Below are 57671 nucleotides of genomic sequence, written 5' to 3'. Positions count from 1 at the left end.
GGCCGAGGAATTGCTGGACCTCATCGCGGCGAACCCGGATCTCGGCAGGCCGCTCGCCGCTGCCGACGACTATCTGCGGGCGGAAGTGGTCTACGCCGCCTCGCACGAAGGGGCCCGCCACCTCGACGACGTCCTCACCCGGCGGACCCGGATCTCCATCGAGACGTTCGACCGGGGGACGCGCAGTGCGCGGGAGGCCGCCGAGCTGATGGCGCCGGTGCTCGGCTGGGACAAGGGACAGATCGAGCGGGAGGTCGAGCACTACGAGAAGCGGGTGGAGGCGGAGCGCGAGTCGCAGCGTCAGCCGGACGATCTGACGGCGGACGCGGCCCGGCTGGGCGCGCCCGACATCGTGCCGATCTAGGGTGATGCCTTGCGTCCCGCCGTCGGCTGCCGCGGAACTCTTCCTTCCGTAGCCCACGGTCGCTCGGAACTCCTCCTTCCGTCGGGCCCGTTCCGGCGTGTCCGTGCCCTGCGGAGCCTTCGAACAGGGCGGTGACCAGCGAGGGTGGTGGGCAGGGCGCTGATCGGGCCGTGCGTGCGGAGTCCCTTTCCACGGGCCTGTGCTGACACACGGTGGACCCGGGAGACTCCCCGGTCCTGGAGTAAGAGAGAATGAGGGTTCTTCCAGGGCGGGTTACCGCATCGCGCGGAAGCGGCAGGCGCGGGCGAGGATCAGGGATCGCAGAGGGGACGCATGTCGGAGGCGGAACAGTCGCGGGACACGACACCGGAGCCCCTGCGGGACGCTGACCGGGACGCCGGAGGCGCCGCGCCCAAGAGCTCTGGCGGGGGCTCGGGGACGGACGAGGGCCGGACGGAGTCCGCGGGCAACGGTGCGGATTCCGCGCGCGCGGACGGCACCGGCCCGGTGGACGAGGCGTCCACGAGCGCGGGCGGCGACGGCGGGAGCGGCGCGGCGGACGACGCGGCGCCGAAGTCGGGCAAGGACGCGCGTGGCGAGGGCAAGGGCGAAGCCCCGAAGCCGGGTTCGGGTACCGGCACAGGTACCGGCACCGGGCGCGGCACCGGCACCGGTGACGAGGTCGAGGACGCGGCGCCGAAGTCGGGCAAGGACGAGCGTGGCGGGAGCAAGGGCGTGAAGTCCGGTGCCGTGCCCGGAGCCGTGAAGGTGGCCGCGCGCGACGCGAAGCCGAGTGCGGCGGCGCGGGACGATGCGCGCGACGAGGTGAAGGACGTGGCCCCCGCCCGCGGTGCCGGGGCCCCGGGCGCCGGCAGCGGCACCCCGGCCGAGGCAGGCCGGAAGGGCGGCGGTGCCGTGCGCGGTGCGGTGAGGGCCGCCGGCGAAGGGCGGCTTCTGGCCGGGCGGTACCGGCTGGGCGGGGTGCTCGGGCGGGGCGGCATGGGCACCGTGTGGCGCGCCGTCGACGAGACGCTCGGCCGCACGGTCGCCGTGAAGGAACTGCGGTTCCCCAGCAGCATCGACGAGGACGAGAAGCGACGCCTCATCACCCGCACTCTGCGCGAGGCGAAGGCGATCGCCCGGATCCGCAACAACGGCGCCGTGACGGTCTACGACGTGGTCGACGAGGACGACCGTCCGTGGATCGTCATGGAGCTCGTCGAGGGCAAGTCCCTCGCCGAAGCCGTACGCGAGGACGGCCTTCTGACCCCCCGCCGGGCGGCGGAGGTCGGGCTCGCCATCCTCGACGTGCTGCGTTCCGCGCACCGCGAGGGCATCCTGCACCGCGACGTGAAGCCGTCCAATGTGTTGATCGCCGACGACGGGCGGGTCGTCCTCACCGACTTCGGTATCGCGCAGGTCGAGGGTGACCCGTCCATCACCTCCACCGGCATGCTCGTCGGCGCGCCCTCGTACATCTCTCCGGAGCGGGCGCGCGGCCACAAGCCGGGACCCGCAGCCGATCTGTGGTCGCTCGGCGGGCTGTTGTACGCGAGCGTCGAGGGCTGCCCGCCCTACGACAAGGGTTCTGCCATCGCGACGCTCACCGCGGTGATGACCGAGCCCCTCGACCCGCCGAAGAACGCGGGCCCGCTGGAGGAGGTCATCTACGGTCTCCTGGCCAAGGACCCGGCGCAGCGGCTCGACGACGCGGGTGCGCGGGCCCTGCTCCTGGATGTCGTCCACGCGCCCGAGCGGCCGGCCGAGCCGGAGCCGTCGGCAGAGGCGACCAGGGTCGTCGCACTTCCGCCGGTTCCGCCCGAGCCCGTCACCCCGGCCAAGGACCGAGCCAAGGACGCCGCCGACGCGGCGGCCGAGCGGGTCAGGGGCGCGCTGCGCTCCGTGCGGAACGCGGCGGCGAAGTCCGAGAAGAAGCCCGCGGCTGCCAAATCCGCTGCCGGCGCCGTTTCGCCCGCGGATCCCCCGGCCGGGCGGAGGGCACCCGTGCGGGCTCCGATCACCGATGTGGTGCCCAAGCGCACGCTGGTCGTCATCGCGGTCGTCGCCGCGCTCGCCGTGCTCTCCACCGTGCTCGTCCTTGCCTTCCGTGGCGACGACAAGGGCGGCGACCGGAACAACTCCACGGGTGGCACGAGCGCTTCGGCCGGTGCCACCTCCGGCGGTGACACGAAGGGCAAGGGCGGCGACACCGGCAAGGGCACGGACAAGACCAAGGGCGACGAGGGCAAGGGCGGCGACACCGGCAAGGGCGACGACGGGCCGGGCAGTGGTGGCGGTACGGGCGGCACCGAGGCTTCCGGCGGCCAGGAGGGCGGCGGCAACGCGGGCGGGAAGGGTCTTCCGGCCGGATACGCGATGGTGACGAACAGCCAGTTCCACTTCACCATGGCGATGCCGAAGAACTTCCGTCTCACCGACATCGCGGGCCAGAACTCGGGCGGGATCTTCAGCGCGAACGGTGGATTCCCTCGTGTCCAGGTCGATTTCACCGGCAGCCCGGGCGGCGACGCGAAGCTGGCGTGGGCCGCGGCGGTCACTGGTGTACGGGCCAGCAGCAGCGGCTACAAGCACCTCGGCATCGAGAACGTCGAGTACAAGGGCTACCCCACCGTGGCCGACTGGGGTTTCGAGCGTAACCAGGGCGGCCAGCGGGTACGCGTCCTCAACCGCGGCTTCAAGGTCGACGCCAAGCACGGCTACTCGATCATGATCAGCTGCAAGGCGGGCGAGTGGGACGCTGACGAGTGCCGGACGCTGCGCGAGACGGCGTTCGCCACGTTCGCCCCCAAGGACTGAACAGGCCACGTATCGTGAGAGGTCGTAGACCGTACGCAGCCGCAACAGGCCGGTGAACGACCGGAATTGACGGGTTCGTACGGTCTCCGGGACCGGGGGGACAGCGCGCTGCTGGGGAGGCGTCGTGGACGACTATGCGGGAAGGGTGCTCGCCGACCGCTACCGCCTGCCGTTGCCGCCTTCGGACGAGTACGAACTCGTGGAGACGCGCGCCTTCGACACCTACAGCGGCCAGGAAGTCCTCGTCAGGCAGGTGCCCCTGCCGGAGGTCGTGGATGCGGAGGTGCTCGACGGGACCGGTGGTGAAGGTTTCGGCGCTTCCGCGGCGCCTTCCGCGCCCCGGCGCGCCCCCGGGCGGACGACGCGGCGGCCCTCCGACCCGGCGGTCCGCCGGGCCATCGAGGCCGCCCAGGCCGCGGCCCGGATCCCTGACCATCCGCGGCTGGACCAGGTCTTCGACGTGTTCGCGGAGGGCGGTTCGCTCTGGATAGTGAGCGAACTGGTCGCGGCGCGCCCGCTCGCGGCGCTCCTCGCGGAGAAGCCGTTGAATCCCTACCGGGCGGCGGAGATCGGCTCGGACGTCCTCACCGCGCTCCGCGTGCTCCACGCCCACGGCTGGACCCACCGGAACATCACCGTCCGCACGGTCCTCGTCTGCGACGACGGCCGCGTCGTCCTGACGGGCCTCGCGGCGGGCGCGGCGGAAGAGGCCCTGTGCGGCTACGTGCCGGTGCCGGACCCCGTGGACGAGGTGATCGAGGCCGACCTGGTGGACCCGGCAGGCCCCGCGGACCCGGTGCATCCGATGAACCGGTTCGCACCGGTGGATCCGCTCGGTCCGCTCCCACTCGGTCCCGCCGGTCCCGCCGGTCCTACGGCGCCGGCCGCGGGCCCGGCCGCGGTGGAGCACTATCTGCCGCGGCAGACGTACGAAACGCCGACGGGCGGTGCGCCCACGCCCGATCCCGCGGCGGAGGCACCGGCGGCAGGGCACGGACCGTTCGCGCCCCACCCGCTCCCCCCAGGTGCGGCCGTGCCTCGCGCCGGGAGTTCGGAGGATGCGTACACACCCCCGGCGTACGGGTACCGCTTCGGCGAGGAACCCGGAGCCGGGGCGGGTGACGCCCGCGCCGCGCGGGCCGGAGCCATCGCCGCCTACCGCGCGGGCGCCCGTGCCGCGGCCCGCCTGAACGAGGACCGACGGCAGGACGGAACCCGCGGCGAGCTCGGGAGCGGGCGCGGGGACGACGACCGGCGGCCTGACCGCCAGGACGGTCCCGGCGGCCAGGGCGGCCAGGGCGGCCCGGGCGACAGGGACGGTGAGGACGGGCACCACGGTGTCGAGCGCCTGCACCACCCGGGCGTGGAGGACCAGTCCGCTGCCGGTCCCGCCTCCGCGTTGCCCGCCCCCCGTGCCGGTGTGCCCGCGCCGAACTGGTGGTCCCGACCGGCGGAGAGCCTCGACCACGCGGACGACGCCGACGATTTCGACGACGCCGACGACTACACGTACGGCGACAGTCCGACCGGCGCGCCGTACGGCGACCCTCCGCGCAATCCCCGCCGTGCCGAGCTGGCAGGCACATGGCGCGACGGCCCCCGCGGCTCCGACGGTCCCGCGCCCCTTCCGGCAGGCGGCGGGCCTTCACCCTACGGTCGCGGCTCCTTCGGCACCGACCCCATGCGCACCGACGCGATGCGTGCCGAAGCCCGGCGCGAGGACGGCCGGGACGCCCGTGCGGCCGGCCCTGGCGGCGAGCGGCCGTCACTTCCGCCGGGCACGTCGGCGTCCGGTTCCGGCGTGCACCACGCCGACCCGCGGCCGGCGGCCACAGGCCGCTGGGACGATGTCGTCGCGGGCGGCCCCGTCCCCGCCTACCGGGGCCCCGCCACACCTCTCGCCGCCGAGCGTGCCCGCCAGGCCAGGATCGCCGTCGTCGGTGCCGTCACCGAGCGCTGGGCGCCCGAGCAGGCGGGCCCGGTGCACGAGAACTGGCAGCTCGCCCCGCCCATCGGCCCCGCCACGGACCTGTGGGCGCTCGGGGCGTTGCTCTACCGCGCGGTGCAGGGCCATGCCCCGTACCCGGAGGAGAGCGCGACCGAGCTCGTACAACTCGTCTGCGCCGAGCCACCCGCGTTCGCCGAGGAGTGCGGGCCCCTGCGCCCGGTCGTCGAGTCCCTGCTGCGTCAGGACCCCACCGAGCGTCCCGACTTCGAGGAACTGCGCGGCTGGCTGCGGTCGCTCATAAGGTCGGCGCCGGAACCCGACGCGGGCACCGCCGTCGTACCGCTTCCCTCCGTCGACGGCACCCGGCTGCCCGTCGTACGCCGCCGCGGCGAGCTCGTCCGCAAGCGCCGCGCCGGGTCCCCCGACACGACACATGGCCGTCACCGCCACAAGAAGCCCAAGGAGGTGCGCGAACGGCGTCCCCGCGGGCCTCGTTCGCTCGGCCGGCTCATCCTGCTGCTGATCCTGCTGGCGCTGGCCGCGGCGATCGCGTACGCCCTGCTGTTCATGCCGAAGGCCGGTCAGCAGTCCGCGTCCTCCTCGTCCTCCTCGTCCTCGTCGTCGTCCTCGCCGGCCGGTACGGCGTCGGACGCGCCCACCGGCAGCCGTTCCCCGGACACCGGCGGCCCGACCCCGGACGCTCAGCAGCCCTCCCGGACTCCGGACGGCCGGCAGTCCGGGAGCTCCGCGTCCGCCGTGGACCTCGCAGAAGGCTATGCCGTGCGCGTGGACCCGGAGGGATTTCGCATCGGTGTCGACAAGAACTGGCAGCGGCGGCCCATCAACGACAGCGGCCAGGTCCGCTTTGTGGGCGGCGACTTCACGCTCATCGTCGTCCCCGGCCGCGACCCGGTGAGCGCGAACGGCTCCGACCCGATGGCGTACCAGCGTGAGAAGGAGCGCGAGCTGCAGCCTTTCCGGGACTCCTCGTGGTCGTCCGCGTCCGGACTGCGCCGTATCGACGTCGGCGAACAGGCCATGGCAGAAGGGCAGTTCACCTGGCAGGACAGCAGCGGGCGCGAGGTCTACGTCCGCAACCTCGCCTTGATCGTCGGCGACCGCTACCACGTGATCCAGGTCATCGGGCCCGAGGACCAGCGGGACAAGGTCACCGAGATCTACGGGCAGGCGACGTCGGCGTACCGCGCGACCGGCTGACGCCGTCCGCCCCGCGGAACCCACCGGACCGACCGCATCGCCCCGCAACCATCGAGTTACGGTGCGAGTTGGTGAGCCGTGCCGTGTTCCCTGTACGTACTTCCCCTCCGTAACCTGTCATTCCAAGGACGAGGCGGGGGCACGGGGCGCGTGGAGAAGATGCAGAGCACAGGAGCCGGGCTACTCCTGGCCGGACGGTACCGGCTGACCGAGGGCATCGGCCGGGGCGGCATGGGCAAGGTCTGGCGCGCCCACGACGAACTCCTGCACAGGACGGTCGCGGTCAAGGAACTCACGGCCGGGCTGTACGTCTCGGAGGCCGACCGCAACGTCCTGCACGCCCGGACCCAGAAGGAGGCCCGGGCCGCCGCCCGGATCTCCCACCCGGGCGTCGTCACCGTCCATGACGTCCTGGAGTACGACGGCCGCCCGTGGATCGTCATGCAGTACGTCGACGGGCCGTCACTCGCCGACGCCGCCAAGGCGTCCGGCCCCGTCGCTGCCGCAGAGGCCGCGAGGATAGGCCTGCATGTCCTGGGCGCGCTGCGCGCCGCCCACGCGGCGGGCGTCCTGCACCGTGACGTCAAGCCCGGGAACGTGCTGCTCGCCGCCGACGGCCGGGTCCTGCTCACGGACTTCGGCATCGCCGCCATCGAGGGCGACTCGACCATCACCAGGACCGGCGAACTCGTCGGCTCCATCGACTTCCTGGCGCCCGAGCGGGTTCGCGGCGGTGATCCCGGACCTGCGTCCGACCTGTGGTCCCTGGGCGCCACCCTCTACACGGCCGTGGAGGGGACCTCCCCGTTCCGGCGTACGTCACCGTTGTCCACGATGCAGGCCGTGGTGACCGAGGAGCCGCCGCCGGCCGGCAGGGCGGGCGCACTCGCCCCCGTCATCACCGCCATGCTGCGCAAGGACCCCGACGAGCGCCCGTCGGCCGCCGAGGTCGAGCGGATGCTGCTCGAGGTGATGGAGGGGCGCAGGCCGAAGTCGGTGCATGCGTACGTCCCCACGCAGGCGGTCGATTCCGAAGAGCGCCGGGCGGCGACCGCCCGGCTGCCCGAACCTGGCCCTGGCGCACCCGAAACCGCGTCCACCCCCGCACCCGCACCGGCCGCCGCGACGGCGCCGCCCCGGAGGCGGACCGGCCGCGGGCGCACCCTGCTGCTCGCCGCCGTACTGGCCGCGGTGGTCGGCGGCGGTGCGGTGTTCCTCGCGATGCAGTACGGGGAGGGAGGCGGTGGGCCGGGAACCTCCGCCGGGCAGTCGGGCTCGGTCAAGCCCGGCGCGTCCTCGGCCGGTTCGTCGGAGCCGGCCGGCTCCGGCTCCACGCCCGACGGCTGGGACCGGGTCACCGACCCGGCAGGTTTCAGTCTGCTCGTACCGGACGGCTGGAGCCGCCAGCTGGACGGCAACCAGATCGACTACACGCCGGACAACGGCCGCCACCGCATTCGCATCAGCATCGACGAGTCGCCCGACTTCGAGAACCCGTACATGCACATGCTGGACGTGCAGAAGATCGTCGAGAAGCGCCTGCCCGAGTACAAGCGACTGACCCTGCACGCCAACACCTTCCGTGACCAGACGAAGTCGGCGCTCTGGGAGTTCACCTGGACCGAGACCAAGGACCATCCGGGCCGGCGCCGCGCGATCGACCAGGTCTACTACGAGGAGGACGGGACGGAGTACGCGCTGTACATGTCCGGTCCCGCCGAGAACTGGTCCACGATCCGGCAGCAGTTCGACACCATGGTGCAGAGCTGGCAGCCGCCCGCGTCGGAGAGCTGATGGCTCCGTCACCGTTCTGCATCGCTCGACGGCCGAAGTGGCGACCGCAGCCGCGTTTCGCCAGGATGTGAACATGACGAACGACGGGGGGCGGGCTCACGAGCCCACCAGCTACGAACTCCGGCCGCCGCAGCACGCGGCACCGCAGGGGTACGTACCGCAACAGAGCCGGTCCAACGGGACGCAGCCGCAGCCGCAGCCGGCACCCACGCACCACGCCCCCCAGGGCCGGGTCATCGGCGGGCGCTACCGCCTCGTCTCCCGCCTGGGACACGGCGGAATGGGCACGGTCTGGCGCGCCCACGACGAGGTCGTGGACCGGGACGTGGCCGTCAAGGAGCCCCGCCTGCCGGAGCACCTCGGTGAGCGGGAGCGGGAGAACCTCTATCTCCGTATGCAGCGGGAAGCGCGCGCCGCCGCCCGTATCGACCACCCCTCCGTCGTCACCATGCACGATGTCGTGATCGAGGACGGCAAGCCCTGGATCGTGATGGAGCTGGTCCGCGGCCAGTCGCTCGGCGACCGGCTGCAGGAGGGCACACTCGATGTCCGCGAGGCCGCCCGCATCGGTCTCGCCGTCCTCGGCGCGCTGTCGGCGGCGCACGAGGCCGGTGTCCTTCACCGGGACGTCAAGCCGGACAACGTACTGCTCGGCCGGAACGACCGGGTGGTCCTGACCGACTTCGGCATCGCCCAGATCGAGGGCGAGCAGGGCCTCACCGAGACCGGTGGGTTCGTCGGCTCGCCCGAATTCATCGCCCCCGAGCGGGTGCTGGGGCAGCGGCCGGGACCCGAGTCGGACCTGTGGTCGCTGGGTGTCGTGCTGTACGCGGCGGTCGAGGGCATGTCCCCGTACCGCCGTTCGCACACACCGGCCACGCTCCAGGCCGTGCTCTCCGCCGAACCGCAGATGCCGGCGCGTGGTTCCGGGGCGTTCGGCACGCTGGTGATGCAGCTGCTGCGCAAGGACCCGGCGGCCCGCCCCGACGCGGCCGAGATCCGCGCGACGCTGGAATCGGTGGCCCGTCCGCCGCAGCAGTCGGCCGACCCGACCCGCTTGTTCGGCGGTGCGGTCCCGGGAGGCACGGGCTCCCGCTGGGTGCCGCCGGTGCTGCACCGCAACCGCCGGGCACAGTTCGGACTGCTCGGCGGGGTGCTCGCGGTGGCGCTCGCCGTCGCCGCGGTGATCGTCGATCCGTTCGGGGGCGACGAACTGCCCGTCGGCTGGCAGATCCGTCCGGAGAGCGAGATCCTCTCGGCCGAGGTGGCCGTGCCCGAGGAGTACAAGCGGTCGGAGTACGACGGCGGCTTCGCCGTGGACTACCGCGACCCGAGCGGTGTCTTCTCGATCTATCTGGAGCGGATCAAGATCGGGGACGGAGTCGACGGCAACGAGGACCTCGAACCGAAGAAGGAGGTGTGGGACGACTGGTACTCGAAGGGCGGGAAGAACGGCACGGAGATCAAGGACGCCGACGTCAGGACCAAGGACGTCACCCACCAGGAGAAGAAGGGCGCCTTCGAGACGACGGCCGACTTCACCTTCTACGGGGACCCCGAGAAGGACCCGGTCCGCCACCGCTGGCACGAGCTCATCGTGCCCGGCAAGAACGAGGTGTACTGGCGGCTGAGGGTGCAGATGCCCTCGGAGGGCGCGGCGCGGCAGGACGGCGAGCAGATTTTCGCCAACGTCGTGAAGCACCTCGAGATCCAGGGGCTCTGATCCCGCGCGCAGGGAAGCCGAAATTGGTCCTGTCGGACGTCGAGAGGTCACAAGGCCCCTGATCAGGGGTTATCTGCCAGTGATCACTGGCGTGATATGTGGAGCTCTCGAAAAGCTGTTACCGACGGGTACCCAAAGCCTTGATTGCGTCATACTCTCGCCCCCATGACGGACTCGCAGGCCCTCGCCCCCCACGACAGCGACAGCGGCACCCTCGGCACTAACCCGGTCGCCGCCGCCCCGGCCGGCGCGCGCACCGCCGCCGATGTGGTCACACCCGAGGTGGTGGCCCAGCTCATCCGTGGCGTCGTCGGTTCGGGCCGCACCGCGAACCACACTCCGTTCACCGGCGAGAAGCTGGCCGACCTGCCCGAGTCCACCCCTGAGGACGTCGCCGAGGCCTTCGCCCGTGCCCGCGCCGCCCAGCCCGCCTGGGGCGCGACCTCCGCGCGGGCCCGCGCCGCCGTGCTGCTCCGCTTCCACGACCTGATCCTGGAGCGTCAGGCAGAGGTCCTCGACCTGATCCAGCTCGAGACCGGCAAGGCGCGACTGCACGCCCACGAAGAGGTCCTCGCCGTCGCCGTCGCCGCCCGCCACTACGGACGCAAGGCTCCCTCGTATCTGAGGCCGAAGCGGCACACCGGCGTCGTCCCCGTCCTCACCAAGACCACCGAGCTGCGCCAGCCGCGCGGTGTCGTGGGCCAGATCGCCCCCTGGAACTACCCGCTGGAGCTGTCCGTCGGCGATGCGCTGCCCGCCTTCGTCTCCGGCAACGCCGTCGTCATGAAACCCGACACCGAGACCGCCCTGACCGCCCTGTGGGCCCGCGATCTCCTCATCGAGGCGGGGCTCCCGGCCGGGGTCTTCCAGGTCGTCATCGGCGAGGGCCCGGTCGTCGGCCCCGAGGTCGTCAAGCACGCCGACTATGTCTCCTTCACCGGGTCCACCCGCACGGGCCGCGAGGTCGCCCAGGGCGCCGCCGCCCGCCTCATCGGGGTCTCCCTCGAACTCGGCGGCAAGAACGCCATGCTGGTACTGCACGACGCGGACATCGACAAGGCCGCGGCGGGTGCCGTCCGCGCCTGCTTCTCGTCCGCGGGCCAGCTCTGCATCTCCATCGAGCGGCTGTACGTCCACGAGTCGGTCGCCGACGCGTTCGTGGAGCGCTTCGCGGCCCGTACGAAGGCGATGCGCCTCGGCAGTTCCCTCGCCTACGGCGCCGACATGGGCTCGCTCGTCGGGGAGCGCCAGCTGGAGACCGTGAAGGGCCATGTCGAGGAGGCCGTCGCCAAGGGCGCGACCCTCGTCGCGGGCGGTGTCCACCGGACCGACATCGGCCCCCTCTTCTACGAGCCGACGATCCTCGACGGCGTCGAGGCGCCGATGGCCGTGTGCAACGAGGAGACCTTCGGCCCGGTCGTCTCCATCTACCGCTTCAAGGACGAGAACGACGCCATCGAGCAGGCGAACGCGACGCCGTACGGGCTCAATTCCAGTGTCTGGACGAAGGACGGCAGGCGCGGCCACGCAGTTGCCGCCCGGCTGCGCACCGGCACCGTCAACATCAACGAGGGGTACGCGCCCGCGTACGGCAGCGTGCAGTCGCCGATGGGCGGGATGAAGGACTCCGGTCTGAGCCGCCGGCACGGCTCAGAGGGCATCCTCAAGTACACCGAGGCCCAGACCGTGGCGCAGCAGCGACTGATGCCGCTCGCCCCGTCCTTCGGCCTGGACGACGAGAAGTACGCGGCGTTCATGAGCACGTCCCTGAAGGCGATGAAGGCCTTGCGCCTTCGATAGGGGTCTCCTGTGGATCGGGCAGGGCCGGATCCACGAGAGCCCCGGCACCACCCGTCACCCGCACTGAGGAGAGCCATGTCCGAGGTACCCCCTGCCCAGGAACAGGACGAGAGCGACGCCGACTCCGCGTACGACTACGACGTCATCGTCGTCGGCTCCGGTTTCGGCGGTTCGGTCTCGGCCCTCCGCCTCACCGAGAAGGGCTACCGCGTCGGAGTCCTGGAGGCGGGACGCCGCTTCACGCGCGAGACCCTGCCCAAGAACTCCTGGGATCTGCGCAACTACCTCTGGGCCCCCGCCCTCGGCCTCTTCGGCATCCAGCGCATCCATCTGCTGGGCAATGTGATGGTGCTGGCGGGAGCCGGGGTCGGCGGCGGTTCGCTGAACTACGCCAACACCCTCTACGTGCCGCCCGCGCCGTTCTTCAACGACCCGCAGTGGAAGGACATCACGGACTGGCAGGAGGAGCTGAAGCCCTACTACGACCAGGCGCGTCGCATGCTCGGGGTCCGGCTCAACCCGACCATGACCCCCTCGGACGTGCATCTGAAGGCGACCGCAGAGGCCATGGGCGTCGGCGACACCTTCCACATGGCGCCGGTGGGTGTGTTCTTCGGCGACGGCGACGATGCCGACGGCAAGGCCAAGGCCAAGCCGGGCGCCGAGGTCCCCGACCCCTACTTCGGGGGCGCGGGACCGTCGCGCAAGGCATGCACCGAGTGCGGCGAGTGCATGACCGGCTGCCGACACGGTGCGAAGAACACCCTGAACGAGAACTACCTCTATCTCGCCGAGAAGGCGGGAGCGGTGATCCACCCGATGACTTCGGTCGTCACCGTGAGCGAGGACTCACGCGGCGGCTTCGCGGTCAGGACCCTGCCCAGCGACAGCAAGCGCAAGGGCAAGGGCCGTACGTTCACGGCCCGGCGCGTCGTCATCGCCGCCGGTACGTACGGCACCCAGACCCTGCTGCACCGGTTGAAGGACACCGGGCTGCTGCCCCGCATCTCCGGGCGCCTCGGTGAACTCACCCGTACCAACTCGGAGGCGATCGTCGGCGCCCAGACCGACAGCCGGCGCTACCGCAAGCGGCACGGCGACGAGAAGGTCGACTTCACTCGCGGAGTCGCGATCACGTCGTCGATCCACCCGGACGACAGCACCCACATCGAACCGGTCCGCTACGGCAAGGGCTCCAACGCCATGGGCGGCATGACCGTCCTCCAGGTGCCGTACAACCCCAGGAGCCGGGTCGCCGGCTGGGCCGCGAACATGGTCAGGCACCCCTGGCTCGCCGTCCGGGCCCTGTCCAACCGCCGCTGGTCCGAGCGGACCATCATCGGCCTGGTCATGCAGTCCCTGGACAACTCGCTGACGACGTACCGCAAGCCGAAGGGTCTCGGCAAGGGCCTGCTCACCGCCCGCCAGGGCCACGGCGCCCCCAACCCGAAGCAGATCCCGGAGGCCACCCACGCGGCCTCCCTCCTCGCCGAGGAGATCAACGGGTTCGCAGGCTCCAACATCGGTGAACTGATGGGGACTCCGCTCACCGCCCACTTCCTGGGCGGCTGCCCGATCGGCGCCACGGCGGAGTCGGGCGTCATCGACCCGTACCACCGCCTCTACGGCCACCCGGGCATCTCGGTCGTCGACGGTGCGGCGGTCTCGGCGAACCTCGGCGTGAACCCGTCGCTCACCATCACGGCCCAGGCCGAGCGGGCCATGTCCTTCTGGCCCAACAAGGGCGAGACGGACCCGCGTCCGGAGCAGAGCGTCGCGTACGAACGCCTCGCCCCGGTGGCCCCCAAGGCCCCGGCGGTCCCGGCGGATGCGTTCGGTGCGCTGAACCTGCCGTTCCTGGGCATGCCGGCGGTCCCGCCGAAGTCCTGACCGCCTCCGGACAGGTGCCGGACAGGAGCCGGACATGAGAGAGGCGCTGCACCCCCCTCCGAGTGCAGCGCCTCTCTTGCTCTGTGGTGCGGTGTGCTACGCGGTGGCGTCGCCCTTGCGGCGCTTCATCGCGAAGACGACACCGGCACCGGCGACGATGGCGATGCCACCGGCGATCCCGAGGGTCGGCAGCACCGAGGAGGAACCGGTCTCGGCGAGGTTGCCGGTGACGGGGATCTCCTTGGCCTCACCCTGCGGCTTGACGTCGTTCTTGGGCTTGTCGCCGGTGGGCTCGGAGTCCTCGACGTCACCGGGGTTGCCGCCGGCGGCAACGACCTCGAACTCGTACACCTCGGTGTCGAAGGCGCAGTCCGAGCTCTCCTCGCTGAAGTCGGCACCCATCACGATGGTGCCGGCACTGCCCGAGGGAGCACCCTTGTCGATCTTGAGACGCAGATCGATGGGGACCGACTTTCCGGCGTCGAGCGCGAAGTAGCCCTCGAAGTAGCCGTTGTTCAGCCCCTCCTCCACGAAGTCGCTGCTCCACTTACCCGTCTTCGGGTCACGCATCTCGAAGTGCGCGTACTCCTCGACCAGCTTGTTGCGCCGGGCGTCGAGCTCGTTCTTGTACGAGGCGAAGGCGAAGGTGTCCAGGCGCTCGATGTCCGTGTCGCCGGTGTTCTTGACGTTGAGCTTGAACTGCTTCCAGCCGCTGCCCGCGACGATCTTGTTCGGGAAGCCGGTGAGGCTGACGTCAACGGTGGTCTCTTCGCACCAGTCCTCGTCGTCGCCCGGCTCCTCGCCGGTCTCGCCGGTGGTGCCCGTCTCGCCCGTGGTTCCGGTCTCGCCGGTCGTCCCGGTTTCACCCGTGGTGCCGGTCTCGCCGGTCGTACCGGTTTCACCCGTGGTGCCCGTCTCACCGGTGGTGGCGGTCTCACCGGTGGTGGCGGCCTCGCCGGTGGTGCCGGTCTCGCCCGTGGTGGCGGTCTCACCGGTGGTGCCGGTTTCACCGGTGGTGGCGGTCTCACCGGTCGTACCGGTTTCACCCGTGGTGCCCGTCTCGCCGGTCGTACCGGTCGTACCGGTCTCGCCCGTGGTGCCGGTGGTGCTCGTTTCGCCGGTGGTGCCGGCGGAGGTCGTGCTGTTCGTGCCGTCGGTCGCGTACGCGGCCGGCGCCGCCAGGAAGGCGGCGGGGGCTATGACAGCGGTCGCGGCGGCGACAGCCATAGCGCGGCGAAGCTTCATGAAGACCTCAGCGAAGTCCGGCGTACCGCGTCACGCGGCACGGAGTCTGGGGCCATCCCCGGGTCGTGGGGGTTACGGGTGTGGCTGTTGGTTCCGCATGCATGACATGTGGCCTGCGCGAAAGGTTGTGCCTACACTCACAGAATCTTTATGTGGCCTCGGTCACATGCCCTGTGCATATGACAAGAGCCCCGCGGACATCCCGTCCGCGGGGCTCTTGGCTGTTCAGCACCGGCGTTCAGGGGAGCGCCGGTGCCGAGGGGCGGCGCCGGGGGAGGGGGTGCGCCGCTGGTACGGGTCGCGAGGCCCGCGTGTGGGGTGGGCCTGGCAGGGGTGCTGGTGTGCTGTGGCCTGCGGGAGACATGGGTCGGACGAGCCCGGCCTGCGCGGCCGAAGGGACCGGATGCGGTCGGCCCCGGGCGTCCCCGGAGCCGACCGCTTTGGGGTGACCGGGCTGCTGTCCCCTGCCGACCGGTCACGCACGCCGGAGCGAGGTCCCACGACGTACCTGAGGTACGTCACACGCCCCGGCGGAGCCACGCGTGGTTCTTTCTTCAGGGGCCCGCCCCTGGCTGGCACGGACATCGGGACCAACGAAGCCCTGTCGGGTACGGTCACGCGCCGTACGGGTGAGAGCGTCCCCGTACACACGTACGCCGGTCAGATGCGGCCCCGGCAGAGTTCCAGCAGTGTCATCGCCAGAGAGGTGCCCGGCCTGCCCAGGGCGTCCCTGTAGTGGCCGAGGATCTCCATCTCGCGCGAGAGGTTCACCCGGCGGCCGCCGGAGGTGATCCGGGCCTCCTGAATGACGGCCGATACGGCCATACGTTCCTGGATCAGGCCGATGATGCGGTCGTCGAGGGAGTCGATGCGCTCGCGGGCGTCGCCGATGAGCGCTGCCGCCGCGTCGGTGCGGGCGCCGGTGTCGGTGATGCTGCCGGTGGTGGCCATGGGGAGGGCTCCTGTCGTGGGCTCGTGGGGCTCTTGGGCGGAGGCCCCCCGGAGCGGCAAGGCCCGGAGAATGCGACAGGCGCCCCGGACCTTGTCGGCCCGGGGCGCCTGGGAAGTCGCTTGTCAGTTGCTCAAGCAGCACGACCATGGCAGCCGGCGGGCCGGGTGCCATAGGTAAAGACGAAGGTCGAGTGCTTGCGCATGAGGACAAGTATGGCCCTGCCGCTGAGGCGGGGCCAACGCGGGTTCGGATGGTGAGACGAAGAGAGGCCCCCGGGCGCCGGTAGAATCGACAAACAAGAGACCCCCTCCCACCACCGCCGGAAGGCCGCCGTAGTGTCCTCAGCGTCCCCAGCTGCCGCGCCCGACGTCGTCCTCGTTGTCGACTTCGGCGCCCAGTACGCCCAGCTCATCGCCCGCCGCGTCCGCGAGGCCCGGGTCTACAGCGAGATCGTCCCGTCGACCATGCCGGTGGCGGAGATGCTGGCCAAGAACCCGGCGGCGATCATCCTCTCCGGTGGCCCGTCGTCCGTGTACGAGGAGGGCGCCCCCCGCCTCGACCGCGCGATCTTCGAGGCCGGGGTCCCCCTCTTCGGCATGTGCTACGGCTTCCAGCTCATGGCGCAGACCCTCGGCGGCACCGTCGACAACTCCGGCGCGCGTGAGTACGGCCGCACCGGGCTGCACGTCAGCAAGAACGGATCGACCCTCTTCGAGGGCACCCCGGCCGAGCAGCCGGTGTGGATGTCCCACGGCGACGCCTGCTCCGCCGCGCCCGAGGGATTCACCGTCACCGCGTCCACGGACGTCGTGCCGGTCGCGGCCTTCGAGAACGACGAGAAGAAGCTGTACGGCGTGCAGTACCACCCCGAGGTCATGCACTCGACCTACGGCCAGCAGGTCCTGGAGCACTTCCTGTACCGGGGCGCCGGCATCGAGCCGACCTGGACGACGCACAACGTCGTCGAGGAGCAGATCGCGCTGATCCGCGAGCAGGTCGGCGCCAAGCGCGCGATCTGCGGTCTGTCCGGCGGTGTCGACTCGGCGGTCGCGGCCGCTCTCGTCCAGAAGGCCATCGGCTCCCAGCTGACCTGCGTGTACGTCGACCACGGCCTGATGCGCAAGGGCGAGACCGAGCAGGTCGAGAAGGACTTCGTCGCCGCGACCGGCGTCTCGCTGAAGGTCGTCGACGCCCAGGAGCGCTTCCTGAACGCGCTCGCCGGGGTTTCCGACCCCGAGGAGAAGCGCAAGATCATCGGCCGGGAGTTCATCCGGGTCTTCGAGCAGGCCCAGGCCGAGATCGTCGCAGAGGCGGGCGCGCACGGCGAGCAGCCGGTCCAGTTCCTGGTGCAGGGCACGCTCTACCCGGACGTGGTCGAGTCCGGCGGCGGCACCGGCACCGCGAACATCAAGTCGCACCACAACGTCGGCGGCCTCCCGGAGGACCTCGAGTTCGAGCTCATCGAGCCGCTGCGCCAGCTGTTCAAGGACGAGGTCCGGATGGTCGGCCAGGAGCTCGGCCTGCCGGACGAGATCGTCCACCGGCAGCCGTTCCCGGGCCCGGGTCTCGGCATCCGTATCGTCGGCGAGGTCACGCGTGAGCGCCTCGACCTGCTGCGCGAGGCCGACGCGATCGCCCGCGAGGAGCTGACCACCGCCGGTCTCGACCGTGACATCTGGCAGTGCCCCGTGGTCCTGCTCGCCGATGTGCGGTCGGTCGGCGTCCAGGGTGACGGGCGTACGTACGGGCACCCGATCGTGCTCCGGCCCGTCTCTTCCGAGGACGCCATGACGGCCGACTGGACGCGGATGCCGTACGAGGTGCTGGCGAAGATCTCCACCCGCATCACCAACGAGGTCGCGGACGTCAACCGCGTGGTCCTCGACGTGACGTCGAAGCCGCCGGGCACCATCGAGTGGGAGTGACCCCACCTCGCAGGTCAACGCCGACGCCGTCGCTCATTCGTTTGGGCGGCGGCGTCGTCGTTCACGGTGGGTAGGCTGATCGTACGGACCAGAATCACGTCCATGGGAGCACTCATGAGCGCAGAGATCTCGCAGCACTGGCCGGTGCCGCCGCGAGAGGGCTACACCGTGGACGACCTTCTCACCCTGCCCGACCTCCCGCCGCACACCGAGCTGATCGACGGGAGCCTGGTCTTCGTGAGTCCGCAGCGGGATTTCCACAGCATTGCGATCGACCTGTTGGTGAACGGGCTGCGCAGCACGGTGCCGCCCGAGCTGAAGGTCCGCCGGGAGATGACCGTCGTGCTCGACAAGCGCAACGGCCCGGAGCCGGATGTGTCGGTCGTCCGTGCTGCCGCTGCGCGTAGCCGAGAGCAGACGTACTTCCAGGTGAGAGACGTGCTCCTGGCGGTCGAGGTGGTCTCCCCGGACTCCGAGGCGCGCGACACCGACACCAAGCCGCACAAGTACGCGGGCGCCGGTATCCCTTACTTCTGGCGCGTCGAGATGGCCGGTGATGAGCAGCCGGTGGTCCATGTCTTCGAACTCGACAAGGAGTCGCGCGTCTACGTGCCCGGAGGCACCTTCCGCGACCGGCTCAAGGTCTCCGTCCCCTTCGGCATCGACATCGATCTCGCGGAGATCGACAAGCTCTGAGGCCGGTCGCGGTCAGCGGGGCCGCTCCGGTCAGTCCTCGTCCATGGTGAAGTCCTCGAAGTGGAACCCCGGCGCGACGATGCAGGTCACCAGAACCGGCTCGTCCCCCGCGGGCTCCGCGGACTGCCAGGCGCCCGCCGGGACCAGCAGCTGGGGCTGTTCCCCGGACTCGACGGCCGGGCCCAGGACCGACGTCGTGGCGTCGTCCGGCTTCTCGCCGGTGCCGCCCAGGTGCAGCCGGAGCGGGCCGCCGCGATGCCAGAGCCAGAGTTCGTCGGAGCGGACGCGGTGCCAGCGCGAGGACTCGCCGGGATGCAACAGGAAGTAGATCCCGGTGGCGTACGCGCGGGGGCCGGGATAGCCGGGCGGGGTGGTCGAGCCCTCCGTCCGCCAGGTCTGCCGGAACCAGCCGCCTTCGATGTGGCGTTCGAGGCCGAGAAGAGCGACAAGCGGTGATGTCGGTTCGGTCATGCGCACATTGTCGCGGCAGCCGGATCAAGGCGCGCCGTACTTATGGCCAGTTGGGCCACCTGGAGGTACCTTCCGCGCCATGACGGACACTCAGGCGCCGCGGCCGGTCCCCGTGGAACAGCTGCACTTCGCGATGCCTCCCGAGCACGAGTCCCCGGCCGAGGAGCGGGAGTATCGCAAGCAGCGCGTCGCCGGCGCGCTGCGGCTGTTCGGGCGGTTCGGGTACGAGGAGGGGGTCTCCGGGCACATCACCGCGCGGGACCCGGAGTTCGAGGACTGCTACTGGGTCAATCCGTTCGGGGAGCCCTTCGCCTCCATGACCGCGAGCGCGCTGGTCCTGGTCAACGGCGACGGGCAGGTCGTCGAGGGTGGCCGGCACGTCAACCAGGCCGCGTTCGCCGTACACGCCGAGGTGCACCGGGCCAGGCCAGGGGCCGTCGCCGTCGCACACACCCACTCCGTGCACGGGGGCGCGCTGTCCGCTCTCGGCGAGCTGCTCGACCCGATCACCCAGGAGGCCTGCGCTTTCTACGAGGACCACGCGCTCTACGACGCGTACACGGGCGTCGTCGTGGACGCGGACGAGGGCCGGCGCATCGCCGCCGCGCTCGGCGGGCACAAGGGCATCGTCCTGCGCAACCACGGACTGCTGACCGTGGGTGATTCGGTCGACGCGGCGGCCTGGTGGTTCATCGCCATGGAACGCTGCGCACGGGTCCAGCTGGCTGCGCGGGCGGCCGGCAAACCGGTGCTCATCGAGCACAGGGACGCGGTGGCCACGCGCGAGCGGCTCGGCAGCGACCTCGTCGCCTGGATCAACTACCAGCCGCTGTGGCGACGGATCGCCGCGTCCGAGCCCGAACTCATGTCGTAGTACGTCAATTTGATCATTGGCCAATCACCCTCTCACGACCTTGATGGTGCGTCCGAGGGCCCGTCCGTGCGGCACAATTCCTTGGAATTGCAAGGTTGTTGCTCCCAGGGGAAGGCTCGTCGCCGTGGCGCTGCAGGAAGCGGGACAGGGCGTGCACGGCGGCGGCTGCATCTGCGGCGACTGTCCGCACGGCGCGCGGGAGGGGCATAGGCGGGCGGTCGCCGAGTTCGGGGCCCGGCGGGACGAGCTGGCTTCGGGCCTGGGGCTGCCCCTGCAGGTCGCCTACTCCGAAGGCGGCTCCCGCCGGTGGATCTCGGACGAGCTGACCGAGTCGGCCCGCGCCGTCGCCGAACGAAGCCGCGCCGCGGGCGAGGCCTGGCTCATCCGTGTCTGGCGGCGCACCCTCCTTGTCTTGTGGGGGTGGGTCGCCCTGGTCCTCGTCGCTCAGGCCGTGACCGCCGTCGGACCGGGCTGGACCGCCTCCCGTACGGCGGGCCTGGCCACCGCGGCCGCTCTCGCCGCACTGCTCACCGGCGCCGCCAGGCTGCACCGTGAGCACGGCGGCCTGCTCGCGCCGGTGGTCGGCGAGGACAACCGGCTGTCGACCTCGCGGGCGGTCGCCGCCGCGTGGGTCCTCTTCGCTGCCCACGCCGTACTGTTCCTGGCGTTCCGCATGGCCGTCCCGGCATCCGGAGCGGACCGCGGCGACGGCCTCCGCCAAGGGCTCGCTGACGGACTCGGGCTCGCCCACGGCGCCTCCCTGGTGACCGTCGTCGCCGTCACCTGCCTGATCGCCGTCGTCGTACGCCGCGTCGTGACCGTGCGCATCCTCTCCCAGCGCCTCCAGAAGGTGCAGGCCGACCGTCCGCACCCCGCCGATCTGCTGTGCGACGACGCCGGGCGCGGAAGCTTCACCGACGCGCAGTACGTTCTCGTCAGCATCTCCGCGCTGACCTACGCGGCGGTCCTCCTCGTCCGGGGCCCGGGCGAACTGCCACGACTGCCCTGGGGCCTGGCCGCCCTCGTCGTCGTCTCCGCCGCCGTCTATCTCGCCGGGAAGTACGCGGAGGGCGGCAGACCGGTCGTCCTGTCCGTCGTCCGTGCTCGTGAGCCCGGTGACCTGGACGGCCCGATCAGGACCGGTGACGACATCGAGATCCGCGGCGCCGGTTTCGTGCCCCCGGGCGCGGGCTCGCCCGACCGACTGGCCCGTATGACCGTCCGGATCGGACCGGTCCATGTCCATGTCCCGCTGGTCCCCGTCCCCGGCGGTTTCACCAACCCCACCGACACGAGCGTCACGGTCCCGGTCCCGGTCGAGGTCGAACCCGGCCGGGTCGATGTGCAGGTGGTGACGGCTGCGGGCTCCGAGTCGAACCGGGTGACGATCGAGGTCACGGACTGACCGGCTCGGCATGAGGCGTCGTCGTGCGGCCCGTTGTGCGGCGCTCCCGTGCGCCTCACCCTGACGCACCACCACGCGGCGTCACCGGCCCGGGCGTCATCGGCTGAGCCGTACGGCCGTCCTGGACGTAGTCATCTGCGGAAAGCGTGGGGAGAATCGTTCCAGCCGGTATGACGCGGAGGCGACGATGGCGCACATGGACCGGACGGCGGCGACCATGACGTACGGATCGATGATCGACGAACGACGGGCAGGCGGCGCGGGCGGCTGGAGGGAGACCGCGCAGCGGTTCGCGCTGCTGCCGTTGCGGATCTTCCTCGGTGTGACCTTCATCTACGCCGGACTCGACAAGCTCACCGACAACGCTTTCATCTCGGCGAGCGGGCCCGGGTCCGTCGGAGATCTGATGAAAGCGGTGCGGGGCACGTCCGCGGTTCCCTGGCTCATCGACGTCGCGCTGAAGAACCCCGAAGGGTTCGCGTACGGCATCGCCCTCGGCGAGCTGGCCGTGGGCATCGGCACGCTCTTCGGGCTGCTGGCGCGGCTCGCGGCGTTCGGCGGGGCGCTGATCTCGCTCAGCCTGTGGCTGACGGTGAGCTGGGCCACCACCCCGTACTACTACGGCAACGACCTCATCTATCTCATGGCCTGGCTGCCGCTGGTGCTGGCCGGTGCGCCGGTGCTCTCGGCCGACGCGGCCCTCGCCGCGCGGCGCCGCCGGATCCGGTAGTGCACGAAGGCCACGGCGCCGGCCAGGAACAGGCCGCCGAAGACGACCGGGAGGGCCACGAACCACTCGGTGTCCCAGGAGCCCGCCGCGTCCCCGAGGCAGGCCGCGGCGGCGGCCAGGGCGGCCGTACCCGCGATCAGCCGGGCCGGCCGGAACTCATGAAGCAGCACGGGTGACCTCCACCTGTCCGAGCCCGACCTGCAGGTCGAGAGCTATCGTGCCCGTCGGCGGGACGCCTTTGGGCGGGGCGAGCGTCTGCGTACGCTGCCGGGCGGGGGCGATGTCCACCTCGGCGGGCCGGTCGCCGGGCAGCCGGATGTCGCCGACGCCGACGTCGGCGGTGAGCTTCACCGTCACATCCTTCGGCACGATCACCTTCAGCTGTCCCGCGCCGACATCGGCCGCGGTGCTGACGGCCGACCCGGCCGGGACCGAGATACGGCTCAGGTCGAGGGTGGCGACGCCCGTGCCGAGCTCGTAGTGCGGCGCGACGCCCGCCGCCGTGGCCGGCCGCCATTGCGTGCGCATCCACTCCGTGGTGATCTCCTTCGGCAGCGCGGACGCGCCGGCCAGCAGCAGGGCCGTGATCATGGTCATCAGGACCGTGCCCCCGCCCGTACGCCCCAGAAAGCTGCTCATCAGGAGGCCCAGCCCGAACACCGCAAGGGCGCAGGCCAGACCGGTCTGCAGGCTGGTGCCGAGCGGCTGCCCGTTCCAGCTCAGCCCGGTGCCCAGGCCGCCGGCGACCAGGGCGAGCAGGAAGACGAGCCCCCCGATGCCGCGAGGTCCGCGCGGTGCCCGAGGGCCGGGGGCGGGAGAGGGATCCCGGTCCGTGCGTGCCCGGTCCGTGCCGCGGCTCTGCGGCAGGCCGCCGTCACTCACCACCGCGTCGGCAGGTCCCCACAGATAGCCGCCGGCCACCGGGCCCGTCGTACCGTCCTTGATGATGGGGTCGCGCCACCAGGACGGGCTGCCGGGAGTCGGCGGCGCCTTGGTCTCCGGAGGTGCCTCAGCCACGGCGTGCGCGGTCGCCGGATCGAGCGGGCCGCCTTCGGGCGCTGCCAGCGTGCGTCGCTGCGACCAAACGGCTGCGCCCGTCACGGCCAGCGACAGCATCGCGGCGAAGGCGAGCATGCTGTCGTTGCCGAGCATCGACAGGAACAGGGCGCAGCCGAGCAGCGCCATCAGTACGGCCACCAGTGAGGCGCCGTCGACGCGGCCGGACAGTGCCCGCCGTACCTCGTTCTCGTCATCCCCCTCGAGTGGGATGAGCAGCCACGCGAAGCCGTAGAAGATCAGACCGATGCCGCCGGTCACCGCGAGCACGCCGATGGTTATCCGGAAGACCACCGGGTCGATGTCGCAGTACCGGCCGAGTCCCCCGCACACACCGGCCAGGACCTTCTGCCGCGGGGTACGTCGCAGCTGGGCAGGCCCGGGCTGCTGCTCCTGCGGCGGGGGCGCGGTCGGCGCGGTCGGCTGAGTCATGACTCCATGGTGACCGGCCGCGGAGCCCGGCGGCAGCCACCCCGACCCTGGCCCTTCCCTGATATTCGTCCCGGGGTTCGGACCGGGGTTCGGACCCAGGTTCGGACCGGGGTTCGACCCGGGGGACGGACCGCACCCGCAGGTTCAGGGTCGCTCTCAGGGACGGCCCTGATGTCCGGGCCCCTACGGGCGTGTGACGATCGGGGCATGCCAGCCGCCGCCACCCGCCTGCCGGAAACCGAAGAGCCGCCCGCCCGCAAGCTGTACCGCAGCGCCGACGGGCGGTGGCTGGGTGGTGTCGCACGTGGCCTCGCCGGACATCTCGGACTTCCCGTCATCTGGGTCCGCCTGGTGTTCCTGGGCCTCTTCATGGCGGACGGGCTCGGTGCGCTGCTGTACGCGGTGTTCTGGATCGTCGTACCGCTCGGCGTGGGTGGCAGGTCCGTCGCGCCGAAGTCCGTGTTCGAGACCACGCCCGACGGCAGACGGCGGCTGCGCAAGCCCGACAAGGGCCAGCTCTTCGCGCTGCTCGCGCTGCTGATCGGCGCGGTCGTGTTCGTCGGCAACGTCGACATGGGCGGTCCCGCCAACCGCTACATCTGGCCGGTGCTGCTGATCGGCACGGGCCTCGTCCTGGTCTGGCGCCAGGCGGACAACGCCCGCCGGGCCCAGTGGACGGGTGACGGCCGTCGCCGGCGCCTGCTGCAGCTCGCGCGCGGACTCGCGGGCGTCGCCCTGGTCGGCATGGGCCTGACCGTCTTCGTGGTCGTGCGTGGCTCGGCCGCCCAGCTCGGCAACGTACTGACGGCGGCCATCGCGGTGATCGGCGGTGTCGGTCTGCTCGTCGGCCCCTGGCTGGTGCGGATGACCCAGGACCTGTCCGCGGAGCGCCTGATGCGCATCCGCGCCCAGGAGCGGGCCGAGGTCGCCGCCCATGTGCACGACTCCGTGCTGCACACGCTCACCCTGATACAGCGGAACGCGGACGACGCGGGCGAGGTCCGCAGGCTCGCCCGCGCCCAGGAGCGCGAGCTGCGCAACTGGCTGTACAGGCCGGAGGGCACCGGCAAGGAGGAGGCCGAGGAGCCCACCACCCTCGCCGACGCGGTGAAGAAGGCCGCGGCGGAGGTGGAGGACAAGCACGGCGTCCCGCTCGAGGTCGTGGTGGTCGGCGACTGCCCCCTCGACGAGAAGCTGACCGCGCAGATGCAGGCCGCGCGCGAGGCGATGGTCAACGCCGCGAAGTACGGTGGCGAGGGCGGTCCGGTGCAGGTGTACGCGGAGGTCGAGGGCCGTACCGTATTCGTCTCCGTACGGGACCGGGGGCCGGGGTTCGATCCCGACGCGGTACCGGAGGACCGCATGGGCGTAAGAGAATCGATCATCGGGCGTATGCAGCGCAACGGCGGCACGGCGCGGCTGCGTTCCGTACCCGGCGGGGGCACGGAAGTGGAACTTGAGATGGAGAGGGCGGACGGATGACCGAGCAGACCGACGCAAACGAGGGGACCACGGAGCGTCGCGTACGGGTCGTGCTCGTCGACGACCACCGCATGTTCCGGGCCGGGGTGCAGGCCGAGATCGGCCGCACGGAGGTGACGGGCGTCGAGGTGGTCGGCGAGGCGGCCGATGTCGACCAGGCGGTCACCGTCATCACGGCCACACGTCCCGAGGTGGTGCTTCTCGACGTCCATCTCCCGGGCGGCGGCGGGGTCGAGGTGCTGCGGCGCTGCGCGAGCCTGATGGGGACGGCGGAGCGCCCCGTGCGCTTCCTCGCACTGTCGGTGTCGGACGCGGCGGAGGACGTGATCGGGGTGATCCGTGGCGGCGCCCGCGGCTACGTCACCAAGACGATCACCGGCAGCGATCTGGTGGATTCGATCTTCCGGGTGCAGGACGGGGACGCGGTGTTCTCGCCGCGGCTCGCGGGTTTCGTGCTGGACGCGTTCGCGTCGACGGACGCGCCGCCGGTCGACGAGGACCTCGACCGGCTCACCCAGCGGGAGCGCGAGGTGCTGCGGCTGATCGCGCGCGGGTACGCCTACAAGGAGATCGCGAAGCAGCTCTTCATCTCCGTGAAGACGGTCGAGTCGCATGTGTCGGCCGTGCTGAGGAAGCTGCAGCTCTCGAACCGGCACGAGCTGACGAGGTGGGCGACGGCCCGTCGGCTCGTCTGATGCCCCCACTGTCTGATGCTCCGTCGGCCACGGGCGGCGTTCCGTGATGTTTGAGGCTCATTTGTGATGCAGCCGGTACACGGCGGCGGCAACCGGCCCGGTGCCTTTCCCCTCTGACTGTCCGTGATGAGCTTGACCGGGACTCCCTTCTTCGTGACCGCGATCGTGCTGGCCGCCGCCGCCGTGGTGCTTCCGCTGGCGCTGTGGAGCAAGGTGCGCGGGCCGGCTCTCGTGCGGGGGGCCGTCCGGCTGCTGATGGTCGGACTCGCCCAGGCGACCGCACTGCTGGTGGTCTTCGTCGCCGTGAACAACAGCAACGGTCTCTACGGCAGTTGGGACGATCTGCTCGGCACGGGCGACCATGTCACGGCCGCGGTCGACCTCGGCCGGGACGGCATGGCCGGGCTGCGTTTCACCGATCTGCCGTCCTCGAAGCAGACCTTCAAGCCCGCGGACGACCCGAACGTGGGGCCGGATGTGCGGGTCACCGAGTTCGACGGGCAGATCTCCGGTGTGCGGGGCGAGGTGTACGTGTGGCTGCCGCCGCAGTACAACGACCCGGCCTACCGGAACACGAGGTTCCCCGTCGTCGAGCTGCTGCCCGGCTACCCCGGCTCGTCCCGGGCCTGGTTCACCTCGCTCAGGGTGCAGGAACAGCTGAAGCCCCTGATGCAGCGGGGCGAGGTGGCGCCGTTCATCCTGGTCTCCCCGCGCACCACGCTGCTGGGCGGGATGGACACGGGCTGCGCCAACGCGCCGGGAAGGATCAACGCCGACAGCTGGCTCAGCGTCGACGTCCGCAAGGCGGTCATGGACAGCTTCCGCGCCTCGCGGCGGCCCGGCGGCTGGGCGGTCGCGGGCTACTCGGCGGGCGGCCACTGCGCGGCGAAGCTCGCCGTCGCACACCCGGACCGCTACCGGGCCGGAGTGAGTCTGTCCGGCTACAACGACCCGGCGGCCGAGAAGGCCTCCATCGCCGCCTTCGACCCCGAGCTGCGCCGCGCCAACAACCCGCTCAGCATCCTGGAGGCCGCTCCCGTCGCCCCCCGCACGGCGCTCTACGTCTCCGGGGCGAAGGGTGACGGTTTCGAGGCGGGCCTCGCGCTGCGCGCCGTGGCCAGGCCGCCGGCCACCGTCGATGTCGTCGAGGTCGGCGGCCCTCATGACACCGAGGGGTGGAGCCGCCAGATCCCGGACGTCTTCCGCTGGCTGTCCCGCCAGGTCGCCGCCGACGGAGCCCCCACCACGTCGGCGTCCGCGGGCCACTGATCGTGCCCGGGCCGGGCCGGGCCCCGGGGCTGCCGGACGGCTACACCGGCCGGGTCGCGCCCGCGAACGGCATCTGGTCGATCGGCGCGATCCGGACGGGCGCACCCGGGCGCGGGGCGTGGATCATCTGTCCGCCGCCGATGTAGAGCCCCACGTGCGAGATCCCGGAGTAGAAGAAGATCAGGTCCCCGGGCACCAGCTGGGAGCGGGGAACACTGCGGCCCGCGTTGATCTGGGTGTACGTCGTGCGGGGCAGGGACACGCCCGCGGAACGCCAGGCGGCCTGGGTGAGCCCCGAGCAGTCGTACGCGGAGGGGCCGGTCGCGCCCCAGACGTAGGGCTTCCCGAGCGCGCCGTAGGCGTAGGCGACGGCTTGGGCGGCACGGGGGTTGGTGGCGGCGGCCGGTCCTCCATCTGTCACGCCGGTACGGGCGGTGTCACGGTCGGCCCGAGAGGGGCCTCCCGTCCCGTCCCCGCCCGCGTACGCGGCGCGCTGCTCGGCCGTCATCCGGGCCAGCACCGACTGCGCGGCCGCGAGCCTCTTCCGTACCGTCGTCCGGTGCAGTGCCAGCTCCGCCCGGCGCGCCGTCAGCTCGGCCAGCCGCTCGTCCGCCTCCGCCCGCAGCTGGGCCATCTCCCGCGCCTGCTTCCGCATTCCGGTGATCGCCGCGGTCTGCCGCGCCCCGGCACGCTCGGCCAGTTCCGCCCCGGCCAGATATCCGTCGGGGTCGGAGGAGAGCGCGAGCTGTACGGCCGGGTCGAGGCCGCCCGCCCGGTACTGCGCGGTGGCGATCGAGCCGAGTGCGTTGCGGGAGGCGTTGAGCCGCTCCGTACGCCGCGCGGCCTCGTCCCTCAGCCTGTCCAGCGAATCACGGGCCCGGCCGGCCGCCTCCTTCGCGCCGTTGTACTTCTCGGTGGCCTCTTCCGCCTCCTGGTACAGCTTGTCGGCCTTCGCCTTCAGCTGCTCGGGTGTGAGGCCGGGCTCGGCGTGCCCTGAGCCGTCGAAGAGGGTGCTTGTCGCGGCACCGGTCAGCGCCAGGGTGAGCGCGGTACGGGCAGCAGAGCCGGAGAGCGGGCGCTGCTTGGGTTTGCGGTGCGCTGCCACGAGGGCCAGTCCTTCCGGAGTCCGGCAGTTCATGCCGAGCGGATCGGCGGCGGGCCGCACAGGGGAAACGGCCCGCCGCCGGGTCCGCCGGCGCGGCGGCCGACAGTGCGCCGCCCCGGACATGTGGCGGCGGTGGGAGTCGGCCACCTGGGGGAGGACGCTAGGCCTCCGGTATGTGCCAGGGAGGTGTCATGACCGGTATTGGCGAGAGTCGGACCGGCCGGGTCGCTTTTGGATCGCTCGGGCTAGGCTCCGGTGCCATGGACGTACTCATCAATGTCTTCGTCGCCCTGCACATCATCGGTATCGCGGCGCTGCTCGGCGGCTTCCTGACGCAGATGAAGGCGATGGGCCGTGGGACGGCGCGGTTCACGCCGGCGATGCTGCACGGCGCGCTGACGATGCTGGTCACGGGCGTTGCGCTGGTGGGGCTCAACGAGGCGGACGACCAGTCGGTGAACAACCTCAAGGTCGGCATCAAGCTCGCGGTGCTGGTGGTGATCCTCGCCCTGGTCTACGTCAAGCGGGACGAGGAGAAGGTGGACAAGGCGGTGTTCGGCGCGGTGGGCGGCCTGACGGTGGTCAACATCTTCATCGCGACGCTCTGGACGTGATCCGGCCGGCAGGCCTGGCGACCGATCAGGTTCCCCTTCCGGGGGCCGTCCGCATCGCGCCGCAACTCTCCCCGGTCGGAGGCCGGTTGCGGCGCGAGTACAGCAGGGTGCGGCGGCAGCGGCAGCGGCAGCCGGCGGTCTAGGCGGGGCGGACGCTCCCGTAGATCGGCATGTAGTAGATCGACTCCTCGCGGACGTTCGCACCCGGCTTCGGGGCGTGGATCATTTTGCCGTCGCCGATGTAGATGCCGACGTGGCTGATGTCGTCGTAGAAGAAGACCAGATCACCGGGGAGGAGATCCTTCGTCGCCACGCGCTGACCGACCTTGACCTGGTCCCAGGTGGTGCGGGGCAGATCGACCCCTGCGGCCTTCCAGGCGGCCAGGGTGAGGCCGGAGCAGTCGTAGGAGCTGGGCCCGGTCGCGCCCCAGACGTACGGCTTGCCGATCTGGGTGCGGGCGAAGGAGAGCACCTTCTCGGCCTTGGCGGCGTATGTCCCGCTCGAAGTGCCGGACCCCGTCCCCGTCTCCGCACCGGGGGCCGTGCCCTGCTCCTGCTCCTGCTGCTGCTCCTGCTCCCTCGCGCGGCGCTCCGCCTCGGCCTTGGCCTTGGCCTCCGCTTTGCGGCGGGCCGCTTCCTCGCGTTGGCGCTCCAGCGCTTCCAGCCGTGCCTTCTCCTCCGCCGTCAGCTTCGACAGGAGCGTCCGTGCCTCGGCGAGCTTGCGCTGGACCGTCTCCTTGGTGGTGCGCAGCGACTGCTGCGAAGCGGTCAGCGTCTCCAGGCTCCGGGTCGCCTTCGCGCGCTGCTTCGCCGCCGAGGCCTGCTGCTCCTCGAAGTCGGCGACGGCGCCGCGCTGTTCGTCGGAGAGCCGGTCCATCAGGCGGGTCTGGTCGAAGTAGTCCTGGGGGCTGTCGGCGAGGAGCAGCGCGGCGGTCGGCGTGACGGCACCGGTGCGGTACTGGGCGGCCGCGTACGAACCGAGCTCGCGGCGGGCCTCGTTCAGGGACTCCGTGCGCTCGGCGGCATTGTCGAGGAGCCGGCCCACCTCGCGGCGCTGCTCGGCGGTGTCCTCTTTCGCCTGGTTGTACTGCTGGGTCGCGGTGCCCGCCTGCCGGTAGAGGTCGTCGACCTTCTTCTGGACCTCTTCGACACTCGGCCGGGGTTCGGCCTGGGCGCTCTGGGTAGAGAGCAGGGTGACGCCCGCGAGGGCTGCCGTCGTGAACCCGACGGCGGGGGATTTCGTACGTGGACGCGTACGGGGCTGCGTCTTGCGATGCGACGCCAAGGCCGGCATCTCCTTCCGTGGACCGCCTACCGGGTTAGCTGTCGGGTTCGGACGGATCGGAAGGCTGTCCTACGGGCCGAGTTGAGCTTGGCCCGATTCACCCCAGTTGTGCATGGTGGGTCCCCGGTTCCGAACTTCCTTGCGGAATGCCCGGATTCGGCGTGGCTGCCCGATTGGCGTTGGTCGCCGATGAGGGGACGGGCTGCCTGGGCGAGCACGCTAGCCAAATCGTGGTGCTCCTGTGAAGGTCGATGTGCGATATGCCCGATACATTTCCGTGACCTTTACCTGTCGTGACTTTCATGCTACGGATGGTGATTGGCGGGTTGTGGTGGAAGGCGGAGGCGGGCTGTCGGTCCGGCGGCCTAGACTCGTAGAGCGATGAGCAGCCTCTTTGACGACAGCTTCCTGGCGGACCTCCAGCGCACCTCGGCCTCGGAGGAGCCCCCGCCGCCCGAGCACGGTGAGCATGACGACCACGGACCCCACGAGGAGGTCCCGCACGACCTCTTCGAGGGCAGGTTCGACGTGCCTCCGGCGCGGGACGTGCACTACCGCGACGGCGCGCCGCGCCCTGCCGTGGACCCGGCCGCGCTGCTCGACGGGCTGAACGAGCAGCAGCGCGCCGCCGTCGTGCACACCGGCTCCCCGCTGCTGATCGTGGCCGGTGCCGGTTCCGGCAAGACCCGGGTGCTGACCCACCGGATCGCCCATCTGCTGGGGACCCGCCGTGTCCACCCCGGCCAGATACTGGCGATCACGTTCACGAACAAGGCCGCGGGCGAGATGAAGGAGCGCGTCGAGCACCTCGTCGGCCCGCGCGCCAACGCCATGTGGGTCTCCACCTTCCACAGCGCCTGCGTGCGGATCCTGCGCCGGGAGAGCAAGAAGCTCGGCTTCACGTCGTCGTTCTCGATCTACGACGCCGCCGACTCGAAGCGGCTGATGGCGCTGGTCTGCCGTGATCTGGACCTCGACCCGAAGAAGTTCCCGCCGAAGTCCTTCAGCGCCAAGATCTCGAACCTGAAGAACGAGCTGATCGACGAGGAGGCCTTCGCCGACCAGGCCGGGGGTACCTCCCAGGACGGAGGCTCGGGGGGAGGTTTCGAGAAGACCCTCGCCGAGGCCTACCGGATGTACCAGGCGCGGCTGCGCGAGGCCAACGCGCTGGACTTCGACGACATCATCATGACCACCGTCCATCTGCTCCAGGCGTTCCCGGACGTCGCCGAGCACTACCGGCGCCGGTTCCGCCACGTCCTGGTCGACGAGTACCAGGACACCAACCACGCCCAGTACACGCTGGTGCGCGAGCTGGTCGGCACGGGATACGAGGATCTGGCCCCGGCAGAGCTGTGCGTCGTGGGTGACGCCGACCAGTCGATCTACGCCTTCCGCGGCGCCACGATCCGTAACATCCTCCAGTTCGAGGAGGACTACCCGGACGCCACCACGATCCTGCTGGAGCAGAACTACCGCTCCACCCAGACGATCCTCTCCGCGGCCAACGCCGTCATCGAGCGCAACGAGAGCCGTCGCCCCAAGAACCTGTGGACGAACGCGGGCGCGGGTTCGCAGATCACCGGCTATGTCGCGGACACCGAGCACGACGAGGCCCAGTTCGTCGCCGACGAGATCGACCGGCTGACGGACGCGGGCCACGCCAAGGCCGGTGACGTCGCCGTCTTCTACCGGACGAACGCACAGTCCCGTGTCTTCGAAGAGATCTTCATCCGGGTCGGCCTGCCCTACAAGGTCGTCGGCGGCGTGCGCTTCTACGAGCGCAAGGAAGTCCGCGATGTGCTTGCCTACCTGCGCGTTCTGGCCAACCCCGAGGACAACGTCCCACTGCGCCGCATCCTCAACGTCCCCAAGCGCGGCATCGGCGACCGCGCCGAAGCGATGATCGACGCGCTTGCGCTGCGCGAGAAGATCACCTTCCCGCAGGCGCTGCGGCGGGTGGACGAGGCGTACGGGATGGCGGCCCGGTCGGCCAACGCCGTCAAGCGCTTCAACACGCTGATGGAGGAGCTCGGCACGATCGTGGAGTCGGGCGCCGGTCCGGCCACCGTCCTGGAAGCCGTGCTCGAACGCACGGGGTACCTCGCCGAGTTGCAGGCGTCGACCGACCCGCAGGACGAGACACGCATCGAGAACCTTCAGGAGCTTGCCGCCGTCGCGCTCGAGTTCGAGCAGGAGCGCGGTGCGGAGGATGGCTCGGGCACGCTCGCCGAGTTCCTCGAGCAGGTCGCGCTGGTGGCCGACTCCGACCAGATCCCGGACGAGGACGAGGAAGGCAGCGGCGTCATCACCCTCATGACGCTGCACACGGCCAAGGGCCTGGAGTTCCCGGTCGTGTTCCTCACGGGCATGGAGGACGGCGTCTTCCCGCACATGAGGGCGCTCGGCCAGACCAAGGAACTGGAGGAGGAGCGCCGACTGGCGTACGTGGGCATCACGCGCGCCCGCGAGCGGCTCTATCTGACGCGTTCGTCGATGCGGAGCGCCTGGGGCCAGCCCGCCTACAACCCGCCGTCGCGGTTCCTCGAGGAGATCCCCGACGCGCATCTGCAGTGGAAGCGGACGGGACCGATGGCGGCTCCCGCCGGGCCGACCGCAGGGATCACGTCCTCCCTGTCGTCGTCGCGTTCGCGTTCCGGCCCTTCGGGCTTCGCGACGCGGCGTACGACCGACAAGCCGGTGATCGCGCTGGCGGTCGGTGACCGGGTCACGCACGACCAGTTCGGGCTCGGGACCGTGATGGCGGTGACCGGTTCGGGCTCGGACGCGCAGGCCACGATCGACTTCGGGGACGCGAAGCCCAAGCGGCTGCTGCTGCGGTACGCACCGGTCCAGAAGCTGTAGCCGGGACAGAGCCGCGGCGGGTCACGGCAAGCGGAACATGAAGGACGCGGGCCGGTCCAGGGTCTGTTGTTCGGATCAGGCCGGATCGGTCAGCGGGGTCCGGCGGCAGGCATCGCAAGGCGGAGGAAGGATCCCGTGCGGTGGGGCGCCTCCCGGCGGTGGCCGGGGGACGTCGGCGACCGACGACGACGCAGCCACCAGATGCGGCGCCAGGGCACGCGACCCCGGCAGGATCCCGAACGAGAGGCCCTAGGACGGGCTGAGGCCGTGGCTGCGCAGCCACGAGAGCGGGTCGATCGCGGACCCGGCTCCCGGCCGCACCTCGAAGTGCAGATGCGGGCCGGTGGAGTTGCCCGAGTTGCCGGAGTACGCGATGACTTCGCCGGCCTTGACCGAGCCCGAGCGGATCTTGGTGCTGCTGAGGTGGCAGTACCAGGTCTCCGTGCCGTCGGCGGCGGTGACGATCGCCATGTTGCCGTACGCGCTGTTCCACTGGGTGCGCACGGTGCCGTCCGTCGCCGCCATCACCGGAGTGCCGTACGAGACGGGGAAGTCGATACCGGTGTGCATGGACATCCAGTTGACGCCGGCCTGGCCGAAGTAGGCGCTGAGCCCGTGCTGGCTGACGGGCAGGGCGAACTTGGGGCGGAGCGCCTCGCGGCGAGCCGCCTCCGCCTCGCGCTTCTTGCGGTCGGCGTCCTGGCGCGCCTTGAGGTCGATCCGCTCCTGGGTGCGGCTGGCACGGTCGCCGAAATCGCGGGCATCGGCGCTCAGCGCGGCAAGTTGGGTGTCGAGCTTGCTGTTCGCGGCGACGGGCTTGACGGACGCCGGATCGGCCGCGGTGACGGCGGTCTTGTCGCTCTTCGTCTCGTCGCCCCCGGTGAGCCCGCCGACCGAGGCCGCCGCGACACCGGCGACGCCCATGACACAGGCGGAGGGCACGGCGACGGTGAGCATGGCCGAACGCTTGGCGGGGGTACGGCGACGGCCGCGGCTTCCGCCCGCGCGGCGCACGGGCCGGGCGGGGACGACCGGGGCGGTGACGGTGGCCGCGGCGGCGACGAGTTCGGTCTCGTCGTAGCCCTCGTACTCGTGGTCGTCGTAGCCGGCGGGCTCGTGATCGTGGTCCTGCTCGGCCTCGGGGCCGGGCGCCGGATCGTTGCTGTGCTCGAGCTCGGGTCCGGGTTCGACGGCGGAAGCGTCTTCGTGCTGAGCCTCGAACTCGCCCTCGGGGGAGAACTGTTCCGGGATCGGGTTGTGCTCGGCGTAGTAGCCGGCGTACTCGGTGTGACCCGCGTACTCGCTGTGTTCCGTGTACTCGGTGTGCTCCGTGTACTGCGCCTGGTAGGCGTCGGTGGCCTGTTCGGCGGTGGCCTCGGTGCCCGAGTTCCAGGCGGTCGCGTCATATGTGCCGGTTTCGTACGCCGTGCCGTATCCGCCGGCTGCGGGCCACTGGCCCGTCGCGTCATAGGCGAAGGTGGCTGCGGCGGTCTCGAACTGCCCCGTCTGGTTCCAGGCGTTGGCGTCCCACTGACCGGTGGCGTCGTACTGCTGCTGGTGGCCCTGCGTGGCGTAGGCGTCGTAACCCGTCGTCGCGGACTGCCACTGAGTCGCGTCGTACTGCCCGCTGTACCCGGTGTCGTAGTCGTAACTGCCGGGAAGGGCGCCGAAGAGCGGGTCGGTGTCGAAGCTGCCGGCGGCGTAGGGGGCGTACCCGGCGTCGGGGTGCTGGTCGTTCACCAACTTCTCTCTCGCCTCGGCAGCAGGACCAGGGTTCGGGCAACCCGCTACGGGGGGTCCCGAGGAACGCAGTGGGCGCGACTGTACCCGGCGGTATGCGACGCCGACAATCTTCCGCAGGTTTTGCCTAGGCGGGAAACGGGCATTCGGCCGTCTTTCGGCGGACTGCAGGCAGAGCCTTGGCCTTACGTTCGAAGATTGTTCGACATTGGTTAAGGTTCGCGGCCTCAGGCGACCGACACCACTCCGGACGTCAGGGCCTCCGACTCCGATGCCTCGAGCGCCTCGCGGATGCTTGCCGCGACGGCGGGGTGCACGGGCAGGGCGAGATGACCGATTCCGCTCACATGGACGTTCCGCACGAGAAGATCCGGGTGGTCGATGCAAGCCGATTCGAGCGGGATCATCAGCTGGTCGAGATCGCTCCAGAAGCTGACGAACCGCGTCCGACATCCCGGGGCAGGCAGTCGCATCTCCTCCAGCACGGCGGAGCCGGGGCGGATCTGGCGCACGATGGGGTGAGCGCTCGCGAGCGGGGCGACGTCGGTGCCCGAGTGGGGGGTGCCGAGGGTGACGAGCACCCGGACGCGGCGGTCCCCGCCCAGCCGCTGGACGTAGTAGCGGGCGATCAGACCGCCGAGGCTGTGCCCGACGATGTCGACCTCGTGATGGCCGGTGCGGGCACAGATCTCGTCGATGTGGCGGCCGAGCAGCTCCGCGGCCGTCCGTATGTCACAGGTGAGCGGTGAGTAGTTGAGCGACTCGATATGACGCCAGCCGTTGCGCGCGAGGGAGCGGCGGAGGAGGACGAAGACGGAGCGGTTGTCGATGAAGCCGTGGAGGAGGACGACCGGAGGATGCGACTGCTCCTGGACCGGCAGGACCGAGGTCCCGGGGTGGCCGGAGGTGTCGGCGGACCGGGCGGTGCCGGGCCCGGTCGGGCCGTGGCGCTCCGAGGTGATCCCCGACGGATAGAGGAGCAGGTGCCCGGCGAGGATCGCCAGCTCCAGGGCGGTGGCGCGCAGGAGCGCCAGTGACAGTCGTATCCGCAAGAGCGGCGGCGGAACGAACCCCATGGCCGACCTCCGAATGGCGCACGGGTCGACGGCTCCGTCCCCCGTATGCCCTCATGGGGCTGCTGACGGGCCGCACCGCCGTGCCGCGCGGCTGGCGGCACGGTGATGCGGCGACCGTGTAGCGGCTCCCCTTGCGCTCGTCCCGTGCCCGACGCGGCTGGTGTCACGTACGACTGTGTGGCGCCGGATTCGGGTACGACGCGTAGCGAACATGTCCCACGTGTGATTTCCCCCTCCCTGCTCGCCGTGAAACGGGCGGTTGCGGGATGCTGTAGATAACGTTCGTTCACCTCCCCGGCCTTTTGCGGTGCGGGGTCCGTGCCAATGACGGCGCAGTCGGTATCTGGAGGCAGTGATGGGTGTGACCGGTCCGATCCGCGTGGTGGTGGCCAAGCCGGGTCTCGACGGCCACGATCGCGGCGCGAAGGTCATCGCGCGGGCGCTGCGGGACGCCGGTATGGAGGTCATCTACACCGGGCTGCACCAGACCCCCGAGCAGATCGTGGACACCGCGATCCAGGAGGACGCCGACGCGATCGGCCTCTCCATCCTCTCCGGCGCCCACAACACGCTCTTCGCCAAGGTCATCGAGCTTCTGAAGGAGCGCGATGCCGAGGACATCAAGGTCTTCGGCGGCGGCATCATCCCGGAGGAGGACATCCCTCCGCTCAAGCAGAAGGGTGTCGCCGAGATCTTCACGCCGGGCGCCACGACGACGTCCATCGTCGACTGGGTCAACGCGAACGTCCGCCAGCCCGCCGACGCGTAGCGCCTCCGGCGGGGGTTCGGGGCCGGGCGGTACGGGTCCGCTGCGCGGCGCGGTGCGGGTGCGGGTGCGGTTGGCGTGGTTGGCCTGTGCCGGTCGCTGGCGTGGGCGGTTCGGTTGTCGTGGTTGGCCGGTGCCGTTTTGTTGGCCGGGGTGTCCGTCCTCAAACGCCGGACGGGCTGGGTGTACGGGGTTGGCCGGGTCCGTGACGGCGGCCGGGGTGTCCGTCCTCAAACTCCCCCAGACTTCGTCCGGGGGGACCCCCAACAGGCTGTGGGTGGTGGGGCGGGGCCCCTCCGGGCTCGACTCCTCGGGGACGGCGGCGTACCGCCCACCTCGCAGGCAACCAGTAGTCCCGCCGTCCCCTGCGGGGCCGACCCTGCACGGCCCCGCCCCGGCAGCGTTGCCGACTGCCGCCCGGAGGGTGGTTCACCCGACCACGGCGATCGGCCCACCACCCCCGGCCACGAGGGGGGCCGTGGAGGGGTCGTGTCCGGGACACTAAAGCGTGATTTGTGGCGCGGCGCGGGCGTTGCGACTGTGGTGCCGGTCAGTGCGCCGTAAATCATGCCGTCCCGGATGGGAGCCCCGGAACGGACACCAACGCCATGCGACCCGGTCCGGGCCGACCCCGACCACCTGAGCCCGTCCGGCGTTTGAGGACGGACACACCGGCCAACATCACGGCACCGGCAAACCACGACAACCACACCCCGCACCCGCACCGCGCAGCGGACCCGCACCGGCCAACCCCGACAACCACACCGGCACCGTGCAGCGGCCCGCACCGGCCAACCACGACAACCACACCCGAACCGCAAGCGCAGCACCGCGCACCGCGCAGCGGACCCGCACCGGCCAACCACGACAACCACACCCCGCACCGCCCGCACACGCGGACCCGCCCCACCACGACACCCACTCACGCCCGCGCAAGCGACCCCGTGGGGGCAAGTTCCGAGTGCATCGCCGCACGCAGCCGCAACGTGGAGACGAGGCGCTGGAAGGCCTCCGACCAGTAGCCGCCCGCCCCCGGCGACGCCCCCTCCGCCTCGTCCGGTGTCGCCGTCAGGAGCTCCAGGCGGGAGGCCTCCGCAGGGTCGAGGCAGCGCTCGGCGAGGCCCATCACGCCGCTGAAGCTCCACGGATAGCTGCCGCCGTCGCGGGCGATGTCGAGCGCGTCCACCACCGCGCGCCCGAGTGGTTCGGCCCAGGGCACGGTGCAGACGCCGAGCAGCTGGAAGGCCTCCGACAAGCCGTGCGCGGATATGAACGCCGCGACCCATCCCGCCCGTTCCTCCTCCGACAGGGTCTCCAGCAGCTTCGCCCGCTCCGCCAGCGATGACGTGCCGGGCCCGGTCGAAGGCGGCGCCGCGGGCGCGCCGAGGAGGGCGCGGGCCCATTCAGGGTCCCGCTGCCGCACCGCAGCCCGGCACCACGCGGCATGCAGCTCGTCGCCCCAGTCGTCGGCGACGGGCAGGGCGACGATCTCCTCCGCCGTACGCCCCCCGAGCCGTTCCGGCCAGATGGACAACGGTGCGGACTCGACCAACTGTCCCAGCCACCAGGAGCGTTGGCCCCGGGCGGACGGCGGGGTCGGCACCACGCCGTCCCTCTGCATGTCCGCATCGCATTCGTGCGGCGCCTCCACGACGATCCCCGCCGCACCGTCCGTCCGGTCCGGGCCTACGCAGGTGGCCGCACGCGCCGCCATGCGCGCGGCGAGCGCGGACCGCGGCAGAGCGGACAGCAGCTCGGCCGCGGTCGCGCGCACATTCCGGCTGCGGTCGGAGAGCGCCTGCTCCAGGAACGGCTCGTCAGCGTCGGACAGTCCCGTGCGCAGCGAGTCCAGGAACATGAGCCGGTCCTCGGCCCGTTCGGTCGACCAGGTCGCGGACAGCAGGGCCAGCGCCGCCGCCGGGTCGTGCGCCCGTACGGAGGCAAGCAGGGACACGCGCTCGGCGAAGAGGCCCTCTTCCCACAGCTGCCGAACGGCCTCCGCGTCCTCCGGGGCGGGCAGCACCGACCCTCCTCCAGGGCCTCCGGTCCGGGAAGACCCCCAGGTCCCGCGCAGCGCGAACTTCCAGTCCGCGTTGAGCCGGGCGAGCCGCAGTCCGCGGGGTCCGGCGAAACGCAGGGCCAGGGGCCGCAGATCGGTGCGGGCGCGCGCCGCGTCGAGCAGGGCCGGCAGAACGGAGGCAGGCGCACGGTAGCCGTGCTCGTTGGCGGCGGTCAGCCACTGCGGCAGCAGCTCCGTCAGGTCCGGTGCCGTGCCGCGGCGGCCGCCGGATCCCGCGGGCGCGGCACGGTCGGCGAGCAGCTGGGCGAGCCGTCGCCGGGCGGGCTCGGGCAGTTCGGGCCTGGAGTCGTGGGGTGCGGGCTCGGGCAGTGGCCTGGCCGCTGCAGGCCGCAGCCCCGCCCGCCGTCGCACGGTGTGCAGCGCGGCCGCGTCCAGCAGTGCGACCGGTGCCTCCTTGCCGGGGGCCGGGACGTCTGCGGCCGGGGTCCGCCGCTCGGTGCCGAGCAGCGCCGAGGTGACGAGCTCTTCCCAGGCGGTCGTGCTGGTGGTGCTGGTCATCGGGTCCTCCGTCGTACGTGCGGACGTTCAGGTGAGGGCGACCGTCTCGGCGGTCGCGTCGGACCACGCGGCCAGCGGCGCGAAACCCCGGTGCCCGAACTCGCCGAACACGGTGACCGGTCCGCCTCCGGACAGCGCGGCGAGCTTCCACAGCCCGGGCCGCGACAGCGCGGCGGGCGCCACCGGCAGTGCGGACTTCCCGTCCGGGTCGGCCAGTTGCCAACCGTCGTCCGCCGGGACCGGTATGACCCCGGACAGCGTGACCGGCCAGGAGTCCAGCCACGGGTCCTCGCACAGCGCCGCTCCGTAGGTGGACAGGGCATCGGCCACGGAACCGCCCGGCGGCGGCTCCTTGATGGGGACCGGGGCACCGAACTGCCGGGTCAGGTCGGCCCGCAGTTGTCCCGCACCCGCGTACGGCACGAGCTCGGCGTCGATCACCAGTCCTGCGGGCAGGGCCAGTTGCGGTGCCCGTCCGGCGGCGCCGAAGGAGAGGAGCAGAGCGGTCCGCCCGCTGCCGCGCCCGTGGAGCCACGCACGGCGCGTGGTGATCTTGCCGTCAGTCGTGTCGTACTGCGCGAGCACCAGCCATTCGTCCCGGACCGCGGGACCTTCGGCAGGGGCGGTCAGTCCGACCCTCGTCCGCACGGTCGCGGCCAGTGGTTCCGGCAGCCGCTTGCGGTCGAGCCAGGCCTGGTCGAGGAGGTGCACCAGCGCGCACTCCTCCAGCAGCCGCACCGGCCAGCCCGGCCCGGATCCAGGTATCGCCCCCAACTCGCGCACCCGTCCGGCCAGTCCGGGTGCCTGTGCGTCGACCATGCGCGCGGCCGTTTCCTCCCACAGCCCGTACCCCGCCTGTTCCGCCGAGGCCAGGCCACCGCGCAGCAGATCGGCCAGGCGCTGCTCCAGCTCCGTCGCGCCCGCAGTGATCCGGTCGGCTCTGCGCTCGGCCCTGCGCCTGGCGGCCTCCGGATCGGCGGGCTTCGCCGACTGCCCCGCACCCGCGCCCTGCTCCCCCTTCTCCGCAGCGCGCTTGCGGCGCCCCGCCAGCCACTCACCGGCCCAGTCCGGCACCTCGGCGTCCCGGACCGTCTCTTCGTCGCCCGCCCAGAGCAGCAGCAGCCCGAGCGCGTGCTTGCACGGGAACTTGCGGCTCGGGCAACTGCACTTGTACGCGGGACCCGTCGTGTCCACGATCGTCTGGTAGGGCTTGCTGCCGCTGCCCTTGCACAGACCCCAGACGGCTCCCGAACCGTCGCTGCCCGCGCCCGACCACGGTCCGGCCGTCCCCAGTTTGCTTCCCGCCTTGCGCGACGAGGCGTCAGGAGCCAGAGCCAGCACCTGTTCCGCCGTCCAGCGCACCCCCTGCTGATTCATGACGACGACGCTAGGGTGCGGCACTGACAATCGGCCTGACCTGGGGATTCCAACGACGCCCAACAGCTTGACCTTGCTTTCCCCTTGCGATTCGCTGCAGGTAGCAACTACACGATCCAGGGGGGATCCCACATGCACAGATCCATCCGCACCACCGTCCGTACGCTCGCCGTGGCCGGCCTCGTCTTCGGTCTCGCCGCATGCTCCGAGGCCGCTGACAAGGCCGTCGACCAGGTCGACAAAGCGGTGACCGACACCTACGAAGTGACGTACGAGGTCACGGGCAAGAACGTCGACTCGATCGACTACCACGCCGGAGGCGGCACGGCGATGGAGCCGAAGATCGAGACGGTGCAGAAGCCCACGCTTCCGTGGAAGAAGACCGTGACGCTGAAGGGCATCATGCCGCCCGCCGTCATGCCGGTCGCGGTGGACGTCAAGGGCGCCGAGGTCACCTGCAGCATCACCTACAAGGGTGAGGTCATCAAGGAGTCGAAGGGCGCGGGACTCGCGGCCGCGGGCGGCTGCGTCGCGGTCTCGCCGGTCGTGGAGTAACCCTCCGCCGAAACCGCCGACTTCGGTCCCGGCCTGCGGAAACGGCCGATTGTCAGTGGCGTGGTGCACGGTGGAACCCACATCCGGTCGAACGATCTGGAGGGGGATCCATGACCGTGCCCGAAACCATGACGGACACCGGCACCGAGGCCCTGCGGCCGCATGCCGAGGACGCTTTCGCCGATGAGCTCAAGGCGCTCGCCGCGGCCGACGACCGGCCGCGGCCGGCCCGCTGGCGGCTCTCGCCCTGGGCCGTGGCGATGTATCTGCTCGGCGGCTCGCTGCCGGACGGGACGGTGATCACGCCCAAGTACGTGGGGCCGCGCAGGATCGTCGAGGTCGCCGTCACGACGCTCGCCACCGACCGCGCGCTGCTCCTTCTCGGCGTGCCCGGCACCGCCAAGACCTGGGTCTCGGAGCATCTCGCCGCGGCCGTCAGCGGAGACTCCACCCTTCTCGTGCAGGGCACGGCGGGCACGCCCGAGGAGGCCATCCGCTACGGATGGAACTACGCCCGGCTGCTCGCCCACGGCCCGAGCCGCGATGCGCTCGTGCCCAGCCCGGTGATGCGTGCGATGTCGGACGGCATGACCGCGCGTGTCGAGGAACTCACCCGCATCCCGGCGGACGTTCAGGACACGCTCATCACGATCCTCTCGGAGAAGACCCTGCCGATCCCCGAGCTGGGGCAGGAGGTGCAGGCGGTCCGGGGCTTCAATCTCATCGCCACCGCCAACGACCGCGACCGAGGGGTCAACGACCTGTCGAGCGCGCTGCGACGCCGGTTCAACACGGTGGTGCTGCCGTTGCCGGCGAGCGCGGACGCAGAGGTGGACATCGTGTCCCGGCGCGTCGACCAGATGGGGCGCTCGCTCGATCTGCCCGCAGGGCCCGAGGGGATCGACGAGATCCGGCGCGTCGTCACGGTCTTCCGCGAGCTGCGGGACGGGGTCACTTCCGACGGGCGCACCAAGCTCAAGTCACCTTCGGGGACGCTCTCCACAGCCGAGGCGATCTCCGTCGTCACCAACGGCCTCGCGCTCGCGGCGCACTTCGGCGACGGGGTCCTGCGGCCCGGCGACGTGGCGGCAGGCATCCTCGGGGCGGTCGTCCGCGATCCGGCGGCCGACCGTGTCGTCTGGCAGGAGTACCTGGAGACGGTCGTGCGCGAACGGGACGGGTGGAAGGACTTCTACCGCGCCTGCCGCGAGGTGAGCGCATGACGAAGGCTGTCGTGACGGGCGGCCGTACGGACACCGCCCCGGCGGAGGTCACCGCTCCTGGAGGGGAGAAGCGGTGGCCGGCCGACGGTCCGCTGGTGCTCGGGGTCCGGCATCACGGACCCGGGTCCGCGCGGGCGGTGCGTGCAGCGCTGGACGCCGCCGGGCCCAGGGCCGTGCTGATCGAGGGGCCGCCCGAGGGCGACGCCCTGCTGCCGCTCGCCGCCGACGAGGCGATGGTCCCGCCGGTGGCTCTGCTCGCGCACGCCGTGGACGACCCGGGGCGGGCGGCGTTCTGGCCGATGGCCGAGTTCTCCCCGGAGTGGGTCGCGATCCGCTGGGCCCTGGCGCACGACGTGCCGGTGCGTTTCATCGACCTTCCCGCCGCCCACTCGCTGGCGGCTGCCGCGGACCCCACGTGGGGGGACGGTGAGGAGGAAGGGGAGGCGTATCCGGGCGGGGACGAGGCTGCGCTGCGGGTCGATCCGATCGCGGTGCTGGCCGGGACCGCCGGGTACGACGACCCTGAGCGGTGGTGGGAGGACGTGATCGAGCACCGCGGTACGCCGGCCGGGGACGACCCACTGGCCCCGTTCGCCGCGCTCGGCGAGGCCATGACGGCCCTGCGCGAGACATACGGACACGGGGGGCGTGACCGGGACCTCGTCCGCGAGGCCCATATGCGGATCCGGCTGAGGGCGGCGCGCAAGGAGTTCGGGGACCAGATCGCCGTCGTCTGCGGTGCCTGGCACGTTCCCGCCCTGACGGGGAAGTCGGCGGTCACCGCGGACCGCGCCCTGCTCAAGGGCCTGCCCAAGGTCAGGACCGAGATGACCTGGGTTCCCTGGACGCACCGCAGACTCGCCCGGCACAGCGGTTACGGCGCCGGAATCGACTCGCCCGGCTGGTACGCGCACCTGTTCAGTGCCCCCGACCGTCCCGTCGAGCGCTGGATGACCAAGGTCGCGGGGCTGCTCAGGGAGGAGGACCGGCTCGTCTCGTCGGCGCATGTCATCGAAGCGGTCCGGCTCGCCGGAACACTCGCGGCGATGCGCGCCCGGCCGCTCCCCGGACTGAGCGAGACGACCGACGCGATACGGGCCGTGATGTGCGACGGCTCCGATGTGCCGCTCGGGCTCGTCCAGGACAGGCTGATCACCGGCGATGTGCTCGGCGAGGTCCCGGAGTCCGCCCCGGCCGTCCCGCTGCAGCGGGATCTGGCGCGCCTGCAGCGCACGCTCCGTCTCAAACCGGAGCTGCTGGAGCGCGAGCTGGAGCTCGATCTGCGCAAGGAGACCGATGCGGAGCGCAGTCGCATGCTGCACCGGCTCCGGCTTCTCGGTGTCGGCTGGGGCACTCCGGCGGCCGGGCGCGGATCGACCGGCACGTTCCGGGAGACCTGGCAGCTGCGCTGGGAGCCCGAGCTGTACGTCAAGGTCGCCGAGGCGGGCATCTGGGGTACCACGGTGCTCTCCGCCGCCACCGCCAGGGCCGAGTCGGACGCCTTGTCGGCGACCGCGCTCGCCGATGTGACGGCGCTGGCCGAGCGCTGTCTCCTGGCCGAACTGTCCGACGCCCTTCCCGTGGTGATGAGGGCGCTCGCCGATCGCGCCGCCCTGGACGCCGACGTCGGTCACCTCGCCCAGGCCCTGCCCGCCCTCGCCCGCTCGCTGCGGTACGGGGACGTGCGGGCGACGGACACGGCCGCGCTCGGTGAGGTGGCGGCCGGGCTCGCAGAGCGCATCTGCGTCGGCCTGCCGCCAGCGTGCACCGGACTCGACGCGGACGGCGCCGCCGAGATGCGCGGCCATCTCGACGGCGTGCACCAGGCGATAGGCCTTCTGCCGGAGAGCGGGGAACTGAACGGACGCTGGACGGAGGTCCTGCGCAAGATCGCCGTCCGGGACACCGTGCCCGGGGTGATACGCGGGCGCGCCGGGCGCGTGCTGCTGGACGACGGCCGGCTCGCCGAGGACGAGGCGGCGCGGCTCATGGGCCTCGCTCTCTCGCCCGGCACCCCGCCCGCCGACGCGGCGGCCTGGATCGAGGGCTTCGTCGGCGGCGCTTCCAGTGGCGGCATGCTCCTGGTGCACGACGAGCGCCTGCTCGGACTCGTGGACGCCTGGCTGACATCCGTGCCCGCGGACGCGTTCACGGACGTACTGCCGCTGCTGCGGCGCACGTTCGCGTCGTACGAACCCGGTGTCCGGCGCACCTTGGGCGAGCTGGTTCGGCGCGGCCCCGCCGCGGAGGGCGGCGGGCCGGTGCGGGGGGAGGCCGGTGTGCCCGGGTTCGGGGCCGGACTCGACGAGGAACGGGCCGACGCCGTGCTGCCCGTGCTGCGGCTGATCCTGGAGGGGGAGCACGTATGACAACCGCCGACGTGACGGTGGAGAGCGCCCGGGGCATCCCGTCGGACACTGCGCCCGCTCCCGACGAGCGGCTGAGGCGCTGGCGGCTGGTGCTCGGCGGTGGCGCGGCCGAGGGCACGGGCTGCACCCTGACCGGCACCGACGCCGCGATGGACGGCGCCCTGGGCGCGCTGTACGGAGCGGGGAGCCGCCAGGAGCGCGGGAACGGGAAGCGTTCGGCCGGCCTCGAGGGATCGGCGCCGAACGTGGCGCGCTGGCTCGGCGACATCCGGACGTACTTCCCGAGCTCCGTCGTCCAGGTCATGCAGCGCGACGCGATCGACCGCCTCGGGCTGAGGACGCTGCTGCTGGAGCCGGAGATGCTGGAGGCCGTCGAGGCGGACGTCCAACTCGTCGGCACGCTGCTCTCGCTCAGCAAAGCGATGCCCGAGACGACGAAGGAAACCGCCCGGGCGGTCGTGCGGAAGGTCGTCGAGGACCTCGAGAAGCGGCTGGCGACCCGCACCCGTGCGACTCTCACCGGCGCGCTCGACCGCAGCGCGCGCATCAACCGCCCGCGACACAGGGACATCGACTGGGACCGCACGATCCGGGCGAACCTGAAGAACTACCTTCCCGAGTACAACACCGTCGTTCCCGAGCGGCTCATCGGGTACGGCCGCGCCTCGCAGGCCGTGAAGAAGGACGTCGTCCTGTGCATCGACCAGTCCGGGTCGATGGCGGCATCGGTCGTGTATGCCTCGGTGTTCGGAGCGGTCCTCGCGTCCATGCGGTCGATAGCGACCCGGCTCGTCGTCTTCGACACGGCCGTCGTGGATCTGACGGACCAGCTGGACGACCCGGTGGACGTGCTGTTCGGCACCCAGCTCGGCGGAGGCACGGACATCAACCGGGCACTCGCCTACTGCCAGTCGCAGATCACCCGGCCCGCCGACACCGTCGTCGTGCTGATCAGTGACCTCTACGAGGGTGGCATAAGGGACGAGATGCTCAAGCGGGTCGCGGCGATGAAGGCGTCGGGAGTGCAGTTCGTCGCGCTGCTCGCACTTTCCGACGAGGGCGCGCCGGCCTACGACCGGGAGCACGCGGCTGCGCTGGCGGCGCTGGGAGCCCCGGCGTTCGCGTGCACACCCGACCTCTTCCCGGAAGTGATGGCGGCGGCGATAGAGAAGCGGCCGTTGCCGGTGCCGGCCGAGGTCTGAGGTGTGGTGGGTGGTGGGGTGTGGGCCGGGGGTGCGGGGGTTGGTCCCCCGGGAGGTGCGGCATGGCGGCGGCGATGGAGAAGCGGCCGTTGCCGGTGCCGGCCGAGGTCTGAGGTGTGGTGGGCTGTAATCGGTGGGGGTACGCGCGCCCTCCGGGGGATGCGGCGTGAGGGGGTGGGCGAGAAAAGCCCACTGCTCATACCGGACATGGCGACTCATCAGTAACAAGGGGCTTGCGTAACCCCGGGAGTCTCGTGCAAGCATCGTCCCCGTTGTCCCACGAGGACCATGATCCACTACCTGGGAAAGGCTCGTCCCGCTTTGACTGCCGTCGCTGCTCAGCCCGCATCCGCCATGCGCTTCGTGCGCGGGGCGGCGCGGCGGTATGCGGTGCGGGCGGCACAGGTGTTGCTGTTCGTCGGCGGGCTGGTGGTGCTGGGGTTCGTCCTCGGCGGCCAGGCGCATGCGGCGGAGAAGCCGGGCGGGGCCGCGCCGATCGAGCGCGTCACCCGGACCGAGCCCGCCGGGCAACTCCGTGACGCGGCCGAGCCGGTGGCCGAGCGCGTTGCGAAGCCGGTCGTGGAGCGGGTGAAGGGCGTCTCCGAGGGCACGGTCGCCGAACCGGTCGCCTCGGCCGGCGCAGCGGTCGCGGACCGGATCGTCAGGCCCGTTGCCGAGCCCGTCCAGAAGGTCGTGGGCGGGGCCGTGGAGGACCTGACGCAGACCGTGCCCGAGCGGTCGCTGCCCGCGCCGTCCGCGCAACTGCCCGGCGGTCTGCCCGCGCCCGGGGAGGACCGTCCGCAGGACACCGGTCCCGCCGCCGTCCACCACGACGAGCCCCGTGCCGATGGGTCCGCGCCCGCGCCGACCCACGACCGGCCCCGGGCCCACACGGCCTCGTACGCGACCGAACACCTCGTTCCTGGGCCCTACCGTGCCTACGCCGCGCCGGTCGCGTCGATGAGGCCCGTGCTCAGCGGCCCCTTCGACGGACCGCTCCCGTTCGTCCCCGGTCGTGCGCCTGCCGCTCCCGGTGGCAGCGCCGTCCTCCAGACCGCCGCCGACGGGCACACACAGCGCGCCGGAGACCCGCAGTGCGCTTGGTTCTCGCAGGCCGTGGCGTTCGGGCTCGTGCCCGGTGCCCGGCAGCCGGCCACCGGCGCAGGGGTGCTCGAGCGGCACCGCGACATTCTCGAATTCCCCGGATAGGGCAGGCCGTTCCCCCGCCTGAGACCTGCCGCGCGGGGGCGGAGCAGGTCTGCCCTACACCCCCGGAACTCGAAGGATTCTCCCGAACATGAACAAGAACATCCGCCGCTCCATAGCCGTCGCAGCCGGTGCCGCAGGTATGTGGGCCGTCGGCACCGCCGCCGCCAGCGCGGACGAACTGCCCTCCCTCTCCCTTTCCACTCCCGACCAGGCCGACCAGGCCGTCGACGCGGTCGCGGACACCGCGGAGGACACGGCCCGCGGCACTGTCCAGGAGTCCCGGAGCACGGTCCGTGACACCGCACAGGGCAAGGCGCAGCCCACCGCGGACCAGGCCCGCCAGTACGTCGAGGGCCGCCAGGCCCCGCGCGACCTCCGCTCGCAGGGCGCCCAGGCGCTGAGCGATGCCACGGACCGCGCCCACGCCACGGCCGCAGACGCCACCGCGACGGCCGTCCAGGCCGAGCGCGAGATCGACTACCTCTTCGGCCCGCTCGCCGCCTTCGCGCCCGGGCTGGTGGAGCAGGCCCCGGGCCAGGCCGCCCCGATCGTCGCCGAGACGGCGCAGGACGTTCTGCCTCCGATTGCCGGCCGGGCGGTCGACGGTGTCGTCCCGGTCGCCGGTCAGGCGGTCGGTGACGTCGGCGGCCTCGCCTCGGGCGTCGTGGGCGACGTGACCCCCTTCGCGGGCGGTGTCGTGAGCGAGGTCCAGCCCTTCGCGGGCAGCGTCGCCGGCGAGGTCCAGCCCTTCGCGGGCGGTGTCGTCGGCGCGGTCCAGCCGCTCGTCGAGACGGTCGTCGACCACATCCAGCCGGTCGCGTACGGCGTGGGCGGCAGCGCCGGCACCCTCGCGGGCGGTGTCGTCGCCGACGTCCAGCCCTTCGCCGGTGGTGTCGTCTCCGAGGTGCAGCCTTTCGCGCAGGGCCTGGGCGGCACGGTCGCCGCGACCCCCGTCGCGGGCAACGCGGTCTCCGGAGCGCACGGTGCGGCCACCGCGGTCACCCCGAGCTACGTCGACGGCATGACGCAGCACCTGGCCCGCGGCATCTGACACGCGCCGTGTGACCGGCGGGTCCTGGGTCGTACGGGCAGGCCGCAAGGCTGGGCGGGCGGTCCCCATTGGGGTGGGGGCCGCCCGTTCCGTACCCGGCCCGTGTCCGTCCCGTAACCGCAGGTTCCGCCGCGCGCGCGATCTGTGACCGGTATCACCGCTGCTGTGTGATCTGCGATTTAGGGACCCACGGCCCGCGGGGATAACCTGCGAGACGGACATGCCGCGTGCCCGGTCACCGTGTACGCCTCCCTAGTGACAGCGCAGTCACGTTGCCCTTCGCGGCACGCCCACGCAGACAACGAACCGCGAATCACTGAAAAGGGACGGACGCGCGTGGACCTGTTCGAGTACCAGGCGAGGGACCTCTTCGCCAAGCACGGTGTACCGGTGCTGGCCGGTGAAGTCATCGACACGCCTGAGGCGGCGCGCGAGGCGACCGAGCGACTGGGCGGCCGTTCGGTCGTCAAGGCGCAGGTGAAGGTCGGCGGCCGCGGCAAGGCCGGTGGCGTCAAGCTGGCTGCCACGCCGGACGAGGCTGTCGCCCGCGCGACGGACATTCTTGGCATGGACATCAAGGGCCACACGGTCCACAAGGTGATGATCGCCGAGACGGCTCCCGAGATCGCAGAGGAGTACTACGTCTCGTACCTCCTCGACCGCACCAACCGCACCTTCCTGGCCATGGCCTCGGTGCAGGGCGGCGTGGAGATCGAGGTCGTCGCGGAGGAGAACCCCGAGGCCCTCGCGAAGATCCCGGTCAACGCCAATGAGGGCGTCGACCTGGAGAAGGCCCGCGAGATCGTCGCGGCCGCGAAGTTCCCGGCCGAGGTCGCCGACCAGGTCGCCGACATCCTGGTCACCCTGTGGAAGACCTTCATCGAAGAGGACGCGCTCCTCGTCGAGGTCAACCCGCTGGCCAAGGTCGCCGACGGCCGTGTCATCGCCCTCGACGGCAAGGTCTCGCTCGACGAGAACGCCGACTTCCGCCAGCCGGAGCACGAGGCGCTCGAGGACAAGGACGCAGCCAACCCGCTCGAGGCTGCTGCCAAGGCCAAGAACCTCAACTACGTCAAGCTCGACGGCGAGGTCGGCATCATCGGCAACGGCGCGGGTCTGGTCATGTCGACCCTCGACGTCGTCGCGTACGCCGGTGAGAACCACGGCGGCGTGAAGCCCGCCAACTTCCTCGACATCGGTGGCGGCGCCTCGGCCGAGGTCATGGCGAACGGTCTCGAGATCATCCTCGGCGACCCGGACGTCAAGTCCGTCTTCGTCAACGTCTTCGGTGGCATCACCGCGTGCGACGAGGTCGCCAAGGGCATCGTCCAGGCCCTGGAGCTGCTCAAGGCCAAGGGTGAGGACGTCTCCAAGCCGCTGGTCGTGCGCCTCGACGGCAACAACGCGGAGCTGGGTCGCAAGATCCTGTCCGACGCCAACCACCCGCTCGTGCAGCGCGTGGACACCATGGACGGCGCGGCCGACAAGGCCGCCGAGCTCGCGGCCGCGAAGTAAGGGAACTCAGACCACCATGGCTATCTTCCTCAACAAGGACAGCAAGGTCATCGTCCAGGGGATGACCGGCTCCACCGGCATGAAGCACACCAAGCTCATGCTGGCCGACGGCACCAACATCGTCGGTGGCGTGAACCCCCGTAAGGCGGGCACCACCGTCGACATCGACGGCACCGAGGTGCCGGTCTTCGGCACGGTCGCCGAGGCGATGGAGAAGACCGGGGCCGACGTCTCCGTTCTCTTCGTGCCGCCGGCCTTCGCCAAGGCCGCCGTCGTCGAGGCGATCGACGCCGAGATTCCGCTGGCCGTCGTCATCACCGAGGGCATCGCGGTGCACGACTCCGCCGCCTTCTGGGCGTACGCGGTCAGCAAGGGCAACAAGACCCGGATCATCGGCCCGAACTGCCCGGGTCTGATCACCCCCGGCCAGTCCAACGCCGGCATCATCCCGGGCGACATCACCAAGCCCGGCCGCATCGGTCTCGTGTCCAAGTCCGGCACGCTGACCTACCAGATGATGTACGAGCTCCGTGACATCGGCTTCTCCTCGGCCGTCGGCATCGGTGGCGACCCGATCATCGGTACGACGCACATCGACGCTCTCGCGGCGTTCGAGGCGGACCCCGAGACCGAGCTGATCGTGATGATCGGCGAGATCGGCGGCGACGCCGAGGAGCGTGCGGCGGACTTCATCGCGAAGAACGTCACCAAGCCGGTCGTCGGCTACGTCGCGGGCTTCACCGCCCCCGAGGGCAAGACGATGGGCCACGCCGGCGCCATCGTCTCCGGCTCCTCCGGCACGGCTCAGGCCAAGAAGGAGGCCCTGGAGGCCGCCGGCGTGAAGGTCGGCAAGACGCCGACCGAGACGGCGAAGCTGGCGCGCGAGATCCTCGCGGGCTGACTTCTGCGCACGCGCGCCTGAGCGCGTCCGAACACGCGGAAGGGCCCGCACGGGCTGACTTCTGCGCACGCGCGCCTGAGCGCGTCCGAACACGCGGAAGGGCCCGCACCCCGGGAGACCGGGGTGCGGGCCCTTCCGGTTGTCCCGCCGGGAGTCGCGGCTGAGGGGGCGTGGCCTCGGCGGTTATGTGCTGGTGACGGCGGAGGCCGTGCGGCCGCTGCTGCGGCGCGTGCTGGAGCGGAGGGCTGACACACGGTCAGGCACCGGCCGGCTCGCGACGCCCGCAGGTGCCGAGGCCGAGACCGCGACGGGCGGTACGGACGGGCGGTACGGGCCCCGGCGGTTCCGCTGCGACGGACCCGGGCACGCGGCTACCTCCGGCCCCTCCGACGCCCCTGCTCGGCGGCGAAGTGCTCGGCGGTCGTGCGGCGTCCGTGCCGCGTGCTGTGCCGCGTCCCGTGCGGTGTCGGGGTGTCTCAGCGGGCCGCGGGCGTGAGGCGGGCCGGGCCTCTCAGCGGGTGGTTCTGGAGCATCGTGCGCAGTTCGACGTCCGCCGCGGTCAGGGCGGGAGGCCCGGGGTTGGGCGGTACGCCGCGAACCGACTGGCCGGGTGCCTGCGGCGCCTCGTAGTGGCTCTGCCCGATGGCCATGGTGAGCACCGAGGCCCCGATGATCACAGCGGTGAGTCCGATCGAGGCGCGCGTCCAGAACTGGGTGCGGCGTTCGCTGCCTTCCCTCACCTCGACGGGCGACGCGACTTCCGGGGTCGGCAGGGCGATGATCAGATCGGCCAGCCTGGCCTGCAGCAGCTCGGGATCGGCCAGCTCGGGGAGGCGCTCGGCGACGACGGCACGTGCGTGCAGCAGACGGTTCGCGGCCGCCGGGGTGCTCGCCTCGGTCTCCGCCGCCGTCTCCGGCAGATCCAGGCCGAGGCCGTCGTAGAGAAGCAGGGTGCGGCGGTACGGCGGTGGCAGTTCCAGCAGCGTCTCGCGCAGTGTCCGCCGGCTCGCGTCGGAGATCGAGTCGGGCACCGAGGCATCCGGCCGGCGCTGGTCGCGGCGCAGCCGGTGCCAGGGGGACATCGCGTACTCGTACGCCACCGCGCGCACCCATCCCGCCGGGTCGCGGTCGACCGCGACCTCGGGCCAGCGCTGCCAGGCGACGTGGAAGGCGTGCTCGACGGCCTCGAGCGAGAGCTCGCGTCGGCCGGTGAGCAGATAGGCCTGCCGGGCAAGGCTCGGGGCGATGCGGGTGTACAGGGCGTCGAAGGCCTCCTCGGCGGTCGGGGGTGCCTGCGCGGGGAACGGGGGCGGATACGGGGACGGCGCAGGGGCGGAGCGCGTGCGGCGGTTCTCGCCCGTCTGCCAGGGGCCGCGCGGGGCGGCCGTGGAGTCGCGGTCCTTTTGGGCCGCCGCCGGGGGCCTCTGTGCCTTTCCGGGGAGCCCGGCGGTCCTGGGCAGCACCTCCGTGTCGTCCTCGGACCCGGACGTCTCCTGGGGTCGGCGTCCGGACCGGGACTTCTCGGACTCCCCGGACTCCCCGGATTCACCGGACTCCCGGGACTCCCGGGACTCCCGGGACTCATGCCACCGGTGCTGCCGCCGTTCCCCGGAAGCCTCCGGGGAACGGGGCGCCTCCTGGAACCTGCGCCCCTCCACCGGCCCGTGAGCCCTGTCCGCAGCCAGGGGGTCTCCGGTCCCTTCGGCCTCTCCCGCGTTTCCGGCCTCTCCCGCGCTCCAGGACTCTCCGGCCTCCTTGGCCGCGATCTCCGCCGCGTACACGGCGAGGAGCTTCGCGTACGCGTCGCGCTTTCGTCCGCGCGGGTCGGTGCGGCCGGTCTCCCAGGACTTGATCGTCGCCCGAGTGACCCCGACGGCCTCGGCGAGCTGATCCTCGGTCAGCGACTTCGCCTCGCGCAGCCTGCGCCGCTCCTTGGGGGAGGGCAGTCCGTCGGCGCTCGCGCTGTTGTCGTTGTCCTGGGTGCTTCGCCTCATGAAGGGCTCCCCGGGGTTGGGAGGCGTACTGGGACGAAAAGTACATCAACGTATTTTGTGCGACACCACGGCCATTCGCCTGTTACCCGGATAAAGCGCGTGTCGTTGGCAGCATGGCCGCGTGACCCAGACCATCGATCGCAGCCCGACGTTCGTGGCGGTGCAGGGCGCCCGGCCGCCCGCCGTCGTGCTGACGGCGTCCGTACTGCGCGGGGTGATCGCGGCCGGGCTGGGCCTCGGCGCCCTCACCGCCCTCGTGATGATGCTGTGGATCAGCTCGCCCTACCCGGACAGCGGCCCTCAGGGAGTGCTGCACATGGCCGCCGGGCTCTGGCTGCTCGCACACGGCACGGAACTGGTCAGGTCCGACACCCTTTCGGGTGCACCCGCACCTGTCGGCGTCGTTCCGCTGCTGCTCATGGCACTGCCCGTCTGGTCGGCGTACCGGGCCGCGCGCGAAACAGTGGAGTCCGGGGCCGGGGCCCGGGGCGCGGTGGGCCTTGTCGTGTCCGGAGTGACCTGCGGGTATCTGGCGGTCGCGGTGGGCGCGACGGTGTACTCCGCCGGTGGGGTACTCGCGGCAGAGCCCATCAGTGCGCTGCTGCATCTCCCCTTGGTCACCGGGCTGTCCGCGGCGGCGGGGGCGTGGACGGCGCTCGGACGGCCGCTGGGGCCGCTGCCGGCGTGGGTGCCCGAGGGCGTACGGGTCGTGATCGCGCGCTCCTGGACCGCCGACGCGCTCCGGGCGGGCGGTGCCGCGGCGGCGGTGCTGCTCTGCTGCGGGGCCCTGCTGTTCGCGGTGTCGCTGGTGTGGCACGCGGGCGCCGCGCAGGACTCGCTGCTGCGGCTCGCCCGGGACTGGCCGGGACGCTTCGCGGTGCTGCTGCTGGCGCTGGCGTTGTTGCCGAACGCGGCGGTGTGGGGGGCGGCGTACGGGCTCGGCCCCGGATTCGCGCTCGGGACGGGAGCGACGGCGATGCCTCTCGCGTTCGAGGGCAGTCCGGCGCTGCCCCGGTTCCCGTTGCTCGCGGCTGTTCCGGTCGAGGCGCCCGGCAGGCCGATGATCTGGGTGTGCGCGGCGGTTCCGGTGGCGGCGGGCGCAGCGGTCGCCTGGTTCACGGTCCGCGCGGCGTGTGCCCCGGGTGCGGTCAGGACACGTCGCGAGACGGCTCTCACCGCGCTGTCCGCCGCTGCGGTGTGCGCGGTCCTGACGGCCCTGCTGGCGGCGTTGTCCGGGGGACCTCTGGGCACGGGCGCGCTGGCCTCCTTCGGTCCGGTGTGGTGGCTGTCGGGCGCGGCGGCACTCCTCTGGACGGCGGCCATCGGCGTCCCCGTCTCGGTCGCCGTCCAGAGCTGGCGCCTTCACCGCGAGACCCGCCACGACCGGCCCGCCCTGAGGGCGGTCTGCCGGGCGGCGGTGACGCGGGCTTCGGGCGGTCTTATGGCCACGCTCCGAGCGGTACGGGGTGTGCCGACGACCTCCGCCGCGCCCCCGGACACGCCCGCACCGGTGCCGGAACGGCCATCGGTCCCGGCGCCGGCCAACCCGCACGACCCGACCGACCCGCACGATGCGCACGACGCGCACCCCGAACCCGCGAAGCCGGTCACCGATGCCCCGGGGCTCCCGGAATCCGGCGCGACCGACGAGCAGACGGGAGCGACCGGCACTCCCGGAAGGACGGAGCCCGCGGTGGCCGAGCCGCGGGATGTTCCCACCGGTGTGTGGACCGGAGCGTCCGGGCCTGTCGGGTCACCCCCGCAGGCACCCGCCGGCGGGCCGCCCCCGCCCGCCCCTCCGGGCGTCGAGAAGCACGCCCGGGCGGACGCGGCCCAGCCGCCGGCCGACCATGCGCCAGGACCCGGGGAGCAGGCTCCAGAGCCGGCCGGGGAGTGAGGGGCGCTCCCCGCGCCCCGCTGCACGCCCGCCCTGCCCCGAAACGGACCACGCCCCCGCCCCCTTCCGGGTCGAGCGGGGGCGTGAGGCCCGTGGCAGTGAAAGCGGTGATACGCAAAGCCTGACCGGTGAAGCGGTGATCGCAGAAGCGCTCACCGGTGACACACCCTCGGTGGCGGCTACTCCTTGACGCCGATCAGCTCACGCAGTGGGTGCGGAAGGAGATCGTTGCAGGCGAGCTGGCCGCTCTTGGTGAGGGCGTCGTCGCGGCAGGTGTAGAAGTCGCTGTAGACGAACTGCATGGTGAAGGTCATCGCCACGATCGCGAGCGCGATCACCGCCATCACCATGCCGCTGACCGCCGCCGTGACCTGGGTTCTGCCGCCGCCCGGCTGTGCCGGGGCAGCGGCCGGGGCCGTCGCGGCACCCTGGCCCGGACGACGGGACTTGGCGCGCAGAGAGCTGCCGCCCCAGTACAGGGCGAGCGCGCCCAGCAGCAGGGCGACCTCCGGGAGGTCGAAGAGGGCGAAGAAGAACGCCCACATACCGGAAAGCAGCGCGTACCGGGCGCGGCGCTGGGCCGGGTCCGTCGGGTCCCAGCGCAGGCCGGCACCCTGGCCGTCACCGCCCTCCGGACCGCCCTCGCCGCCACCGCCCTGGCTGTTCTGTCCGCCCGGCCGTCCGCCGAAGCCGCCGGGCGACCGTCCGGGCTGACGGCTGCTCCACTGGCTGCCCCAGCCCGAGGACGGACGGTCCTCCTCCGGCCGCTCGTCCTCCGGCTGCTCGCCCTGCCGGCCGTCCTCGTCGCCGTCGCCCGTGCTGTGCCGCGGCTGCCACGGCCGGTCCGGGGACCCCTCCGGCGGCGGCGCGAACGGGTTGCTGTCGTCCGCGGGCCGCGTGGGCCCTGTGGGCCGCGCGGGCTCCGAAGGCCCCGTGGACCGGCGTTCCCGCAGCAGCAGGGAGCCCCGCTCGCGGACCAGCGGGAGGCGGAGAGCCGCGCGGCGGCGTCGGTCCGGCATGTGGTGAACGTCTTCCCCTCTGTACCCGGGTACTCCGTCTGGGGACGGGCCCTGCACCCAGACGCTACCTCCCGGCCCCGCCCCCGTCCCGTGGGGGCCGCTCGGTGTGCCGGTATCGTTGCTGACGGTCGACGGCTTCGTAGAGTTCCCCTATCGCCGGGCTCGTTCCGTTCGTACGACCGCACAAAGATCCATGCGAGGGTCCACGCGGACCGCGCAGAGGTCCGACACCATGCCGTACCGCAACGCGAAAAGAGTCCTCCAGTGGCTGCCGCCCGCCTCGTCGTCCTGGTCTCCGGATCCGGCACCAATCTCCAGGCTCTCCTCGACGCCATCCACGAGGACCCCGACGGGTTCGGCGCCGAGATCGTCGCCGTCGGCGCCGATCGTGACGCGATCGCGGGCCTCGACCGCGCCACCGCCGCCGGGCTCCCCACTTTCGTCCGCAAGGTCAAGGACTATCCGACCCGCGAGGAGTGGGACCGGGCCCTGACCGAGGCCACCGCCGCGTACGAACCGGATCTCGTCGTGTCCGCCGGCTTCATGAAGATCGTCGGCAAGGACTTCCTGACCCGTTTCGGCGGCCGGTTCGTGAACACCCACCCCGCGCTGCTGCCCAGCTTTCCCGGTGCCCATGGCGTGCGCGAGGCCCTCGCGTACGGCGTGAAGGTCACCGGATGCACCGTCCACTTCGTCGACGACGGCGTCGACACCGGCCCGATCATCGCGCAGGGCGTGGTGCACGTACGGGACGAGGACGATGAAGCCGCTCTGCACGAGCGCATCAAGGAAGTCGAGCGTCAGCTGCTCGTCGATGTCGTGGGGCGTCTGGCCCGTAACGGCTACCGCATTGAGGGACGAAAGGTAGTTATCCCGTGACCGCCGAAACCATGAAGCGGCCCATCCGGCGCGCGCTGGTCAGCGTCTACGACAAGACCGGTCTGGAGGAGCTCGCCCGCGGGCTGCACCAGGCAGGTGTGGAGCTGGTCTCCACCGGCTCGACCGCCGGGCGGATCGCCGCCGCGGGTGTCCCGGTCACCAGGGTCGAGGAGCTCACCGGCTTCCCCGAGTGCCTGGACGGCCGGGTCAAGACCCTGCATCCGCGCGTGCACGCCGGGATCCTCGCCGATCTGCGGCTCGAGGCGCACCGGGAGCAGCTCGCCGAGCTCGGCGTCGAGCCGTTCGACCTCGTGGTCGTGAATCTCTACCCGTTCCGCGAGACGGTCGCGTCCGGCGCGACGCCCGACGAGTGCGTCGAGCAGATCGACATCGGTGGTCCCTCGATGGTCCGCGCCGCTGCCAAGAATCACCCGTCCGTGGCGGTGGTCACGAGCCCTGGGCGTTACGCCGACGTCCTCACCGCCGTCGGGTCGGGCGGCTTCGACCTGGCCGCCCGTAAGCGTCTTGCCGCCGAAGCGTTCCAGCACACCGCCGCGTACGACGTCGCCGTGGCGTCCTGGTTCGCGTCCTCGTACGCCCCGGCCGACGATTCGGGCTTCCCCGACTTCCTCGGCGCCACGTACGAGCGCTCGAACGTGCTGCGTTACGGGGAGAACCCGCACCAGGGCGCCGCGCTGTACGTCACAGAGGCGGGCGGTGGCCTCGCGCAGGCCGAGCAGCTGCACGGCAAGGAGATGTCGTTCAACAACTACACGGACACGGAGGCCGCGCGCCGTGCCGCGTACGACCACTCAGAGCCGTGCGTGGCGATCATCAAGCACGCCAACCCGTGCGGCATCGCGATCGGTGCCGATGTCGCCGAGGCTCACCGCAAGGCGCACGCATGCGATCCGCTGTCGGCCTTCGGCGGCGTGATCGCTGTCAACCGCCCGGTGTCCGTGGCGATGGCCGAGCAGGTCGCCGAGATCTTCACCGAGGTCATCGTCGCCCCGGCGTACGAGGACGGCGCGGTCGAGGTCCTCGCCCGCAAGAAGAACATTCGCGTGCTGCGCTGCCCCGACGCCCCGTCAGCCCGGGTCGAGCTCAAGCCGGTCGACGGCGGCGCGCTCCTCCAGGTGACCGACCGTCTCCAGGCCGACGGGGACGACCCGGCGAACTGGACCCTCGTCACCGGCGAGGCTCTCGACGCGGGCGAGCTGGCGGAGCTCGCCTTCGCCTGGAGGGCCTGCCGTGCGGTGAAGTCCAACGCGATCCTGCTCGCCAAGGACGGCGCGTCGGTCGGTGTCGGCATGGGGCAGGTCAACCGTGTCGACTCGGCGAAGCTCGCCGTGGAGCGGGCGGGCGAGGAGCGGGCCACGGGCGCGTACGGCGCCTCCGACGCGTTCTTCCCGTTCCCGGACGGCCTGGAGATCCTGACGGCGGCCGGAGTGAAGGCCGTGGTCCAGCCCGGCGGTTCGGTCCGGGACGAGCAGGTCATCGAGGCCGCGAAGAAGGCGGGAGTGTCGATGTACTTCACGGGGACGCGCCACTTCTTCCACTGACGCCTGCCGCCCCGCCCGCTGACGCCCGCTCACGCAGGCGTGACGAGGCCTGAGGCATGACAGCGGCGGGGGCCCACCCATACCGGGGAGCCCCCCCCCGGGG

General features: G+C 71.6%; 41 protein-coding genes and 1 riboswitch (1 of these 42 running past the window's edge). Of the genes, 29 read left to right on the top strand and 12 right to left on the bottom strand.

Annotated features, from left to right (window positions below; genetic code table 11):
• The 7 genes from ACFU5O_RS10020 to ACFU5O_RS09990 form a co-directional block, all read left to right on the top strand.
• Window positions 1-364: the 3' portion of a glycerol-3-phosphate dehydrogenase/oxidase gene (locus ACFU5O_RS10020; RefSeq protein WP_384238545.1), read on the top strand. It extends 1343 nt beyond the left edge of the window; only the last 364 of its 1707 coding nucleotides appear in the window; its start codon lies beyond the left edge, outside the window; the stop codon is at window positions 362-364.
• Between the two features lie 333 nt (window positions 365-697).
• Entirely contained in the window at window positions 698-3181 is a 2484-nt protein-coding gene (locus ACFU5O_RS10015; RefSeq protein WP_384238543.1) for a serine/threonine-protein kinase, read from the top strand.
• A gap of 124 nt (window positions 3182-3305) precedes the next feature.
• A complete protein-coding gene (locus ACFU5O_RS10010; protein ID WP_384238541.1) occupies window positions 3306-6347 on the top strand; it encodes a protein kinase in 3042 nt (1013 codons plus the stop codon).
• A 150-nt stretch (window positions 6348-6497) separates the two neighbouring features.
• Window positions 6498-8141 (top strand): serine/threonine-protein kinase, encoded by a 1644-nt coding sequence (locus tag ACFU5O_RS10005; RefSeq protein ID WP_384238539.1) that lies wholly within the window; start codon window positions 6498-6500, stop codon window positions 8139-8141.
• 73 nt (window positions 8142-8214) lie between these two features.
• Entirely contained in the window at window positions 8215-9864 is a 1650-nt protein-coding gene (locus tag ACFU5O_RS10000) for a serine/threonine-protein kinase (protein ID WP_384238537.1), read from the top strand.
• A gap of 165 nt (window positions 9865-10029) precedes the next feature.
• Window positions 10030-11664 carry a succinic semialdehyde dehydrogenase gene (locus tag ACFU5O_RS09995; RefSeq protein ID WP_384238535.1) on the top strand — a complete coding sequence of 545 codons (1635 nt, stop codon included), beginning with the start codon at window positions 10030-10032 and terminating at the stop codon, window positions 11662-11664.
• Window positions 11665-11739: 75 nt separating this feature from the next.
• Entirely contained in the window at window positions 11740-13554 is a 1815-nt protein-coding gene (locus ACFU5O_RS09990; RefSeq protein ID WP_384238533.1) for a GMC oxidoreductase, read from the top strand.
• Between the two features lie 96 nt (window positions 13555-13650).
• Here ACFU5O_RS09990 and ACFU5O_RS09985 read toward each other — a convergent pair whose 3' ends face one another.
• Together ACFU5O_RS09985 and ACFU5O_RS09980 are read right to left on the bottom strand one after the other, a co-directional pair.
• Window positions 13651-14799, bottom strand: coding sequence for an LPXTG cell wall anchor domain-containing protein (locus ACFU5O_RS09985; RefSeq protein WP_384238531.1), 1149 nt, complete (start codon window positions 14797-14799; stop codon window positions 13651-13653).
• A gap of 660 nt (window positions 14800-15459) precedes the next feature.
• Window positions 15460-15750 carry a chorismate mutase gene (locus ACFU5O_RS09980; protein ID WP_384238529.1) on the bottom strand — a complete coding sequence of 97 codons (291 nt, stop codon included), beginning with the start codon at window positions 15748-15750 and terminating at the stop codon, window positions 15460-15462.
• 336 nt (window positions 15751-16086) lie between these two features.
• Here ACFU5O_RS09980 and guaA point away from each other — a divergent pair, with 336 nt between their 5' ends.
• Together guaA and ACFU5O_RS09970 are read left to right on the top strand one after the other, a co-directional pair.
• The gene (gene guaA, locus ACFU5O_RS09975) at window positions 16087-17676 is read left to right on the top strand and encodes a glutamine-hydrolyzing GMP synthase (RefSeq protein ID WP_384238527.1); all 1590 of its coding nucleotides are present in this window, start codon (window positions 16087-16089) and stop codon (window positions 17674-17676) included.
• 102 nt (window positions 17677-17778) lie between these two features.
• Entirely contained in the window at window positions 17779-18372 is a 594-nt protein-coding gene (locus tag ACFU5O_RS09970; protein WP_384238525.1) for a Uma2 family endonuclease, read from the top strand.
• Window positions 18373-18402: 30 nt separating this feature from the next.
• Here ACFU5O_RS09970 and ACFU5O_RS09965 read toward each other — a convergent pair whose 3' ends face one another.
• Window positions 18403-18843: a cupin domain-containing protein gene (locus ACFU5O_RS09965; RefSeq protein WP_384238523.1), complete on the bottom strand. Its 441-nt coding sequence runs from the start codon at window positions 18841-18843 to the stop codon at window positions 18403-18405.
• A 79-nt stretch (window positions 18844-18922) separates the two neighbouring features.
• Between ACFU5O_RS09965 and ACFU5O_RS09960 the strand changes: the two genes are divergently transcribed.
• From ACFU5O_RS09960 to ACFU5O_RS09950, 3 genes are all read left to right on the top strand, one after another.
• The gene (locus ACFU5O_RS09960) at window positions 18923-19717 is read left to right on the top strand and encodes a class II aldolase/adducin family protein (protein WP_384238521.1); all 795 of its coding nucleotides are present in this window, start codon (window positions 18923-18925) and stop codon (window positions 19715-19717) included.
• Between the two features lie 124 nt (window positions 19718-19841).
• Entirely contained in the window at window positions 19842-21122 is a 1281-nt protein-coding gene (locus tag ACFU5O_RS09955; protein WP_384238519.1) for a hypothetical protein, read from the top strand.
• A 196-nt stretch (window positions 21123-21318) separates the two neighbouring features.
• Window positions 21319-21852, top strand: coding sequence for a DoxX family protein (locus ACFU5O_RS09950; protein WP_384238958.1), 534 nt, complete (start codon window positions 21319-21321; stop codon window positions 21850-21852).
• Window positions 21853-22008: 156 nt separating this feature from the next.
• Here ACFU5O_RS09950 and ACFU5O_RS09945 read toward each other — a convergent pair whose 3' ends face one another.
• Window positions 22009-23340 (bottom strand): PspC domain-containing protein, encoded by a 1332-nt coding sequence (locus ACFU5O_RS09945; RefSeq protein WP_384238517.1) that lies wholly within the window; start codon window positions 23338-23340, stop codon window positions 22009-22011.
• Between the two features lie 207 nt (window positions 23341-23547).
• On the opposite strand from ACFU5O_RS09945, the gene ACFU5O_RS09940 reads away from it, so the two are divergent.
• From ACFU5O_RS09940 to ACFU5O_RS09930, 3 genes are all read left to right on the top strand, one after another.
• Window positions 23548-24822, top strand: coding sequence for a PspC domain-containing protein (locus tag ACFU5O_RS09940; protein ID WP_384238515.1), 1275 nt, complete (start codon window positions 23548-23550; stop codon window positions 24820-24822).
• A complete protein-coding gene (locus ACFU5O_RS09935; protein ID WP_384238513.1) occupies window positions 24819-25517 on the top strand; it encodes a LuxR C-terminal-related transcriptional regulator in 699 nt (232 codons plus the stop codon). Before ACFU5O_RS09940 ends, ACFU5O_RS09935 begins: the two co-directional genes overlap by 4 nt.
• Before the next feature lie 126 nt (window positions 25518-25643).
• Complete coding sequence (locus tag ACFU5O_RS09930) at window positions 25644-26786, top strand: alpha/beta hydrolase (RefSeq protein WP_384238512.1); 1143 nt, start codon at window positions 25644-25646, stop codon at window positions 26784-26786.
• 40 nt (window positions 26787-26826) lie between these two features.
• On the opposite strand, the gene ACFU5O_RS09925 is transcribed toward ACFU5O_RS09930, so the two are convergent.
• Window positions 26827-27924 (bottom strand): NlpC/P60 family protein, encoded by a 1098-nt coding sequence (locus ACFU5O_RS09925; protein ID WP_384238510.1) that lies wholly within the window; start codon window positions 27922-27924, stop codon window positions 26827-26829.
• 227 nt (window positions 27925-28151) lie between these two features.
• Here ACFU5O_RS09925 and ACFU5O_RS09920 point away from each other — a divergent pair, with 227 nt between their 5' ends.
• Window positions 28152-28505, top strand: a complete 354-nt coding sequence (locus tag ACFU5O_RS09920; protein ID WP_384238509.1) for a hypothetical protein — start codon at window positions 28152-28154, stop codon at window positions 28503-28505.
• 139 nt (window positions 28506-28644) lie between these two features.
• Here ACFU5O_RS09920 and ACFU5O_RS09915 read toward each other — a convergent pair whose 3' ends face one another.
• A complete protein-coding gene (locus ACFU5O_RS09915) occupies window positions 28645-29799 on the bottom strand; it encodes an NlpC/P60 family protein (protein ID WP_384238507.1) in 1155 nt (384 codons plus the stop codon).
• Window positions 29798-29962, bottom strand: a riboswitch (cyclic di-AMP (ydaO/yuaA leader). Its footprint overlaps the gene before it by 2 nt.
• A gap of 209 nt (window positions 29963-30171) precedes the next feature.
• On the opposite strand from ACFU5O_RS09915, the gene pcrA reads away from it, so the two are divergent.
• On the top strand, window positions 30172-32655 hold the full coding sequence (pcrA, locus tag ACFU5O_RS09910; RefSeq protein ID WP_384238505.1) for a DNA helicase PcrA: 2484 nt from the start codon (window positions 30172-30174) through the stop codon (window positions 32653-32655).
• Window positions 32656-32904: 249 nt separating this feature from the next.
• Here the strand turns inward: pcrA and ACFU5O_RS09905 are convergent, their stop codons facing one another.
• On the bottom strand, window positions 32905-34395 hold the full coding sequence (locus ACFU5O_RS09905; protein ID WP_384238503.1) for a M23 family metallopeptidase: 1491 nt from the start codon (window positions 34393-34395) through the stop codon (window positions 32905-32907).
• A gap of 227 nt (window positions 34396-34622) precedes the next feature.
• Window positions 34623-35471, bottom strand: coding sequence for an esterase/lipase family protein (locus ACFU5O_RS09900; RefSeq protein ID WP_384238501.1), 849 nt, complete (start codon window positions 35469-35471; stop codon window positions 34623-34625).
• Between the two features lie 355 nt (window positions 35472-35826).
• Between ACFU5O_RS09900 and ACFU5O_RS09895 the strand changes: the two genes are divergently transcribed.
• Window positions 35827-36240, top strand: a complete 414-nt coding sequence (locus ACFU5O_RS09895) for a cobalamin B12-binding domain-containing protein (protein WP_384238499.1) — start codon at window positions 35827-35829, stop codon at window positions 36238-36240.
• Between the two features lie 919 nt (window positions 36241-37159).
• Here ACFU5O_RS09895 and ACFU5O_RS09890 read toward each other — a convergent pair.
• Both ACFU5O_RS09890 and ACFU5O_RS09885 read right to left on the bottom strand, forming a co-directional pair.
• The gene (locus tag ACFU5O_RS09890) at window positions 37160-38815 is read right to left on the bottom strand and encodes a DUF5691 domain-containing protein (protein WP_384238498.1); all 1656 of its coding nucleotides are present in this window, start codon (window positions 38813-38815) and stop codon (window positions 37160-37162) included.
• A gap of 27 nt (window positions 38816-38842) precedes the next feature.
• Window positions 38843-40192 (bottom strand): SWIM zinc finger family protein, encoded by a 1350-nt coding sequence (locus tag ACFU5O_RS09885; RefSeq protein WP_384238496.1) that lies wholly within the window; start codon window positions 40190-40192, stop codon window positions 38843-38845.
• A gap of 132 nt (window positions 40193-40324) precedes the next feature.
• Here ACFU5O_RS09885 and ACFU5O_RS09880 point away from each other — a divergent pair, with 132 nt between their 5' ends.
• The 8 genes from ACFU5O_RS09880 (at window position 40325) to sucD (ending at window position 50217) form a co-directional block, all read left to right on the top strand.
• On the top strand, window positions 40325-40747 hold the full coding sequence (locus tag ACFU5O_RS09880; RefSeq protein WP_384238494.1) for an MmpS family transport accessory protein: 423 nt from the start codon (window positions 40325-40327) through the stop codon (window positions 40745-40747).
• Window positions 40748-40857: 110 nt separating this feature from the next.
• Complete coding sequence (locus ACFU5O_RS09875) at window positions 40858-41970, top strand: AAA family ATPase (RefSeq protein ID WP_384238493.1); 1113 nt, start codon at window positions 40858-40860, stop codon at window positions 41968-41970.
• A complete protein-coding gene (locus tag ACFU5O_RS09870) occupies window positions 41967-44339 on the top strand; it encodes a DUF5682 family protein (protein WP_384238491.1) in 2373 nt (790 codons plus the stop codon). Before ACFU5O_RS09875 ends, ACFU5O_RS09870 begins: the two co-directional genes overlap by 4 nt.
• Window positions 44336-45541 carry a VWA domain-containing protein gene (locus ACFU5O_RS09865; RefSeq protein ID WP_384238489.1) on the top strand — a complete coding sequence of 402 codons (1206 nt, stop codon included), beginning with the start codon at window positions 44336-44338 and terminating at the stop codon, window positions 45539-45541. Before ACFU5O_RS09870 ends, ACFU5O_RS09865 begins: the two co-directional genes overlap by 4 nt.
• A 288-nt stretch (window positions 45542-45829) precedes the next feature.
• Window positions 45830-46750 carry a hypothetical protein gene (locus ACFU5O_RS09860; protein ID WP_384238487.1) on the top strand — a complete coding sequence of 307 codons (921 nt, stop codon included), beginning with the start codon at window positions 45830-45832 and terminating at the stop codon, window positions 46748-46750.
• 88 nt (window positions 46751-46838) lie between these two features.
• Entirely contained in the window at window positions 46839-47801 is a 963-nt protein-coding gene (locus tag ACFU5O_RS09855; RefSeq protein WP_384238485.1) for a hypothetical protein, read from the top strand.
• A gap of 336 nt (window positions 47802-48137) precedes the next feature.
• A complete protein-coding gene (gene sucC, locus ACFU5O_RS09850) occupies window positions 48138-49316 on the top strand; it encodes an ADP-forming succinate--CoA ligase subunit beta (protein ID WP_384238483.1) in 1179 nt (392 codons plus the stop codon).
• Between the two features lie 16 nt (window positions 49317-49332).
• Window positions 49333-50217, top strand: a complete 885-nt coding sequence (gene sucD / locus ACFU5O_RS09845) for a succinate--CoA ligase subunit alpha (RefSeq protein ID WP_384238481.1) — start codon at window positions 49333-49335, stop codon at window positions 50215-50217.
• Window positions 50218-50693: 476 nt separating this feature from the next.
• Here sucD and ACFU5O_RS09840 read toward each other — a convergent pair whose 3' ends face one another.
• Window positions 50694-52211, bottom strand: a complete 1518-nt coding sequence (locus ACFU5O_RS09840; protein WP_384238479.1) for a sigma factor-like helix-turn-helix DNA-binding protein — start codon at window positions 52209-52211, stop codon at window positions 50694-50696.
• 121 nt (window positions 52212-52332) lie between these two features.
• Between ACFU5O_RS09840 and ACFU5O_RS09835 the strand changes: the two genes are divergently transcribed.
• Window positions 52333-54108, top strand: a complete 1776-nt coding sequence (locus ACFU5O_RS09835) for a DUF6350 family protein (protein WP_384238477.1) — start codon at window positions 52333-52335, stop codon at window positions 54106-54108.
• Between the two features lie 179 nt (window positions 54109-54287).
• Here the strand turns inward: ACFU5O_RS09835 and ACFU5O_RS09830 are convergent, their stop codons facing one another.
• Window positions 54288-55127, bottom strand: a complete 840-nt coding sequence (locus tag ACFU5O_RS09830; RefSeq protein ID WP_384238475.1) for a hypothetical protein — start codon at window positions 55125-55127, stop codon at window positions 54288-54290.
• A 264-nt stretch (window positions 55128-55391) separates the two neighbouring features.
• On the opposite strand from ACFU5O_RS09830, the gene purN reads away from it, so the two are divergent.
• Together purN and purH are read left to right on the top strand one after the other, a co-directional pair.
• The gene (gene purN, locus ACFU5O_RS09825) at window positions 55392-56006 is read left to right on the top strand and encodes a phosphoribosylglycinamide formyltransferase (RefSeq protein ID WP_384238473.1); all 615 of its coding nucleotides are present in this window, start codon (window positions 55392-55394) and stop codon (window positions 56004-56006) included.
• Between the two features lie 11 nt (window positions 56007-56017).
• Window positions 56018-57568 (top strand): bifunctional phosphoribosylaminoimidazolecarboxamide formyltransferase/IMP cyclohydrolase, encoded by a 1551-nt coding sequence (gene purH / locus ACFU5O_RS09820; protein WP_384238956.1) that lies wholly within the window; start codon window positions 56018-56020, stop codon window positions 57566-57568.
• Window positions 57569-57671: the final 103 nt, after the last annotated feature.

The organism is Streptomyces sp. NPDC057445, assembly GCF_042802855.1.
Lineage (GTDB): Bacteria > Actinomycetota > Actinomycetes > Streptomycetales > Streptomycetaceae > Streptomyces.
The sequence above is the reverse complement of the archived record's forward strand: the minus strand, read 5'-3'. Positions and strand labels throughout refer to the sequence as shown.

Excerpts from the sequence above, each read along its gene's own strand:
- ACFU5O_RS10015 (WP_384238543.1), top strand. The coding sequence starts at position 698 with ATGTCGGAGGCGGAACAGTCGCGGGACACGACACCGGAGCCCCTGCGG.
- ACFU5O_RS10000 (WP_384238537.1), top strand. The coding sequence starts at position 8,215 with ATGACGAACGACGGGGGGCGGGCTCACGAGCCCACCAGCTACGAACTC.
- ACFU5O_RS09995 (WP_384238535.1), top strand. The coding sequence starts at position 10,030 with ATGACGGACTCGCAGGCCCTCGCCCCCCACGACAGCGACAGCGGCACC.
- ACFU5O_RS09990 (WP_384238533.1), top strand. The coding sequence starts at position 11,740 with ATGTCCGAGGTACCCCCTGCCCAGGAACAGGACGAGAGCGACGCCGAC.
- ACFU5O_RS09985 (WP_384238531.1), bottom strand. The coding sequence starts at position 14,799 with ATGAAGCTTCGCCGCGCTATGGCTGTCGCCGCCGCGACCGCTGTCATA.
- ACFU5O_RS09980 (WP_384238529.1), bottom strand. The coding sequence starts at position 15,750 with ATGGCCACCACCGGCAGCATCACCGACACCGGCGCCCGCACCGACGCG.
- ACFU5O_RS09970 (WP_384238525.1), top strand. The coding sequence starts at position 17,779 with ATGGGAGCACTCATGAGCGCAGAGATCTCGCAGCACTGGCCGGTGCCG.
- ACFU5O_RS09965 (WP_384238523.1), bottom strand. The coding sequence starts at position 18,843 with ATGACCGAACCGACATCACCGCTTGTCGCTCTTCTCGGCCTCGAACGC.
- ACFU5O_RS09960 (WP_384238521.1), top strand. The coding sequence starts at position 18,923 with ATGACGGACACTCAGGCGCCGCGGCCGGTCCCCGTGGAACAGCTGCAC.
- ACFU5O_RS09950 (WP_384238958.1), top strand. The coding sequence starts at position 21,319 with ATGGACCGGACGGCGGCGACCATGACGTACGGATCGATGATCGACGAA.
- ACFU5O_RS09945 (WP_384238517.1), bottom strand. The coding sequence starts at position 23,340 with ATGACTCAGCCGACCGCGCCGACCGCGCCCCCGCCGCAGGAGCAGCAG.
- ACFU5O_RS09940 (WP_384238515.1), top strand. The coding sequence starts at position 23,548 with ATGCCAGCCGCCGCCACCCGCCTGCCGGAAACCGAAGAGCCGCCCGCC.
- ACFU5O_RS09935 (WP_384238513.1), top strand. The coding sequence starts at position 24,819 with ATGACCGAGCAGACCGACGCAAACGAGGGGACCACGGAGCGTCGCGTA.
- ACFU5O_RS09930 (WP_384238512.1), top strand. The coding sequence starts at position 25,644 with ATGAGCTTGACCGGGACTCCCTTCTTCGTGACCGCGATCGTGCTGGCC.
- ACFU5O_RS09925 (WP_384238510.1), bottom strand. The coding sequence starts at position 27,924 with ATGAACTGCCGGACTCCGGAAGGACTGGCCCTCGTGGCAGCGCACCGC.
- ACFU5O_RS09920 (WP_384238509.1), top strand. The coding sequence starts at position 28,152 with ATGGACGTACTCATCAATGTCTTCGTCGCCCTGCACATCATCGGTATC.
- ACFU5O_RS09915 (WP_384238507.1), bottom strand. The coding sequence starts at position 29,799 with ATGCCGGCCTTGGCGTCGCATCGCAAGACGCAGCCCCGTACGCGTCCA.
- pcrA (WP_384238505.1), top strand. The coding sequence starts at position 30,172 with ATGAGCAGCCTCTTTGACGACAGCTTCCTGGCGGACCTCCAGCGCACC.
- ACFU5O_RS09900 (WP_384238501.1), bottom strand. The coding sequence starts at position 35,471 with ATGGGGTTCGTTCCGCCGCCGCTCTTGCGGATACGACTGTCACTGGCG.
- ACFU5O_RS09895 (WP_384238499.1), top strand. The coding sequence starts at position 35,827 with ATGGGTGTGACCGGTCCGATCCGCGTGGTGGTGGCCAAGCCGGGTCTC.
- ACFU5O_RS09890 (WP_384238498.1), bottom strand. The coding sequence starts at position 38,815 with ATGACCAGCACCACCAGCACGACCGCCTGGGAAGAGCTCGTCACCTCG.
- ACFU5O_RS09885 (WP_384238496.1), bottom strand. The coding sequence starts at position 40,192 with ATGAATCAGCAGGGGGTGCGCTGGACGGCGGAACAGGTGCTGGCTCTG.
- ACFU5O_RS09880 (WP_384238494.1), top strand. The coding sequence starts at position 40,325 with ATGCACAGATCCATCCGCACCACCGTCCGTACGCTCGCCGTGGCCGGC.
- ACFU5O_RS09875 (WP_384238493.1), top strand. The coding sequence starts at position 40,858 with ATGACCGTGCCCGAAACCATGACGGACACCGGCACCGAGGCCCTGCGG.
- ACFU5O_RS09870 (WP_384238491.1), top strand. The coding sequence starts at position 41,967 with ATGACGAAGGCTGTCGTGACGGGCGGCCGTACGGACACCGCCCCGGCG.
- ACFU5O_RS09865 (WP_384238489.1), top strand. The coding sequence starts at position 44,336 with ATGACAACCGCCGACGTGACGGTGGAGAGCGCCCGGGGCATCCCGTCG.
- ACFU5O_RS09860 (WP_384238487.1), top strand. The coding sequence starts at position 45,830 with ATGATCCACTACCTGGGAAAGGCTCGTCCCGCTTTGACTGCCGTCGCT.
- ACFU5O_RS09855 (WP_384238485.1), top strand. The coding sequence starts at position 46,839 with ATGAACAAGAACATCCGCCGCTCCATAGCCGTCGCAGCCGGTGCCGCA.
- sucD (WP_384238481.1), top strand. The coding sequence starts at position 49,333 with ATGGCTATCTTCCTCAACAAGGACAGCAAGGTCATCGTCCAGGGGATG.
- ACFU5O_RS09840 (WP_384238479.1), bottom strand. The coding sequence starts at position 52,211 with ATGAGGCGAAGCACCCAGGACAACGACAACAGCGCGAGCGCCGACGGA.
- ACFU5O_RS09830 (WP_384238475.1), bottom strand. The coding sequence starts at position 55,127 with ATGCCGGACCGACGCCGCCGCGCGGCTCTCCGCCTCCCGCTGGTCCGC.
- purH (WP_384238956.1), top strand. The coding sequence starts at position 56,018 with ATGAAGCGGCCCATCCGGCGCGCGCTGGTCAGCGTCTACGACAAGACC.